This window comes from candidate division KSB1 bacterium (assembly GCA_034521575.1).
Taxonomy (GTDB): domain Bacteria; phylum Zhuqueibacterota; class Zhuqueibacteria; order Residuimicrobiales; family Krinioviventaceae; genus JAXHMJ01.
In genome coordinates, this window is sequence record JAXHMJ010000005.1 from 807,401 (window position 1) to 865,071 (window position 57,671).

Below are 57,671 nucleotides of genomic sequence, written 5' to 3' on the forward strand. Positions count from 1 at the left end.
TTTCATGCTCTCGCGTAACTTTGCCGGGTCATTTTTTATTTCTTCTACAGAAAACGGAACCCTGAACAAACCGGCATCCAGATCTTTTCCGATCACCTTTTCGTTTTTTAAAGCCACCACAAATCCAGAGGCAGGATCAGTTGCATTAACAGATTCCAGTGTAACAGCCGGACCCGCATCGTTGGTCACTCTGAATTCATAAATGGCGATCATTCCGTAACGGCCGGTTTCCTGATCGAGGACCGGGTTATTGAGAATCAGCTTTTCCTGAAAAGACAGTTCCGAAGTCGCCGCACGCTCCACTTTTTCAAGTTTGATTACAGTAAAGACCAGCAAACCCGCGACCAGGACCAGCAGAACAACCATTAATTTTTTCATACAAGACTCCTATGTTAATTTACATTAAAATAATGTTTTAATGGCTTTTTAGCAAGGCAATTATAGACAGAAAACGACAATGATTTAGCTTGCACATTTATGTTGTATTTCATATACTTGTTTTCGGCTGCACTTTGAAATAAGAGATTAAACCGGATACAGTCCACTATTACGAAATCTATGAATTATGAATTTTTATCTTGAACGCCTGCGCAATCGCTCCTCGGAATTGGGGAACCACTATCAAAAGTATTACACACTGCTGGACCGGGATATTAAAGGTTTGATAAACCGCCTTGAACAGGCGCGGCTGCATGAACGCATTCATCTCTGGGGACCGGCAAAGGATTATCGTGCTGAAATGAATATAATTGCTCAACTGGGCTCAACCCGCAAAACAAAGCTGACAGACCTGGGCTGTTTTTTCGGGCTGCAGTATCTTCAGCTGAATTTTAATGCACTGGACGGCTTGTATCTATCCATCACAAGAAACCGCGATCACATGTCGACTTACAAGTCGTTTATGCTGAGAACAGGACATGCCTTGAGGCAGCTCACCCGCGCTTACATGAAAACCATTATGCAATTGTATCTGCCACCGGAGGCTTTTGAAACCTTTGTTTTCCTGGGTGTGGGCACACGCTCAGATCAGGACGATATTGATATCGGGGTGATCGACAGCGGCCAGGCCGGGCGTCATGAACTGAATCGCGCAATCAGCCATCTCAGCACTGAAATGCTGAAAAAAGCCATCAGCCTTCATTTTCACCTGTCCGAACATGTGGGCAGCGAGACTTCCTATTCTGCATCACTGGATGAGTATTGTGAGCTGCTGGACAATGAAATTCATGATTTTGTCATCATTACGGAAATGCTGGGAGCCGCTCGAATTTTCGGCAGTCTGAAACTGCGTAAAGAGTTCAACCGCAAGGTCATACAGCGATACTATTATCAACCGGAACGTCAGACCTTCTCCCGATACCATGAAGGCTATATTCGAGGCATCATCGGTGAAGCGCGCTCCCTGCTGCTGCGCGAGTTTTCCCTGGACCGGTTGAACCCCAAAGATGACGGTCTGAGAATGATCAAAAACTCATTATTTGCCGCCAAAACCATTTCAGGACTACGGCAGGTGAATGCCTGGTCACTGATCCATGAGTTAAGACGTCAGGACAGAAAGCGTCGGCACGAGTATGAACAACTCGAAGAATCTTTAACATTTCTTGAAATATTTCGATATCTTTATCAGCTGCTGGTGGTTCAGGAAGAAGAAATCTTTGTTAACGAAAAAGGGTCGACCGCGAATCTAAAACGGGTCGCCGAGGTGATGGGCTATCAGCGTATAGGCGTTCAAAAACCGGAACATTTCCTGTTATCCGATTATTACCTGTATGTGCAACAAGCCAAAGAGAATATCCAGCGTTTGCTGCCCGACGCCGTCGACCATCTCAAATCAATTTCAGTGTTCGGCCGGATCATGCGGCGCAAAAAAGCAACCGAGGCCGGAGAAACCCGTATCGGCAATCTCGCCCTGCGTTTTTGCCGCGAAACCCGGTTTTTCAAAGGCACACGCTTTTGGGAAGATATTATATCAATTTTCGCATCCAAAAACGGAAAGATTTTGTGCCGCCTGTTCAAGGATTATGAATCTCTCTCTCTGATGCAGAAAGCCAGAGTGAGGAACAGCCTGATCGAATGGAGCCGTTTTTCATTTATCGCCACGTTTAAATTTGCAATTTTGCTGTATCAGTTCCGTCAGCAGCTGCCCGAACCGGATTTTTATAAAATTTATAATGATGAGCTTTTATCACGTGTTCGCAATGAAGCGGCACAGACCCAGCGCATCAGCATTGTATTTCTCAATTTTCCCAAACTGATCGTCGATTATATCGAAACTCTGTCTGAGGACCAACGGCGAAAATACCGGCAATGGCTGGACCGAAATATCTGGGGCCAGGAATTAATCAACGCACACGACAACATGGATACTCTATTAACTCTATCTATCCTCACCAGTGCTGATTTTCAGCAGCGCATGTTCAGGGTTCTGAGAGATAATCCGGAATATGTTCATTACCTCACAGATATGCGCCGGCTGTCACTGATCGGTAAAGGCAGTCTGGCCGAAGCAGAGCGCACGCTGGCAGGACCTGAAAAACAGCAAAAGCTGGTCAATTTTTTTAATTTTGGTTATTTTAAAGTCGGTCTGCAGTCCATTTCCGGGATACCGGCAAAACATATTGCTTCTCAATTCACGGAATTTTCAGACATTTTTTTGCGGCTGGTATTTGATACCATCAAACTCGAACTCGATGAACAACTGTCCGCTCCCCTGGATACCAGGGATCTTTTTGGTGTTTTTGTCACCGGCGGTCAGGGACAGGAACAGGCATTTTCCGATGATTATGACCTGCTGATTCTGCTTAATTCCGACGATCCGATCATGCTGGATTACTGTGTAAGAATATGCGCCAAAGCAAACTCGCTGATCACCAAGAGCGGTATTATTCCCCATTATGGGTTGGTTGAAAAAATCGGCTCCTATGTATGCACATTTTCCCAGTTAAATAATCTCTTAAAATCAGAACCGCGTTATAAATATATTGAACAGTCCCAGCTGCTCTGCTCGCGCATGATTGTCGGCAGCAGTGTATTGAAAACCGCATTCGAGAGGGATATCCTGTTTCCATTCGTATTTGATGAGCGGGCATCCTATGTAAATGATATGCTGAGTGAAGTGGATTCCAGACGCAAAAACTCTGAAAACAAAAAAAATGAATTCCTGGACATCAAGGAAGATAGCGGGGGGTTGAGAGATATTGAAATGCTGCTGATGATTTTGAGGGTTATCTATCCCGACATTCGGGTCCATTCCAATTATCAGTTTCTGGTCAATCTGTATCAAAAAGATATCAAGAAAAATCTGTTAAAACGCCTGATTAAATCCTATGAATTTCTGCGCAAAATCCGCAATATCACCCGTCTTTCCGTGTTTACGGGAGACAAACTCAATGAAAAGACCATAAAATATCAGGCCGAGGTCCTGAACCTCAGCTCTGGTGCCGAAGCTGTGACACCGGAAAAACTGTTCAGGCGTGTCAAACAGAGCATGAAAACAACCCGGAATGCATATAACGAAATCGTGGACCGGGTAATCACACCCTGGCTGCGCCAGCAATCACCCCGCCCCTAATCATGATTCCGGGATGTATACCCGGCAAGTTGATCGCGCAAAAACCGCCGGGCCCGGTGTAAATTGCTTTTAACCGCCGGAAGCGTCATTCCGGTAATCTCGGTAATTTCATGAAGAGACAGTCCTTCTATGTCTTTTAACACAAAGACACTTTTAAATTTAGGCGACAGTTCATCCACCGCCTTGTCCATGATCGCTTTGAGTTCTTCGTTTTCCAGCGCTTTGTGGGGATTGTTACCCATAGCGCTGTTAAAGGACTGCAACGCCTCCTTGCTCACTTTGCTTTCAACCTGATCCATATTACTGAACGTTTTTTTTCGTTCCCGCAATTTCATAAGGGCAAAATTGGTGGCAATTCTGTAAATCCAGGTGGATAATGCGGACTGGCCCTTAAAATTGGGCAGAGCCTCAAAGACTTTGAGAAAAGTCTCTTGCAGAACACATTCTGCGTCTTCGCGATTACCGACCAGCTTTAACGCAGTACTGTATATCATCTGCTCATTATCGACGACAATTTTCTGCATTGCATTGCGGTCCCCATCAATTGCTTTTTTGACCAGTTCGTCTTGCGCGATGGTTGAATTCATATTTATTTCATCAAGCCTTGAATTTAATCCATGTTCGGTTTTCGTCATCAGGCAAAGAATAAACGCTTACAAGCCGGTTTTGTTTCGCAGTACGGTATGCAATATGCCGCCATTGCGATAATATTCGATTTCGATCGGCGCATCCAGACGATTGGTCACGGTAAACAAGGTTGCTTTGCCGTTTGCCGATACGGCTTTAACAGAGACCGGCTGTGCCGGTTTCAGTTGTTCATCCAGTGAAAGGCTATACACCTCTGAGCCGTCAAGACCCAGCGATTCAGCCGATTCACCCGCATTAAACTGCAGGGGAAGAACTCCCATACCGACCAGATTGCTCCGATGAATGCGTTCATAGCTTTCTGCTATCACAGCTTTTACTCCGAGCAGCAACGTGCCTTTGGCTGCCCAATCGCGTGAACTGCCGGTTCCGTATTCCTTGCCGGCCAGTACAATCAACGGCACCTGCTCCTCTTTGTATTTCATGGCCGCGTCGAAAATTGACATTTTTTCACCATCCGGGAAATGCACCGTATAACCGCCCTGGGTGTCCGGTACCAATAAATTATCGAGCCGGATATTCCCGAATGTACCTCGAACCATCACACGGTCATTGCCCCGCCGTGAGCCGAAAGAATTAAAGTCGTTTCGATCCACACCGTGTCGGCTCAGATATTCTGCGGCGGGACTGTTTTTTGGAATAGCGCCCGCGGGAGAGATATGATCCGTCGTCACAGAGTCTCCCAACAAGGCAAGCACACGCGCGTTCTCGATAGAAGCGAGGCCGGAACCTTTTTTTAGCTGCATAAAAAACGGCGGTTCCTGGATATAAGTCGAGTCCGGTTGCCAATTATAAATCGGTTCATCAGTCGCGGCAATGCTTTCCCATTCCGGACTCTGCTCATCAATTTTTTCATAGACTTTCCGAAACAGCGCAGGATCAGCGCTGGACTGCAAGAGCTCTAAAACCTGTTTGTGATCAGGCCAGATATCTTTCAGATATATATCCTGTCCGTCCCGGCCCGTACCGATTGGTTCGTGTTTCAGATCGACATCAACCCGTCCGGCCAGCGCAAATGCCACCACCAGCGGCGGTGACGCAAGATAATTGGCCTGTGTAAGGGGATTGACTCTGCCTTCAAAATTGCGATTCCCGCTTAGTACAGCAGCGGCTACCAAATCATTTTCCTCAATGGCCTCTGAAACGGGCGCGGGCAGCGGTCCGCTGTTTCCGATACAGCTGGCACATCCGTATCCCACGGTTTGAAAACCAAGTTCATCCAGAAACGGAGTCAAACCGGTCCGATCCAGATATTGGGTGACCACCCGGGAACCGGGCGCCAGACTGGTTTTCACGTACTGAGGCACTTTAAGCCCGACCTGCACGGCTTTGCGCGCCAACAACCCGGCCGCCAGCATGACAGAGGGATTGCTGGTGTTGGTGCAGCTGGTAATCGATGCGATGGCGACAAATCCGTGCTGCAGAGTGTACGCCTCCCCGTCCATGTCAATAGTCACCTGCTTTGAGGCTGCTGTGTCAGCAACTTCAAATCCGCGCGCCTTGCGCGGCGCACGCAGAGATTCAGAAAAAGAAGATTTGATACGTTGTAGAGAAATACGGTCCTGGGGACGTTTGGGGCCGGCCAGCGAAGCCTCCACCTCGCTTAAATTTAATGTAACGACTTGCGAGTACTCGGGTACGGTACTCTCCTCACCACGGAACAGACCCTGCTCTTTCATATACCATTCCACCAGCTGAACCTGCTCTTCCGAACGACCGGTGCGCCGCAGATAATGCAGACTCTCCGCATCCATCGGAAAAAACCCCATGGTTGCGCCATATTCCGGCCCCATATTGGCAATAGTCGCCCGATCAGGCAAGCTCATATGGTCCACTCCATCCCCGAAAAATTCGACAAATTTTCCGACCACCCCGGTTTCGCGCAATTTTTGAACCACAGTCAGCGCCAGGTCCGTGGCTGTTACTCCCTGGCCGAGTTTTCCGGTCAGTTTGAAACCGACCACCTCGGGCGCAAGCATATACAGCGGCTGCCCCAGCATAACAGCCTCTGCTTCGATACCGCCGACTCCCCAGCCAACAATGCCGAGACCGTTGATCATGACGGTGTGAGAATCAGTTCCCACCAGTGTATCCGGATAAACAATCTTGTCTTTTGTTTCAAATACTCCCCGGGCCAGATATTCCAGATTCACCTGATGGATAATTCCCACACCGGGAGGTATAACCCGTAATTTATTAAACGCCTGCTGTCCCCATTTTAAAAATTTATAGCGTTCCCGGTTGCGTTCAAATTCCATCTGCATATTTTTTGTCAACGCATCCGGCCTGCCGTAAAAATCGGTCTGCACCGAATGATCTATAACCAAATCGCAGGGGATCATGGGTTCTATCTCCCGGGGGTCTCCGCCAAGCCTTTGCATAGCAGACCGCATTGCAGCCAAATCCACAACGGAAGGAACCCCGGTAAAATCCTGAAGCAAAACCCTTGCAGGTTTGAACGGCACTTCGTTTCCGGAAGGACGATCAGCACGCCACTTTGCAAGATTTATCACATCATCCCGGGTTATCGTATGATCATCGCAATTGCGTAAAACAGATTCCAGCAAAATTTTGATACTGTACGGCAATGCTGAAACGTTTGTAACGTTTTCTTTTTCCAGCTGTTCAAGCTTGTATATTTTCCGCGACCCGACGGGTGAGTCAAGGGTTTTTAGGGTATTGAACGTATTGGTGACCATAATAATCTCCTTTGCTGATCAGGGATTCGATCAATGAATGTCTTCAAGCAAAAAAACGATTAATTCTCCGGGCCCGTGAGCGCCCAGGAATAAAATTTTCTCAATATCAGCAGTGCGACTGGCGCCTGTAATCAAAATCATATTCCGGCGTTCTTTCTCTGAAAGTGAGGCAAAGACCTGTCGATGATTGACAGCAAGCTGCTGTTCCTTCACCACTGCAATAACAGTTTCGGGCAAAATAAAAGGCAGCTGGGTCTGCACATTGGAAAACGGCACACACAACGTTCCTGTATCCGCGATCGCATACGCACAATCTACAATGGAAATGCCGATGGATTCAAGTTGTTTTACACGCTCAAAAGACTCGATATCTCTTGCGGAAACGGAAGCATAATCGGGATATCTGCTGCAAACATGTTCAGCGATCTCCCGGGTGAAATCAGTGCCGGTAATCGCAAAGCGTGTATCTTTACCATGCCTGAGGGTGCAATCAATCAATCCATACAAATGCTCAATATCTGCACTGCTTTCAAATCGGGCTGAAACGCTTTGCAAAGCGGAGGCAAACTGCTGTTTCAGGGCATCGGCAGAATCCGGTATATCTTGTTGTATTGCCGTTTCCAGTGTTTCCTCAACCTGGCGCTCAGGCGCAAGATCAGATGCAATGGATCGCGCCGTGCGGATTCGATGTAATATTTTATCGCGGGAACTCATTATAAATCCTGTTGTCTTTGCATCTTTAGAAAACGTCTACGAAATCCTTTGGAATCAAAGCGGCCCAAAGCGCGATCCCGGGTGTAACCGGGGGCGGGAAAACGCATATCCCCGGGCAGCAACTGCTGCAGTTTACCGGGGAACCAGGTGAGCGCACGATACAAAAGCGGGTAACGGCAAAGGAAAGCATGCAGCTTTAACGCATAGCGCTCCCACCAGGCTGTGTAGCCTTGTTTGGCCACATCATAACGAAGGCGCGTCAGGTGATGCGGAATGCTGATCTGAACCGGACATTGCTGCGCACAGGCACCGCAAAGCGATGAAATAAATGGAGCGTGGCGTCCGGCAGAGATTCCGTTATACTGTGGAATCAGGCAGGCACCGATAGGCCCCATATACACCCAGCCGTAGGCATGGCCGCCGATCTGCCGGTACACCGGACAAATATTCAAACAGGCGCCGCAGCGGATACAGAACAGTGTTTCACGCAGCTGGGGGTCCGCAAGGATACGGCTGCGGCCGTTATCCAGTATGATCACATGCACATTCCGGGCCCCCTCCCCGATCGCGGGAAATAGCGGTCCGCCGACGACATCCACATAGACTGTCTGTTTTTGGCCGGTGGCACTGGCAGGAAGCAATTTTAAAAAAGTATCCAGTTCAGAGAATGACGGTATAATCTTTTCAATTCCCATCACCGCCACATGCACATCCGGAACACCGAGGGACAGCCTGGCATTGGCTTCATTTTCAACAACGCAGAGACAACCGCTATCCGCAATGGCAAAATTAACGCCGGTGATTCCCATATCAGCATTCAGCATCTTTTTGCGCAATTTCTGGCGCGCTATGGCCAGTAATTCAGCAGGTTCTTCTGTATAGTCAACCCCCAGCTTTTCATGAAACACACGTCCGATGTCTTTGCGATCGAGATGCAGTGCCGGAGCGGTGAGGTGAGACGGGATTTGATCGAGCAGCTGAACAATATATTCACCCAAATCCGTCTCGGTCACCTCGATCTGATTCTTTTGCAAATACCTATTCAAACCGATCTCTTCAGTGGTCAGACTCTTGGATTTTACAACCTGTTTCACACCATGTTCCGCTGCGATTGTTCCGACTGTTTCTCTGGCCTCCTCTGCATCCTGCGCCCAATGCACCCGAATGCCGTTTTCCCGGCATTTTTCTTCGAATTGCAGCAGAAAATCATCCAAATTCTCCATTACGCGGCGCTTGACCGCATGCGCCTGTTCTCGCATCGTCTGCCAGTAAGGATATTCTCCGGCCGTGCGGTTGCGTTTTTCCACGGCTTTTGACGCAGCCCGGCTCACAGCAGAACGCATTTTGTCATCCGATAAGGCTTTTTTGATATAGGATTTCGTTTTTTCAGGCTTGAGGTTCATGGATATTAGAGACCTAAACTTTTTGCCAGCAATGTCGCGATATGCAGGGTTCTGGCTTTCATAGCGTGTTTTATCAGATAACCTTCAATATTCATCAGACAGCTTTCATCCGCACCAATACAGTATTCAGCCCGGCTGTTGCTAATATTTTCGCATTTTTGTGCGACCATCCGGATTGACAGCTCTTTGAATTTGTAAGAAAAGGTGCCGCCGAACCCGCAGCAGAGATCAGGGTCCTGCATCTCTATAAAATTAATATCAGATATTGAACGGATCAATTTTCGCGGCTGTTCATAAATTCCCAATTCCCGATTCAGGTGGCACGAATCATGATAGGTAACCGAATGCGGAAAGCGGCCGTTCAGATCAGTCACCTGCAGGACGTCCACCAGAAATTCTGTAAACTCGTAAATCTTGCCGGCCAGCTCATCACGAGCAGATTTCAAATTATCGCGAATATCCAGATCATAATAAAACTTGCGCACCATGGCCACACACGAGCCGGATGGTGCCACAATACAGGGCTTATGAGAAAACAATTCAATAAAATGTTCAGCGACCGGCACAATCTCATCACGCAAGCCGGAATTGTATTCAATTTGTCCGCAACAGGTCTGATTTTCGACATAATCGATATCTACACCCAGATACTGAAGTACTTTGACCATGTTCAAAGCAGATTCGGGATATAAATGTTCAGACAGACAAGGTATAAATAATGCAGCTTTCACAATATTGTCCACTTTTTCGGCGGTTTCATTAAGAAACAATTTAAATAAAAAACGTGTAAATCTCAAGCTGGTTTTATCATAGCGTCCGTATGTGTTCTGAAACATTATTCAACACCGAACGTAAGGTTGAACATAATTTGGCGCGTAGCAGCGGCTCTTTTGATTGAATTCCTCATACAAAATGCTTCTTGATAATAAGCATGAAAATCCTTACTTTTTATGATTAACCTTACAATAATCGATCAGTTCATTATGCCGACAGAGCGATGAAGCAAATATTGCAGAAATTGTCTCGTTACCACGATTCTTCTTTTGAAAAATTTATCCTTTGGCTGATTTATAATCAGCAGGTCAACGGCTTTCTGCGCGTCAAAGAATACCTGTCTCTCTCAAGGCTGCACAAACTTGACAACATTCTAGTCATCGCTGATGTAAACATCGGTGACGCGGTGATGATACAGACTGCGATTGAAGCGCTGCGCTATTACTTTCCGGATGCTGAAATTGACTATATGTACAATTCCATTGTCGGGGATATTCTCGCCGCGAATCCCGCCATTTCCCATTCCTGTCCGATTTTCAAAAGCAGCACCGATCTGCAAAACAGAAAAAATGTGCTAAAAATCAACGATCTGCTCACGGATCATCATTACAATCTCATTCTAAATTTCAGCCCGGTGATCCAAAGTAAAATTTTTAGAAAAGCCCGATGTCCGGTCATTACACCTCTCAACCTCGTTTTGCGCGTACTGAATGCACATAAAGACTCAAAAAAGCAAGTCTGCCCTACCGTCTTGCTGAATATATCAGTGATTTGGTCTTTCATATGCCCCCAAAAATCAGACCGAATAAACCCAGATTCAAATTCAAGGGCACCTCTATTTTTCTGGATAAATCCGCTTTAAAGGCGCGCGATATATTTGTCCTGGAAAACAATATCACACCCGCAGACACTCTTGTATTTGTCAATCCTGATACCTCCAATGTTTACACATTTATCGAACCGGATTTTTACATATCGCTCATACAGTTGTTAGTTGATTCCGGCAAGATCGATAAAATCTTGCTGGCTCGAAGTTATAAATTCGAGGGCTCATCCAGCCAAATTTACAATATGCTTTCTCCAGAACATCAAAAAAAAACAATTCTTCTCGAAAAGCATGCACCACTGTCTGTTTATGCCTCGCTGGTGGATCTGTGTGACAGTTACGTAACGGGTGACACAGGTCCCATGCACATTGCCGCTGCACGCAAAACCCTGTCAAATTCCGAAAAACCGTTCACAAACAAAACTTCTATTATCAGTTTATTCAAAGCGACTGAACCGAAAATATACGGATATAGCTCCGACAGTAACATCATGATCAGCGCCAACCAGGACGCCCCCTCCCGGGTGTTTGAGATCAAAGTGGCCTGCAAAAGCATTACGTGTACCATCCAGCGTATAACAAAAAGCTGCAATCTGTCCGAATGCGGATGCGCCGCAGCATCTTTAAATGTCATTGAAATATCAAAATTTATATTAGACAGTCTAAAACCACAAACTCAAAAAGTAAAACATGAAATACCGAACCCGATTAATTGGCCTGAATAAAGCAATATTTGTTTCAGGCGTTACATTGGCATTCACAATAGGCTTTTTTCTATTCACAGTTTTTCTGCTGGACCGGTCGTTTTTTCTAAAACTGTCCGGAACCATTGTGGCATCTGTGGCCGGAGGCCGCTCAACAGCTATTCTTGCGGGACTCGAGTTCAAATTACACCCCATCATGATCAGCACTCTCGTGTTCTCTGTTAATCTGGCCTGGCTTTGCATCATGCTCCCCCTTTTTGTTACCTTTTACCACCATCTGGTGGAGATTAAATATGTCGGCAAAATGCTGGAATCGACAAAAGAACGCGCGCAATCTCAAAAAACCAAAGTAGCCTTGTGGGGATCCTGGGCGCTGCCGTTTTTTATCTGGCTGCCGTTCCCGTTTACCGGTTCGTTTGCCGGCGCGGTGATTGGATTTTTGCTGGGCATCCCCATGACACGCCTTCTCATTATTGTCATCAGCTCCATGTTCGTGGGTATAGTATCGTGGACCTATGGATTTGATTATTTCTTTTTCCTGACCGGCACCACAGGAAAAATTATCACCTATGTGATCATTGCCGTATTTATCATCAGAACATTTATACAAAACAGTCATCACTTTAAAGAGCAGAAACCGGAAAAACCAGCCACACTAAAAGAACAAAAACCGAAAAAACCCGGCGCACTGAAAGAACAAAAACCGGATTCTCTATGAAAACTGTTATGATATTAACCATGCCGCGCAGCGGTTCTTCCCTGCTCGCCGGTATCCTCCACCGGCTCGGCATTCGAATGGGCGATAGCACCGATATGGAAATGGGAAAACATCTGAACAAACACGGATGCTATGAGGACCAGTGGTTTCAGTCCATCAGCTTGAATATATTATTCGAATCTCAACTGCTGCTGGATATCACCCGGCGGCTGAATATGGATGAAAAACGAATTGAAAAAGTGGTCAAAAAATACGAACCGGAAATCAAACAGTTCATTCAGCAGAACAATCAGGGTCTATGGGGATTCAAAGATCCGGCGCTGATCTATCATTTGCCTTATTACCATTCGTTGTTTGATAATCCTTATTATATTCACCTGAAACGCAACACCCGGGATACAGCAGGCTCTCTGTTCAAGACATTCAGATATTCCTATTGGCTTCCGGAAATGAAAGAAAAATTCCCGTTGTTCAAACCCGGAAATCGAATGCGAATTATACTGCGGTCGGCTAAATTACTGCTCACGCGTCAAAATGAATATAATGAACATGATATTTTTGAGCGGGTCATCGATAAAGGTCATCAGCGTATTCGTGAATTTATTAAAGACAAACCACATCTATCACTGCGAGTCGTCCGATCTGATCGAATCACCACGCCAACAAGTGGATAAAATCTGCAATTTTCTTGATCTGGATTCAGACTCTCCCCAATATTACAATGCCCTCAAATTTGTCGATCCGGATCTGATCAATTCCTACGAAACGCCGGAAAAATAATATTCTCCGCCGAATCAGGTAACACGTATCACTTCTTCGAGAGTGGTGATCCCGGCCAGAGCTTTGCGCAATCCGTCGTGTCGCATGCTGGTAAATCCGTGTTTCTGGGCCACCGTTTTGATCTCTCCGTAGGATTCATTATTGTGAATGACCGTGCTTAATACATCATCAACAACCAGGATTTCAAACAGAGGAACCCGATGCAGATACCCGGTGCCGAAACAATACTGACATCCCTTGCCGTGTTTGAATGCAAAATTTTCCCGCAGATGACTTAATCCGGCCTGGGTCAGAGTTTCCAGATCAGGCCGATATTCCTCCTGACAGTGAGGACATACTTTACGCACAAATCGCTGGGCAACGATACCGCGAATAACCAGCGCCATTTCCTCGGTTCTCACACCCAAATTGCGCAAACGGTACAAGGCGCGAATAGCATTGGCCGCCTGCAATGTTGTAAACGCACTCATACCCGTGAGTCCGGCTTCAATCAAGAGTTCCGCTTCTTCACTGTCGCGTGTTTCCCCGATCGCCAGTATATCCACATCCTGATGAAACAGAGCCCGGATCGCTTCTGTAGATGTGTTTTTGCGCAAATGGGACGAAGACGTCTGATTCAGTCCGGGAATTTCACACTCGATCGGGTTTTCAATGGTTGAAATATTCATCGAACGCATATTCAAGTCATCGAGAGCCGCGTACATGGTCGTTGTTTTTCCGCACCCTCCCGGTCCCACAAACAGGATCACGGCATTCGGAAAGGCGAGCAGCTGTCTGAATTGCTGATAATCGTGCAGATTTAGAGCCAATTCTTCAAGATTATAAATATGCAGATTTTTGGTCACAATTCGGATGGTGATTTTTTCACCGTAACTTGTCAGGATAGAATTGATTCGAGTCTGTATTTTCCGGCCGTTAACCGAAAAGATATTTTGTCCTTCCTGCAGACCGCGCTTGTCAAACGTTGCACTGCTGGCGCTTTGTTTGATCATGGTCGGCAATGTTTGGGTATATTTTTTCGGCAGCGTCACCACACGCTGCAGCACATCATCCAGACGGTATCTGACGTTTACATATCCGTCTTTTTTTGCCTCCAGATGGATATCACTGACATTGGTTTCAATCGCTGTCTGTAGCAGGCGGTCCAGTACTTTGTTGGCCGGTGGCAAGGTTCCGCTTGTTTCCGCATTGGCAGCCCACTGTTCACCCCGTTTTGCCACATCAAGCTTTTCAAAATCAATTTGCACCGGCGTGGATCGGGGCGATGTTTTGATGGATTCTTTGTACAACCGCTGAAAATCAGCGACCGTCATGACCACCGGTACAACTTTTTTATGGGCCTGACGCTCCAGCAGTTCGATCACACCCCGATAAGGCGGGTCCACGATGGCCACGGTCAATTCGTTATTCTCAAGTATAATGGGGATGGTTCTAAAGCGTTTCAAAAAATCTTCTTTGGACAACCCTTCCACATCAATGATATTCACACCATTGACTTCGGTTAATAATGGCACATCGAACGCCTCGGAAATAATTTCGGCCATTTTCTGCTGGTCAAGTTTCAGATAGCGGAGCAGAGTCTGGGTGATCCCATCGGAAGCAAGCGTTTCAGCAGCGATATCCTGAAATTTGGCAAGATCCTGTTTTTTTAAATAATTTCTGTTTAACAATTCCTGAATTAAAGTTCTGTCTTCTCGTTTCGCCATGCGAGCGTTCCTCAAAATTATTGAATAAAGGGCTAGGGGTAGCTGCAGCTATTTATTCTTCGTTGAAATATTCATCAATATCGCTTTGGTCCAGTTCGCTCTCTTTTCCGGCCTTGACCAGGATACTATCCTTGATCAACTTGTCAATCTCGGCTCTTTTGTATTGATAAATCATCGGGATCACCTCGTGCCCCTCGGCAGATTTCGGAACACGTTTCTGCTCAACCGGTCTCCCGCACCCGGAACAATAAACATCTCCGGGACGGATGACAGAAGAACAGTAGCACAATTCACCGACCGATTCGCCGCATTGTGTACAGAACGAGGCCCACTTTACATTCTCAGCGCCACAATGGTTGCATGTCATTTTTGACTCCGGTTTTTTATTTTTTCAAGAACATTCACAAGTTGTTCGCGGCTGAACGGTTTTTTCAAAAACCAGTCTGCCCCATATTCCTTTGCTTGCTGAATGTTCCGTTTTGTTACATAGGAACTCACAATAATTACGATAGCGTTCGGATTCATCTCTTTAATTTCTTTGAGCAAATCCAGACCGGATTTGTTCGGCATCACAATATCCAGGAATGTAACTGCCGGACGCAATTCAGTGAATTTCTGCAATCCCTCCTCCCCGTCATTGGCAAACTGAGTGCTGTATCCGGCGTTTTTAAAATAATTGCCGAGCAATTGACGGTTCATCTCCGAATCATCAATTACCAGCACCTGTCTCTTACTATCCTGCATATCATTCGAGTTTTCTTCATAAAAACCCATAATTCTGTCCTTTTCATTGTCCGTGATCAAAAGCAAACATTCTATGACAAATACTGCAAACTTTATACCTGAAGCAGAGGTTTGCTAAATATTTTTTTGTATCATTTTAATTCCAAAGCAGCCCCCTATACAGGTCGCTATTTCCGGTTCCGGGCTGACTTGATTTCTCATTCAGCCGGCTGCGTTTCATACCCGGCCGAATCGGTATCTCGGCCGTTATTCGGTTGCTGGTAAAGAAAAAGTAGTGGATTTTATAAAGATGTTTTAGTATTTTGAAGGTATTGAAAGCGGTTTACCCGAAGGTCAATCCGTCTTTTAAAGTTATTGGCACAATATTTGTTGATTTTTAACCAAAACTAATTATAGAAATTATGGATCTTTATTTGATTCAAGAGCAACCAAAAAGAGTAATAATCTATGCCGGATGATTTAACCCATGGTACACACGCTGCTGTGTTTTGCGACATTACTCTGCCCGCCTGTATCGTTACCCGCGATGGGCTTCTGAAAGACGCCAATCAAGCCTTTCGCAATATGCTCAATCTGAGACAGATTAAAGAAAACACTTTATTAAATTTGTTATCCGCTCTGGATCAAAAAGAATTAAAGCGCAGCCTGGCACAGACAAGCCATTTTTCACATTTCCCGTTTCACCTGGTCAATGACTCCCACTCTCTGCACACTCTGGGAGCCAGTTTTGCAAAACTCAAAGATTCTGAATTCCTGCTTTTGACCTTCTTTCCGGAAGACAACAGTGAATCCGATTCCCGCGAACTCAAAGAGCGATATCTGTCTTTGTATGAGCGGTCCTTGAATCTGGTTTATCTCCATGACTTGAACGGGCATTTTCTTGATGCCAATCCGGCTACTCTAAATTTGCTGGGATATAGCCGCGAGGAAATCCTGAATTTTGATTTTAGCACAATTTTGGCTGATAAAAACCAACTCTCCAAAGCAGAAAAACTGTTAACCGACATAAAAAACAGCGGTGTACAAAAAGATATATCCCGGTTTAAACTGCGGGGCAAAGACGGCTCTGTGATTTGGGTGGAAACTCAGGCCTCTCTCGTTTACAGGGACGGCAAGCCCTTTGCGATTCAGGGGATCGGACGCGATATTACCCAACAAAAGAAAGCCGAGTCGGATAAAGCGTATTATCTAACGGAGCTTGAAATCATCACCGATACGCTGCTCAATGCCAGCAAAATTGAAAGGATTGATGAATTATGCCGGCTCATCTGCAAAGCCGTGCACCAACTCAATCAGCCCAGCGTGATTATTGTCTCGATCTTTGATCCAAAAGTCCATGGGGTACGGATATGCTGCCTGTCAACTCCGCATGCACCGGCAGAGCATATTTACAATTTGCTCGGCGTGCATCCGGAAAGACCGGTGATCACCCAAAATATTTTAAGAGAAAATAAAGATATCTATGCCAGCGGTAAACTGGAACCCGTTTCAGGAGGACTGTATCAACTGCTTGGCGGCATCGCATCCGAATCGGCATGCAAAAAAACAGAAAAAGCATTTAATATCAAATCCATACATACCATCGGCCTTACATCCGACAATGACAGGATCAACGGCAGCATCTCACTGCTGCTCAAAGAAAAAAAACCGGTCCGCTACAAAAACGCCATCGAAAGTATTGCCAGTCATCTCACCATGATATTTGAACGTAAAATGATGCAGCAGCAGTTGATCATCCGCGAACAACGTTACCGCTCCTTGTTTGAAAACGCATCGATCGCACTTTTGGTGGTCGAAAAAGATTTTACGATTTCTTACGCCAATCAAAAATTTACTGATCTCACCGGCCATAGTGAACAGGAAACAATGACCGGGAAAAGGATTGATGACTTTATATTCGACAAAGATATTGCCTGGATGAAGGATTTGCTTACGCCTCTGCAGCAGGATTTGGCACACACACAGGGGCAACAGGAAATACAAATCAGGGATATAAACAACAAGCCGGTGCATACACTGATTTCAGTGGCCCGTGTAGAAGAAAACGACCAAACTATCATTTCCCTCCTGGATATTACCAATATCAAACAAGCAGAACAGGAAAGAAAGAAACTGGAAACCCAACTGCGACAATCACAAAAGCTGGAAACCATCGGTACTCTTGCAGGTGGAATTGCGCATGAATTCAACAATATTTTAACGCCCATTCTGGGTTATTCTGATATGATTATCGCGGATCTGTCGCCGGATCATCCCATATACCAGGACATGAAATTTATCGTGGATGCGGCAAATCGGGCAGGCGAGCTGGTGGATCAAATGCTGACGTTCAGCCGTCTATCCGAACACGAACCCAAGCCTCTCAAACCCGATCTGATGATCAAAGAGGCAGTCAAACTCATGCAGTCCTCCCTGCCCTCCAGCATACAGGTCAAACAAAATATCCATAATAATTGTGATAAAATATTGGCTGATCCCACGCAAATCCACCAGCTGGTGATAAATTTATGCACCAATGCATTCCAGGCCATGGAGGAACGTGGAGGCACGCTGTCGTTAAAACTGATTCAAATCCCTGTTTCTGAAATTCCCGGCTCCCTGCGCGCGGGATTATCAGCACTCGAGTATATTAAATTTACAGTGGCTGACACAGGCCGCGGTATGGATGCATCAACATTAAAGCGGCTGTTTGATCCGTTTTATTCCACCCGTGATTCAGCGACCAACCGCGGTCTCGGATTATCGGTTGTGCACGGTATTGTTGAAACAATGAACGGAATCATTGATGTGCAGAGCCAAAAAATGGTTGGAACGACATTTGATATCTATTTACCCGTTCTGCCGGCCGCCACTAACGCAACGCCGGCCAATCATCAACAATTGGGCGGTCATGAAACAATCATGATTATTGATGACGAAGAAGCAGTTATTTCACTGCTGGAAAGAATGCTGTCGCGGATGGGGTACCACGTGATCAAAAAAATGGACAGTCTGAATGCATTGGAGACTTTTTCGTCCCGGGCGGATTCTATTGATCTGGTAATCACGGATTTGACGATGCCGCATCTCTCGGGATTTGAATTATCACAAAAAATGAAAGCCATTCAACCATCCACTCCAATTTTACTCATGACCGGCTATATCGAAAAGGCAAACAAAATCGAACAGGATAACCTGTTCGACAAAGTAATCCGGAAACCTGTCATTGTCGGTGAACTGCTGGACCTGGTACGAAACACACTCGATCAATACTAAAGGGAGAATCGATAGGATGCATGTCCTGGTTGTAGAAGATGATGAAAATGTACGCTATATGGTAGAAAAAATTCTCGATATTGAAGGCCATAAAGTAACCACCGCGGAAAACGGCAAACAAGCATTGAACGCCATCTATAAAGATAAGACCCTCGAATTGATGATCACTGACATTGTCATGCCGGAAAAGGAGGGTATGGAAACCATTCAGGAAGCCAAAGAAAACCGCCCGGACTTGAAAATTATAGCCATCTCCGGTGGCGGCCGTATTATGGCCCAGGATTATCTCAACACCGCCAAAATTCTCGGTGCCGATTTAACCCTGAAAAAACCATTCAGGCGACAGGATATATTGGATGCAGTTGAAATGGTCATGAATTCTGATAACACCTGATCCCGATACTCTGTAAATCAGACGGCATCTATTCACACCCGCTTTCTTTTTATACAATAAAATGTGCGGTTGAACGTTTATAGAAATGAAAATAGCACATATTATGAAAGGAAAAGCCCATGAAATCGATTGCTCTTTTTCTGCTGCCCCTCTTATTCACCATCAGCTGTTCCGGCGTACGGGTTGCCGTCAATTATGACCAGGGGGTCGATTTCTCTGAGTATGCAACCTATACCTTTGCCGAACCCCGCCAGAACAAAGCCGGAACTCGGCATTTTATTACCAAAAGCATACTCTTGGAAATTGATCCGCTGCTAAAAGAAAAGGGATTGCAAAAATCAGATCCCAAACGCGCGGATCTGACTGTTCATTTCTATACGCTGGTTAAAAATCAACGGCAGTTCATATCCCCGTCCTATCGTGTCGACCGTTGGGGACGGGTCTGGCAGCGCAGACCCGGACATGTAAGGAAATACAAACAAGGCACCCTTGTGATCGATATCGTTGACCGCCGCAAAAAAGAACTCGTGTGGCAGGGTGTGGGCAGCGGGATTCTCAATCCAAATGATCCTCAGGAACATTTCCTGGATGCAGTCAGAGAGATTCTAAAGGATTTTCCGCCAGCTTGAGAAATACCAAATCAGAAAAAACACTGTTTAGACCGTTTTTTTAAATCACATCCCGGCATAATTCAAAGTCATGCCGGGATTTTGTGTTAGCAACTTGCCTTGTGGTCCGTGTTCCATCTTTTATCAAAGGGACTCGATCACAGTTTTTAATTTTTTCTGTATCTCTTCCGCCACATCGGCCAAACCCGGATTTTCGACCGCCTGCATCAAAGCCACCGGATCAATGGCCGCCACTTCTACCCTGCTGTTCTGCTCCTGGACGATCACATTGCACGGCAGCATGGTCCCGATCTTGTCCTCGGCCTGCAGCGCTTTGTGTGCAAACGGCGGATTGCAGGCGCCCAGAATCCGGTAATTGCGAAACTCTACATCCAGCTTCTTCTTCATGGTTTCTTTGACATCAATTTCTGTCAAAACACCGAAACCCTCCTTTTTCAGAGCCTCTTTCACATCATCCAGAGCCTCGTCAAATGATTTGTCTATTTGTGCTGAAAAATAATAATTCATTTTGACCTCCTTTGTTGTGTCCTTAGAATTAGGTGAATCAATCCGTGTAAAGATTCAGGTTAAATCCAGATTACCATAATCATTCCGATGTAATCCCGCATTTACCGAACAGCAAACAGCAGCATTCTTTTAAAATAGAACAATTTTTTAAACCCGATTCATTCAGATGCTTTTCCGCGATCGGTGTATTTGATAAAGATTCAATCGTATAATTGTAGAATATTCGACACTTTTTCTTTGTTAAAAATATCAAACAGCAATAAATACAACTCGCAAAAAAGTATGTCAAATAACTCTCAAAACCAAAGTTATCTTCTCCTGATCATCATACTGATCATAGTGATCACGCTGCTGCATTACCGGACCCCCACATCCAAGCTTGAATTTCATCTCGTGTACATGCAGGCGTATTTCATCCCCATTCTGCTGGCTGCGTTCCGCTTCGGCAAGCTCGGCGGGCTGGGCAGCGCGGTGATTGTGAGTCTCTTGTACCTGCCTCACATCATGCTGCACTGGGGCGGCGTGTCCGGTGATAACGTGATGCGTTTCAGTCAGGTCCTGCTGTTCAATGCTATTGGCTATCTGACCGGTCTAAAAAGCCAAGGAGAACAACGCCAGCGTACTATGGCCGAATCAGCCGCGCAAAAACTGGAACAATCCCTGCAGGATTTGGAACGGCGCAGCGAGGAACTGTTAGAAACCCAGCAGCAATTGCAGGCAGCCGACCGTCTGGCGACGATCGGAGAACTTACTGCCAGTTTGGCTCACGAAGTTCGAAATCCGCTCGGTTCCATACGCGGTGCGGTGGAAATTATTCGCAATGAGGTACCGGAAAAAGTCAGACAGCTCGAGTTCTTTGATATTCTTATTCAGGACACCAAACGACTGAATCAGGTGGTGGAAAATTATCTGAGTTTTGCCAAACCGCATTCTTCTGAATACGAAACCTTTGACCTGGTGGACATTCTCAACAATATCGGCATCATGATCGGCGCCCGGACGCGCAAACACAATATTTCATTACACATCGACACCGGGCACAACCCTGCTCCGCTGTTGGTTCACAGCGATGCCAATCTGGTTTGGCAGGCGGTAATGAATGTGACCCTCAACGCCGTGGACGCCTCACCTGAAGATGGCCGGGTCAGCCTGAAAGTCGAACCCGCTGATGCCGGAAGAATCAGGCTTTCGGTGACAGATCAGGGCCGCGGCATCCCGCAAATACACCTGCCGCAGGTGTTCGAGTCATTTTTTACGACAAAACCGGACGGATCAGGACTGGGGCTGGCCATTGTCAAACGCCTGGCTGATCAGAACAACTGGGAGATCCGGGTGAACAGCGAACCGGAACGCGGTACGGAATTTATCTTTTATTTCCCGGGCCCGGGATAAGGAGCTGATTTATGCGCGTATTATTAATCGATGACGACGTCAATTTGGGTAAAGTCGTAAGCTACCAGCTGCGCCAGAACGGCTACCAGGTGGATACCGCTACCAGCGGCGACGAAGGACTGAAGAAATTTGATCAATACGATTATGACCTGATTATTTCCGACTTGAAAATGCCGGATATGTCCGGGATCAAAGTACTGGAACACATCCGCAGGCAGGACAAAGATGTGGTGTTTATTATCATCACCGCCTATGGCAGTATCGAAAATGCAGTAAAAGCCTGCCAGCTGGGCGCCGATGATTACCTGACCAAACCGTTCGGCCAGGAACAACTGCTGTTCACCCTAAAAAAGGCGCTGAAATTCAAAACGCTGCAGACCGAAAACCTGAATCTGCGACATGAGCTCTCGGCTACCTATCAGCTCGACAACATGGTAGCGGACAGCAGCGCCATGCAGCAGGTCTTGACAATAACCCGGCGTGTGGCTGTTAGTGACGCCCCGGTGCTCATCCTGGGCGAAAGCGGCACCGGCAAGGAACTGATTGCCCGCGCCATCCACTATCACAGTCCGAGAAAAGACAATCCCCTCGTTACGGTCAACTGTCCGACGATCCCGGACAATCTGCTGGAAAGCGAACTGTTCGGACACGTCAAGGGTGCGTTCACCGGAGCGCTCCGGGACCGTAAAGGCAAATTTGAACAGGCGCACACCGGCACACTTTTCCTGGACGAGATCGGCGATCTTAATACCGAGCTGCAGGCCAAACTGCTGCGGGTGCTGCAGGAATATGAATTTGAACGCGTGGGCGGCAGCGAAAGCATTAAAGTCAATGTCCGAATGATTGCCGCCACCAACCGGGATTTGTATCAACAGGTCCAGGAAGGTCAATTCCGCGAGGACCTGTACTACCGTCTGAGTGTGGTGCCCATTACGATTCCGCCGCTGCGTGAACGACCCGAGGATATTCCCGCTCTGGTGAATAATTTTATCGCACGCTACAGCGGTGACCGCAACATGCACATCGACCCCGATCTCATATCCGCGTTGGAATCTCATGACTGGCCCGGGAACGTACGCGAGCTTGAAAATATGATTCGTCGTATGATTACATTGTCAGAGTCAGACCGACTGACTCTGAATGATCTGCCGCAAACCATAAAAACTCCCCCGGAACGCAAACAAATCATTCAGGTCCCGGAGCAGGGCATTCCTCTGGCCGAAGTAGAGCGCCGCGTCATCCGGCAAACCCTGGATAAAACCGGGGGCAACCAAACCCGCGCTGCACATATGCTGAATATTCCCCGGCATGTGCTCTTGTACCGTATGAAAAAACTGGGAATGCGGGAGTAATGTCCACAAACGTCTTAAGTGCAGGGATATATAGATATTTTCCAATCTCGTGAACGGCGCTCAACAGCCTTTACTGATCATTCTCTTGGCGATTTCCGAGCACTGGCCGTGGCACTGTATTGCGATTGCAGCCTCGAAAAATAATCTGCAGCCGCCTGGGGATCACCCCTGCGTTCAAGGGCGCTTCCGAGTGTATACAGAATATCCGCATGTTCCTCCGCACCAAACGCATCCGGGAACTGTTGCGCCAGACGGTCCAATGCTCTGTAATCCTCTATAGCAGTGTCCAGCCGATTGAACATCGACGGAAGCTGCAGACAGGTTTGTCCGCGGATATAGCGGCATTCAGCCATATTCGGCGCCGCTTCCACGGCCTTGTCCATTTTTCCCAGACCGGCTATCACGTAATATGCCTTTATGGGAGGAAACGAAGCGTAACGCGCTTTAATCACAGTCAAACAGCCCTGCCAGCACAAAGCAGCGGTATGCTCCGGGTGCAGCTGCAGTACAGTTTTAAATTGCGCTTTGGCCGGAGCAATTTTTGATTCGTCTCCATGCGAGGCCCACTTGAAAAATAATTTCCCAAGCGCAAGGTCGCAACAGAGAGAACACTGTATAATATTTTACAATAAAATGTAGAATATTCTACAAACAGATAATTTTGTCACTCCCGGCTCAAAGTACTTTATCTTTGTTTTTATTGAATATAAGAAAAGTATATTTTTTTGGTACGACATTTGTCTGTTAAAGAGCAAATAACAAAAGAGGTGAAATTGACAAAGTCGATATTTATCGTATTATTCATAATCGGATTGATCGGCAGCATCCTGTTTTTTCCTCTGCCGATTGATCAGCGGTCCACATGCATCGCGGATCATCATACCGCGTACGGGCGGCTGTCGGACAGCGATACATCGCCGCACAGTCCCGGTTCAGCGCCTATGCGCAACCGGCATCGGCTGCAGCGTTATCTGGACAGCTGGGCCTTCCTGTGGTGGACCAGTCTGCTGATTACCGGCATCAGCACCTGGAAATTGTTTAAACCGATATCAGATACAGAAAAGAAGCATCAATATTAAAATAAAGAGCTGCCATGCTATCAAAACTCATTCGATTTTTTCTTGAAAACAAACTGGTCACCTTTCTGGTCCTGATTATCATCATCGCCTGGGGGGTGGGCACGGCGCCGTTCAACTGGGACCTGGGATTTTTTCCGCGTGATCCGGTGCCGGTGGATGCCATCCCGGATATTGGTGAAAACCAGCAGATTGTCTATACCGAATGGCCGGGCCGTTCGCCGCAAGACATCGAGGATCAGATTTCCTATCCTCTGACCACATCGCTGCTGGGTATACCCGGCGTTAAAACCATCCGCAGCAATTCCATATTCGGGTTGTCCAGCATTTATATCATCTTTGAAGAAGACATTGAGTTTTACTGGAGCCGTACGCGCATCCTGGAAAAACTCAACTCTCTGCCCCCCGGCACTCTCCCTCAAGGCGTCAATCCCGCTCTGGGTCCGGATGCCACGGCTCTGGGACAGATTTACTGGTATACCCTGGAGGGCCACGACCGCAACGGTGATCCGGCCGGCGGCTGGGACCCGCACGAACTGCGCACCATTCAAGATTATCATGTACGCTACGCCCTGACATCAGCAAAAGGTGTGGCTGAAGTCGCATCCATCGGCGGATTTGTCAAGGAATACCAGGTGGATATTAATCCCGCAGCCATGCGCGCCCACGGCGTCAACGTATCACAGATTATGAATGCGGTCAAAGAGAGCAATCTGGATATCGGCGCCCGCACCATCGAGTTCAATCGTGCTGAATATTTAGTGCGGGCGTTGGGCTATATCAAAAATCGTCAGGACCTGGAACAGAGCGTTGTGGCAGTGCGTGATAATGTCCCAATCCGCATCCGCGATGTGGCCCAAGTGAATTTCGGTCCGGCAACCCGGCGCGGCGGACTCGACAAGGGCGGCGCCGAGGCCGTGGGCGGTGTGGTGGTGGCGCGCTACGGCGCCAACCCGCTGCAGGTCATCAACAATGTCAAGGAAAAGATCAACGAAATCTCGCCCGGCCTGCCAAGCAGGACCCTGGAGGATGGCACAAAATCGCAGGTATCCATTGTGCCGTTCTACGACCGCACCGGACTGATCAAGGAAACCCTGGGCACCCTGGAATCCGCTCTCAGTGAAGAGGTGATCATCAGCATTATCGTGGTCATTGTTCTGGTTCTGAATTTACGCGCATCGTTTATGATTTCCAGCCTGCTACCCATCGGGGTGCTGATGACCTTTATTTTCATGCGCCGCGTCGGTGTGGACGCCAATATCGTGGCTTTGTCCGGCATTGCCATTGCCATCGGGGTTATGGTGGACGTGGGGGTGGTGTTTACCGAGAACATTATCCGGCACCTGAACAAACCCGAAAACCGGGGCGCGCACGGCGCCAAACTGCTGACCGTTATTTATGACGCCACCATGGAAGTAGCCTCTGCAGTCATCACCGCCCTGTTCACCACGGTGGTCAGTTTTCTGCCGGTATTTGCCATGCAGGCGGCGGAGGGCAAACTGTTCAGGCCGCTGGCGTTCACCAAAACGTTTGCCATGATCTCTGCCTTGTTCATCGGCTTGATTATCATTCCGACTCTTGCCAATGTGCTGTTTTCCATACGCTTTGACAAACAACGCATCAAACGCGGATTCAGTTACGGGCTGATCGCAGTCGGTGTGCTGTTCATTTCGATCTTTCAGGCATGGCTGGCCCTGGTACTCATTCTGCTGGGCATCAACAATCTCATGCAATCGCACTGGCCGGAGGATAAACGCCATTATGTCAATCTGATCAATATCGCTCTTACTCTGTTGGTGGTGATCAGTTTTCTCACCCGCGAATGGATGCCGCTGGGTGCACAAAACAGCCTGTTCGTCAATCTACTCTTTGTGGTCGGACTCGTCGCCATTGTGCTGGCCACGCTTATGACAGTGGTGCGCTATTATCAGCCGATTCTGCAGTGGTGCCTCAGCCACAAACGCGCGTTTCTCAGTGTTCCTCTTTTCGTGGTATTGCTCGGTATCATCATCTGGCAGGGATTTGATAAATCATTTGGATTTATCCCGAATCTGTTAGAGAAAACCGGATACAATCTGCGCGACACGCGCGTCTGGGCCTCAATCTCCGGGACCTTTCCCGGTGTGGGAAAAGAATTCATGCCGGCACTGGACGAAGGATCGTTTCTGCTCATGCCCACAACCATGCCGCATTCGGGTATTCAGGAGAATCTGGAGGTCATCCGCATGCTGGACAAAAAAGTCAATGCCATTCCCGAGGTTGACAATGTTGTGGGTAAATGGGGGCGCGTCAATTCGGCTCTGGATCCGGCGCCGACCTCCATGTTCGAAAATGTGATCAATTACAAATCCGAATACATACTGGACGAAAACGGTCGGCGCCTGCGCTTTAAAACCGAGGACGGCGCGTTTGTCTTGAATGACGGCGGCACCTATAATCCAAATAACGATGAATTCCGGGTCATCAGCCGCGAAAAACTGATTCCGGATGAAGGAGGCGACTATTTCCGCCAGTGGCGCGATCATATCCGCACGCCGGATGACATCTGGGACGAAGTTGTCAACGCATCGCGGATTCCCGGACTCACCTCCGCGCCCAAGCTGCAGCCGATCCAGACGCGTCTGGTGATGCTGCAGACCGGTATGCGTGCGCCCCTGGGCGTCAAGGTGTTCGGTCCGGACCTCGAGTCCATTGAAAAAACCGGTTTTATGCTGGAGGAACACCTGAAAAACGTGACCGGTGTCAAACCGTCATCCGTGTTTGCCGACCGGGTAGTGGGCAAACCCTATCTTCAAATTAATATTGACCGTACTGCCATCGGTCGTTACGGGCTCACTATCCGGGATATGCAGATGCATATCAGCACAGCAATCGGCGGCATGCCCCTGACCACCACGGTAGAAGGCCGTGAACGCTTTCCGGTGCGCGCCCGCTATGCACGCGAGTTCCGTGACAGTCCCGGCGCGCTGAAAGACATTCTCATCCCCACTCCGGCCGGCGTACAGGTGCCGTTGGGTGAACTGGCGCGCATTGACTATGTGCGTGGACCACAAATGATCAAAAGCGAAGATACGTTTCTGGTCGGTTATGTGATATTTGACAAACAGGACGGTATAGCCGAAGTGGATGTAGTGGAAAACGCCCGGGCGTATTTGAATGCCAAAGTCCAATCCGGTGAAATTGAACTGTCGAACGGCGTCAATGTCCGGTTTGCGGGCAATTACCAGAACCAGGTGCGCGCCACCCAGCGCCTGATGCTGGTAATTCCGCTTTCGCTGGTTATAATTTTCCTGATTCTGTACTTTCAGTTCCGGTCCGTTACCTTTACATCCATGATCTTTACCGGTGTTCTGGTGGCGTTTTCCGGCGGATTCATCATGCTCTGGCTGTATGGTCAGGGTTGGTTTCTGGACCTGTCTCTGGGCGGTATGAATTTGCGGGAATTGTTTCAGGTGCATACCGTCAATCTGAGTGTAGCCGTCTGGGTGGGATTCATCGCCCTCTTCGGCGTAGCTACAGACGACGGCGTCCTTATCGGCACATATCTGAAACAGAGTTTTGCCAGAAACAAACCGGCGAATGTGCAGGCGGTGCGGGATTCAGTGATGCAGGCCGGTCTCATACGTGTGCGTCCGGCCATGATGACCACAGCCACCACCCTGCTCGCCCTGATCCCGGTACTGACTTCTACCGGTAAAGGCTCGGATATCATGGTCCCCATGGCGATCCCTCTGTTCGGCGGTATGGTGATTCAGGTGATGACTATTTTTGTGGTGCCGGTTCTCTATAGTGCGTGGCAGGAGAGGAAGGTTATAAGGTTCAAAAATTGAGGCATTTAAAAGATGGAAATTAAAGTAGCAAGTAAGAAGTAAATAGTAGATAGTCACCGCCGATCATGAAAATTATTTAAATTTCTTTGCGTTCTTTGCGCGCTTGGCGGTTTAATAAAATGAAAACAAGTGGTACTCCATAATGAAATCTATAAAACTGTTAATCATTCTTTTCCTGCTCATCTCTGCGGTTCATTCGCAAGAGTCGCAAAAACAGTTGCATGAATACCTAAAAATCGCGGCGGAAAACAATCCGGGGCTGCGGGCGCAGTTCAGCCGCTACATGGCAGAACTGCAGAAAGCGCCGCAGGCCGGTGCGCTGCCGGATCCGGCTGTGGCGTTCGGCTGGTTTATCCAGCCTGTGGAAACGCGCATGGGACCACAGCAACTCAAAATCTCTGCCTCGCAGATGTTCCCCTGGTTCGGCACGCTGCGCGCACGCGAAAATGCAGCCGTTCGTCAGGCGCAAGCTGAATATCATACGTTTCTGAATGCCAAATCCAGACTCTTTCACGAGGTACGGAGCACCTGGTACGATCTGTACGTCAACCGCCGCGCCGCAGAGATCACACGGGAAAACCTGGAGCTCTTGCACAGTTTTCAAAAACTGGCTCAGGCCAAAATTTCGGCAGGCACTGTCTCGGCCGTGGATGAATACCGAATCGAAATGGAAATCGGAGATTTGCAAAATCAGCTAACGCTGCTGCAGGATCAAGGTGTTACTCTGAAAACCGCTTTTAACAATCTTTTAAATAAAGATGCATCGACGGTGAAAACTCCGGATACTTTGCAGACAACGGATCTGGCAATGAGCAAATCCGAAATTGCAGATTCCATCCGGATCAACAACCACCGACTGCAACGTCTGCGTGAGCAGCAAAGCGCCCGGGCCAGCCGCATCACGGCGGCCCAAAAAGCCGGTGCGCCTTCATTCACGCTGGGTCTGGATTACACGTTCATTGGCGAGGGTGAAGACAATCTACCCGGCACCGATGCGTTCGTGTTTCCCAAACTCGGTATCCGGCTGCCTCTGTACCGCAACAAATACAGAGCCATGGTGGACGAGGCGACGTACCAGCAGACCGCTGCAGTAGAAGAAGAAGCGGATGCGGAAAACGATCTCGAATCCATGCTGGAACGCGCCTGGACCGATTATCAGGATGCGGACCGGCGCATTGATTTGTACACCCGTCAGCTGCAGCTGGCGCGTCAGGCCCTGAATCTGCTGGAAACCGAATACAGCACCGGCAGCAGCGGTTTTGAAGAGGTTTTGCGCATGGAGCGCAAGTCATTGAAATACGGGCTCGAACTGGAACGCGCCCGGGCCGATAAACAGACAGCAATTTCATTCATCACATTTTTAACAGGACGTTGATTATGACTATCAAAACATACATTCAGAACCACAAATGGACGATAATCGCATTGGCCGCAGGATTGTTTTCGGGATGGCTGTTTTTCCATTCCCCGGCGCCGCAACCGCAATCCGGAGAACACGCGGATCATGCACACGCCGGGCAGGAGGAAACCATCTGGACCTGTTCTATGCACCCACAGATACGACAGGATGAATCGGGACAGTGTCCCATCTGTGGCATGGATTTGATCCCTCTGTCTTCCGCCGAATCAGACGGTGTGGATCCGGATGCCATTACCATGACCAAATCGGCAGCCAAACTGGCGGACATACAGACCATGCGTGCGTCACGCGGCACACCGAAAAAATCCGTATTCCTGCAGGGCAAGGTGACAGCGGATGAACGCAATATCGCAGAGCTCACCGCCCGGTTCGGCGGACGTATTGAAAAACTGTTTGTTAATTTCACAGGCGAGACTGTAAAAAAAGGCGAAAAGCTGGTTACTATTTATTCGCCGGGACTCATTTCAGCACAGCAGGAACTGATCGAGGCGCGGGCATTGAAAAACAGCCGGCCCTCCCTGTACCAGGCGGCCCGCGCCAAACTGAAACTCTGGGAGCTAAGCGATGAACAAATCGCGGACATTGAACAACAGGGTGAACCCAAACTGTATTTCGATGTGCTGTCGCCGATATCCGGAACCGTGATGAAACGGCATGTTTCTCTTGGAGATTACATCAAAGAAGGCTCCGCCCTGTTCCAGGTCATTGATTTAAGCCGGGTCTGGGTGCGCTTTGATGCCTATGAAAGCGATCTGCCCTGGATCTCGGTCGGCGATCCGGTAAAGTTCAGCATCCAGTCTCGTCCCGGCAAGACCTACAGCGCCAGGGTTGCGTTTGTCGATCCCATGATCAATCCGCGCACCCGCACTGCCGCAGTTCGGCTGAATCTGTCCAATGAACAGCGCGATCTGAAACCGGAAATGTTTGTCCGCGGTGTGCTGCATTCCCGTATTGCGGAAGCTACGGATAAACTGCTGATCCCCAAAACCGCGATTCTCTGGACCGGAAAACGGGCTGTGGTGTATGTCAAAATGTCCGCCGATTCACCCACTTTTCGGTATCGTGAAATCACTCTCGGCCCTCAAGCCGGCGACTTTTATGTGGTGGCAGACGGACTGCAGCCGGGCGAGGAAATTGCCGTGAACGGTGTATTCAAGATTGACGCCGCTGCGCAGCTGGAGGGCAAACCCAGCATGATGAATCCGGGCGGCGGCGAGATATCCGCCGGACATGATCACGGCGGTATGGATATGCCGTCCGGTGACGGACCGAAAACAGAGACACCGGCACCGGCCGAAGCAGTTCCCGGCGCATTTAAAGAACAGCTTACGCGTGTCTATCGCGCTTATCTGCAGATGAAAGACGCATTCGTAGACTCGGATCCGGAACAGGTGAGTCAGAGTGCCGGGCAGGTCAGCGACGCTTTGAAACAGGTGGATATGGGACTGCTGCAAGGCGAGACGCATATGACCTGGATGGACCAGTTGGAACAGCTGAACACAAGCGTCAAAGCCATTGCTGAAACATCAGACTTGAAAGCAAAGCGTCTGGAATTCAGTGATTTCAATCAGACGTTTTACAGCACAGTCAAAACATTCGGACTCGCAGATGTGACCGCCTATTATCAGTACTGTCCCATGGCCAATAAAGACACCGGCGCTTATTGGCTGAGCAGCAGTAAAGAGATCCGCAATCCCTACTTTGGTGACGCCATGCTAAAGTGCGGGGAAACCCGGGAAACAATTAAATAAAACAAGAGATTGCTATGAAACTCATTAAAGCCTATATTCGTGACGAAAAAACAAAAGATGTGTTCAAAGCTCTGGATCAGGCCGGATTTCACAGCATGACCTTTGCCAAATGCCAGGGTACGGGACAGTATTCGGACCATGAAAAAAAACATATCAGTCCCGATTATCCATTCGCCGACGCCTTCAAGGTGGTTAAACTGGAAATTCTGGTCGCCGATGAACACGTGGACACCCTGGTCTCGACCATCCGGGAAAGCGGCCGCACCGGCTACCAGGGCGACGGCATGATCCTGGTCTCGCCGGTGGATCAGGCATACAAGGTGCGCAATGATGAAGAAGGAATTCTCAATATTTAAATCGGGCTAATTTTGCCAGGTCTATCCGCTCCCTGACTGAATCCTCGTTCCCCCATTGTATTGAGGAACGCCATTTTGATACAGCCCCCGATCAAGATCATCGAGATCGTGCGGGGGTTCCCCTCCGTCACGCGGTATAACGCTTGGGCTGTGCGGCGGGCAAGCATAAGCTAAACTTCAATCGACGAACAATTATTAAAATAACCTATCAAAATGAAAATCGCACCTCGGCTTGCCCGTCCCTACGAGCCCATTGTTATACCATATTATTTCAAATATTTTTTGTACTTGGAAAAAATAGTTATTAATGTGTAGAATTAAACTGTTCCATAAATTATAAAAATTGGATGTCTATGTCTTTCACCTTTTTAAAATCTTGATCCATAGTGATAAATTTAAGATTGTAATGCTTACATATACTATATTGATACGAATCATCAAAATCTAAACCAATTTCATTTTTTATATTTATTATTTCTTCATAGTTTTTCTTTGGGAGAGATAGAAGATTGGATTTCAGAAGAATATCAGAAAGAAACTTTAAGAGTGTCTTTTCTTCATTCTGTCTAAATAGAATAACTCCGATGGAATGGAGAAAAAATTTACACGCTTCACTTTTATCTTGTTTCAGCAAAATTTCTAAAAATATATTCGTATCAATTAAATACATTAACGCCACTCCATTGATTTGTGCTGTAAATCAACAAAAGTATATTTAGACCTTAATGTGGATATTCCACCTTCCCAGTCAAATTTAAATTTAATTTTGCTATTTTTTTTACAGAGGGCTCTACCCTCTGATAGTCGCAACCTCGAGGCCATCACAAGCCAGAGGTAGAGCCCCGACGCGATCCTCTGACCGGCCGCATCGTACAATTCCCGCTTGTGTGACGAGAGACAGCGGCACAATTTTGAAAAAAGACGCAAAACAAGGCCAACTCATGCCCCTTTCATTCATCGCACAGCAGGCAAGCTGTTCGACAAAAACCCTGCACCCGTCTACAAAGCAGTATCGCTGATGCTTTAAAAGCCTCAGCGTCGGAAATACACCGTCACCCGGCGTTTCTGGAAAAATCCGATTAACAGGATACCGGCGACAAATCCCCCGATATGCGCATACCAGGCCACGCCGGCGCTGGACGCGGATGCCCCCATAGCGCTCAAAATCTGTAGTAAAAACCACAATCCCAGTACAATCGCAGCCGGAATTCGGTCGACCGAGATGATGAAAAAGAAAATCCACAGCACATGCACGCGGGCGCGCGGAAACCGGATGGCATAAGCGCCCAGCACTCCGGATATAGCGCCGGAGGCGCCGATCATCGGCACCTGCGAGGTGGGCGCCATGATAAAATGCGTCAAAAACGCGGCGAGTCCGCAAAGTATATAAAACACAATAAACCGACCGTGTCCGGTCAGATACTCTATATTATCGGCAAATATCCACAAGAACAACATATTGCCCAACAGATGCCCGAATCCGCCGTGCAGAAACATGGACGTAAAGATCGAATGCAGGTTCTGACCGTGTATCAACTGCAGCGGAACCGCTCCATAGGTATAGACGAACTCCTGATAGGCGCGTGAATCCAGGGTCAACTGATTCAAAAAAATGATCACATTGATGATGATCAGGGCATAGGTCACAAATGGCGTGATGGAGACGGGATTGTCGTCTTTGAGCGGTATCATAGATCCTCTTTGATAACAAATACACTGGATTGCTGCGTGATATTCCCGCACCGGTCCCTAATACGCGCTTTTAAAATATGACGCCCCGGTGTCAGCAGCCGGCGCGGTTGATACCGCAGGATTTCCGCTTCCGGATCATAGACCGCAATGAGCGGCTTCCCGTCCAGAATCAGCTGCCGATTGTCTTCGCCGGACACCCCGGACATTTCGTCTTTAAAGCGCACAGACAAAACAGGCTTGACATCTGTCAGCGTATCTCCATTCACCGGCTGCAGCGCCCACACCACCGGCGGTTCGGCATCGCGGGCAATGCAATAAGAGCCCAAGCTGCTGATCTGTCCGGAAAAGGTTTGGGAAACCGGATCATAAGAATTTCCAATAAAGGAATAATGCTGTTTAAATTTAGAGAACAGAGCCAGTTGTTGTCGATTTGGAACGGAATCAGGGCAAGTTAGGCGCAAGGTAGCGCCTTTTTCCATGGGTACGTCACGCGGTTCCAGATCATGCACAGTCCCGATGAGTTTCGTATTGCTGCTGTCCGGCAGAGTTGTATCAAAACGCACATGCATCGTTTTGAACAGAGAATAAGGCGAAAACACCAGAGTACAGGTGCTGTCGGCATTGACCAGTATGCGCTGCTCGCCGGGATTCACCGTATGCACCGGTAATGTGATATTCTGAATAATATCCGGTGCAATATAATTTCGGGCCAGGAGCTTTAACCGGATCGGCCCCTGCTGTTCCGGATCAAGCGGCCACGCGCCGATCCAGACACTGTCGCTGTGAATCAGAGGCGATTGGGCAATGCGCCCTTCCGGCAGTTCTCCGAGTACAATCGGATGATAAGGCCAAGTGCTGTTCAAACTCAATTGAAGGCGCGCATGATAATCAAAATAATCGATTTCAACGTCAAACGGTGGCAGTAACAACCTGTCCAGCCCCGCCGAATCGGCTGCAATATCATCAATCACCAGCGCTTCAATCGTATCCAGGTCATTTTCCGGCGGTACAGGCGCAGCAAACAGCGTATCTGCGGCCGGCGCAAGGAAACCGGTAACGGATGCGGTATTGCCCCAATAATCCTGTACCCGGATATCGAACCGGCAGGGTTGATCCACATCCATGACCCCATTGGAAGATCCGGCGTGCAAACGGCACGGTTGCTGATCTGGCGCGACATTCAGCACACCGGTGTATTCCGGCGCTTTATCATAAAACGGCAGAATGTTATTAGTTTCTCGATACAGATTGTAAAAATAGCCGTGTCCGCGCACCAACTGACGGTAATCGCGGTCGAGTTTGAAATAATGATTTGCGGAATAGCTGAATTTGTCATAGCGGGCGCGGAACCGCAGGGAATCATCAATGTACAGTTCATTGATAAAAGTTCCAAACTTGTGAGAATATCCTTCCATCTGATCAAACGCAGACACAGCAAAGGCAATACACCCGTGCACCTGCACCGTATCAGTGAGCTGGTACTGGTGATTTCCCAGATGCACCGGATAATAAATTTGCGGCTGTACATCGCGCTCAACACTGGCGAATGCGTTCAGCGGCTTGATTAAAACTTTGGTAATAAACGGGGCTTTGCTGTCCTGAACGCGGTAACCCAGTCTATGCGGATTGATCGGATGATGCGATGCATCGCGTATTTCAAAATGCAGATGCGGATACCCGATGCCGGTTTGTCCGGTGGTTCCCAGCACATTTCCCTGTTTGACCGGAAATTGCGACTTTTCGGGATACAGTTTTACACCGTATCGGCCGCGGCTCTGCTGTTCTTTCCAAACCCAGTCTTCGATGTCTTTACGGAATTGATTCAAATGCGCATACACCACGTGTTCGCCGGTATCCAGCGTCAAATAAATGGCCTTGCCGTAACCGAACGGCGATACATTGATACGGGAAATCGTGCCGTCGCGTATGGCAACAATCTTGTATCCGACCCGGCCCCAGGTTTTGATATCAATGCCTGCATGAAAGCGTCCGCCCCGGGATTCGGCAAAGGATGATGTCAACACGCGGCTGGCATCCGTAGGCCAAATGTATGTCAAGGAATCCTGAGCCATTGCAATTGAACTCGCCCCAAAAAGTATAACCAAAAGCGCCAATCGTTTCATAAACCGCTTATAACCTTTCCAGAATCTGTGTCAGTTTCCGGGTCTGTTCCCGCCGTTCGTATTGTCGTGCAAAATCCGGTTCTGCTTGAATAGAGCCTTTATCCCGCATCAGGCTCTGCATGGCCTCTGCAACATCAGGGGCTTGCGGCTGCACAACAACAGCCGTTTTGCTCTGCCGCAGCAGATTGCGCGTATCATCCACATTGCATACGGCAAGGATCGGTTTTTGAGCACCGATATATTCAAACACTTTGCCGGGAATGAACCGGTCCTGTTTTCGACCCTGTGCGATTAACAACAACGCATCGGCGGAAACCAGATATTCCAGGGCTTTGGTATGTGGTTGATAGCCGACGATATCAACCATATCATGAATACCGTATCGTTCAACACGCTTTTCCAGATCACCCAGAGCGTCATACCCGACAAACTGCAGCCGGAACGTTTTAGACCCATCCGGGTATTTCTCTTTCATCAGCGCACACGCATGCAGCACCACATCAGGATGACTGAACTTTGTAATAGAACCGCAATGACAGAGCACAAACCGGTCATCAGAACGCCGGGACTCAGGATAATCCTCCGGATCGAATCCATTGGTTAATAATTGCACCGGCGTATCCCCGGCCAGCGGCTGCAAATCGCGTGCAAGTCCGGGTGTAACGGACAAGACAGCATCCGCGGCATTCAGAACCTGTTTTTGCAGACGCAGATTATGCTGATATTGATATTTTGTGGGTTCATGCACCACCACGCCGCCGGCCCAGGCATCGCGGAAATCGGCAATCCAGGGTATTTCAAAGCGTTTTTTCAGTTCGAGTCCCAACAGCTGTACAGAATGCGGAGGTGACGTGGTATATACGGCATCAAAAGATTCCGAGCGCAGCAGCTTACGGGCGGTCCGGCAGGCATGCGCCAGCCACAACCGTTTGCTGTCCGGCTGCAGCACAAACGGCAGCAATTTTTCATTGATCCACCTCCCGATGCCGCCTCCGGCCGATTGTCCGGCAGCGGCATCGCGCTGGCGGCCCAAACGCGCCAAAAGCCGCTGTGGGTCCCAGGACTCGGTGCGGATAATGCGCACATGCGCCAGTTCATTCAAAAGGCTTTGATCCTGAGCGAAATAGGCCACCGGCTTGACCGTCAACACCGTAGGCTGCCAGCCGAATTCATGCAAATACTTGGCAAACTTGGCAGGCCGCTGTGTGCCGCCCATCCCCAGCGGCGGGAAATAATAGGAAATCATCAACAGTTTTTTCATTGCGAATATCCGCGCAGTCGTATTTTTTCCCGGATTTTACTCCCGTACCATCGCAGACGATACCAGGGATTTTTCTGCATCCCGCGCCAGCGCCGTGCTACATCAACAAGGACCTTGTCTTCAAACAACGCTGCCAACACCCTGAATTGCCGGACATGCAGTTCATGGTACATGCCTGAAGCCAGTCGGCGTGTGGGATGCAGATCGTAACGTGTCCAGTGACCCGTATCCCAGCGATGCCAGTGAAATTTCAGCGTATTTACACCCTTTTGCGTCAGCGCCATAATATTTTTGTCATCAAAATAAAGTGCGTAATCATATAATCCCAATAGCGCAAAAATATGACCGTTCAGCACATGTGACGGCGGATGCGTGGGATATTCTTGGAACACCGGTGAGCCGTTCGATAATCGTTCGACCACACCGTGATTGGAAACCGGAAACTGAAACGGAATGAGCGCCCGGGAGCAAAGCGATTCATAGTCGTTTCGGTTTGCAATGACCGCGCCGCGCAGCAACAGGGATACGGCTTCACCCTGGGCCATGGCGGATATCCAGGGAGCTTCAGGCCCGTAAAACGGCAGATCAAAATCGAACGGCCACACTTTGCTGTCATATTCGCCGTCCTGCGCATTGTCATACAGCCAGCGGCAGCAGTTCAACGCATGATCGCGTTTTTGAATATCGTCATGATGCTCCCACTCCCCCATGCAGTACAAACCGTACTGAGCGACTGTGATGGGTGAATATCGTAGTCCGATGGAACCACCGTAATCGACACGCGGTACGCCATCGCGATCAAAATCATAGTCAAACGATTCCAGGCCGGACCAATCGATATAATAGGTTATAGGAATGGGTGTCATACATGTCCTGTATTTTTATATAAAATATTGCATAACAGCAAGATAATAGTTTTAAAGGAAAAACAAAACCTGAATTTATTTGTAATAGAAAAGGTATTTGTACACGGGACTAGACAGCCTTTTGCTTGTGTACAAATACCTTTAGATCAGTGTATACGGCAGCAGCCGCATCATTCACAGATTTTTCGTTACAGTGACCAGCCTTCCCGATAATCATGATTTATCCACTCAGAGGCTTCCGGCTTGTTGGTGAACTGCATGCTTTTCCAGTCATATTCCAGACTCTCGTACGGAAAGGCCAGAGCCACATTCCCCAACAGGACCGTTTCCGTCAGGGGTCCGGCATAAACGAAATGCGAGCTCGCGGTTTTCAGTTCTTTGCAGCACTGGATCCAATTTTGCTCATGACTTACCTCAATACGAGGAATGGTTTTTTCAGGCAGATCATAAGAGCGCATAAACGTCTCCGGGATCAGACGGGTCATTTCATCACCGGTCATCAAAACACCCTTGTCACCGATAAACAGCAATCCGGTATCCGGCATCTCCCGTCCGTCTTCGAGTTCCTGCGGACGCGGCGGCTGAAGTCCACCGTCGTACCAAGTCAATGTCACGGGAGGTAATTCGCCGCGCTGCGGGAATTCAAAGGTGACCAGCGATCCATGCGGAAAGGTCTCAGTGTTCTCGGCTTTTTTCCAGCGGTCATCCGGATCCATCTGTGTGGTTTTGCTGGCGGTGACACGCTCGGGATAGCCCAGTCTGAGCGCCGTGTGCGCCAGATCGATCACGTGACAGCCCATATCCCCCAGTGCGCCGCAGCCGAAATCCTGCCAGCCGCGCCAGTTGAACGGCAGATAAATGTCGTTGTATTCGCGAAACGGCGCCGGTCCCAGCCATAAATCCCAGCTCAACGTGTCCGGCACAGGCATGGGTTCCGGGCGTTTGAGTATACCCTGCGGCCAGACCGGCCGGTTGGTCCAGGCATGCACCTCGCGCACGGGCCCGATGGCGCCGTCGTTAATCCATTCGATAATCAGACGGATATGCTCTCCTGAATGCGCCTGATTGCCCATCTGGGTGACAAGCTGTTTGGTTTTGGCTGCTTTGGTCAGGGCCCGGGCTTCGGAGACGGTGCGTGTCAATGGTTTTTGCGTATACACATGCTTGTCCAGGTCCATGGCCGCGAGAGTCACAATCGCATGCGTATGATCCGGCGTTGCTACGACCACCCCGTCAATGTCTTTTTCTTTGTCCAGCATTTCCCGATAATCTTTGTAGCGCGCAGCATCCGGATATTTTTCAAACACCTCAGCGGAATACTCCCAGTCCACATCACAGAGGGCAACAATATTTTCCGTTTCCATTTCTTCAAGATTGCTTTCACCCATGCCGCCTACCCCCACAGCGGCAATATTCATTTTATCGCTAGGGGGTGTCTTGTCTTTTCCCAGAACATGACTGGGCACAATGGTGAACGCGGCTGCAGCAGCTGCGCTTTTGACAAATGTACGTCGATCGAGTCCGTCTACGCTTTGATTTTTCCGAGACTTCACATCAAGCTCCTTCCGTTTACAATGTGTTTTATTCTCTGATGGTTACAATAGCCCTCCGATAACTGTATAAATTCGGTTCCCCATAATCTTTGATTTGCAGAATCACATGCACCTCAGCATCCTCGACTTCCGGATCCGGTGCGACAAAAGAGGTCTCAAATCCGGTATCGTCGGTCAATTGCACGTCTACCGTTCCGGCTTCCGGATAGACAAACCATCTGATGTCTATATCGTCCTGATCCGGATCGAATGAACCCCGAGCAGTCAGTCTTACGCTCTGTCCGCTCACCGCCTCAAGGCGAAGCACATCTGTCCCGCCGTCGCCGTTCAGTACAGCGTTTGGATTATGGTTGGCCTGATCATAGTTCGACGTGACACACCAATCCATTCGCGCAGCAAAATCATGTTGATACGCCCGGCGCCAACGCCAGATCGTCGCCTGTGCGGAGGTGGACGTAATGCCGTTTTCCGCGGTATAGGTATCGCGGGCATTGGTATAAATGGGACGAATTTCTGCATAACTCTGGTAAAGCTCATAACGACCGCCCCAGCCGCCGTACGACGGATCGATATGACTGCAGAGACCGTTATCGATCAAATTCAAAAAAGACGAGATATCACGCGCAAAAATACTGCATAACAAAATTAAAACAAGGAAAAAACCCGAGATCAAACGCATATTCTCTCCTTTTGGGCGCGATTGCAGCGGGCCGCTCATTTGTTTATGTGATCAATCCCTCCTGAAACTCTAATCTGTGTCTTGATAACAGCGATCAAACGGCCTTAATCCTTTGAGTGATACACAGGTAACCAGATAATAAAAAATAAAAAGCAAAAATCCAAAAAGTATAAGCATCAAAATGAATAAATCATAAAAAAGTTGCCACTCAAATCTGTCACTTTATCCACAGACTGTTTGGATACTCTGCCTGGGAAAGACATACACCTCCTGTTCAGTTCTCAGCTGCAGACTTGTAGCGTTCCTGACTCAATTCGACATGAACCGGCTCATTCCATTCGCTGGTCAATTCAAGTTTGACCACAGGCCCCGCCGCATTAATCCTGGATACCCGGGCGCGGAAATGGCCGGTCGAGACCGGATGTTCCGCCACATCAAGCTGGTGAGGACGAATGTATACCTCTCCGCGCGCTGAATGACACAAACCCTCCGGCGCGTCTATGCTGTGATCACCGATACAGAGTTTGCCGTTTTCAATACGACCGTGAAAAAGATTGACGTTTCCCAGAAACGTAAACACAAAGGGCGTAAAGGCAATCAAAAAAATAATATTCAGTATTCTCTTTTGTTCTTCCTGGCTGTTTTGTGATTTTTTAAAACAATCCAGCAAATATAAAATGAATTATATTGACAATTTGGGGAGATCTTTATAATTTTCAAAACAAACAGTTTTTCCTCGACAATTCAAATAAAAAGTTTATATTAAGGTTGAACATTTTTCTGTCCTACTTTTAAAACAATAAACAGCAAGCTCACAATCCGATCAAATCATGAAAAATCGAGAGATCCTATTTTACAGCGCTCTGACAGTTACAATTTGGCTGATTTTTACCATATTAACAGCCATGACGCATCCAAATCTGTCATTTTTTGAATCACTGCTTGCAGGGCGTTCTGTATCACATGCAGTGTCGAGATTGCTTTTGACGGCTGTTCTCCTGGGTCTCACCGCTGCCATCACGCGAGCAATATCTAAACGCCATCTCGAAGATTATGAAAAATTGAAAAAAGCAGTCGACACCTCAGGAGAAATCATATTCATCACGGACCGGGAAGGAATATTTACCTATGTCAACCCGGAATTCACACGCGTTTATGGCTTTCAACCGCAACACATTCTCGGCAAACAAACACCCCGCATTTTAAAAAGCGGTGTCATGGAAGAAGAAAACTATCACAAATTCTGGGAACACATTCTGCAGAAGAATGTGGTGGAAGGCGAAATTGTCAACCAAACAAAATCCGGCCGACTCATTGATGTACAGAGTTCAGCCAACCCCATTTTGAATGGCAAAGGTGATATAACCGGATTTTTATGTATCCAGCGCGATATTACTGAACGAAAAACCAGAGAACGGGAATTGATCGCCAGTGAAAAAACGGCAAGAGCGATGCTCAATGCTTCAGAAGATCCGGTATATCTAATTGACGCCAAAGGGGCTCTCCTCTCTTTAAATGAAGCGGCGGTCCATGCGCTTGGTGACAGCCTTGACGCATTGACTCATAAAAGCATTTACGATTTCGAATTTTTCCGTCTAACCGATCAGTATCAAAAGATCAAAACAGCCATTCAGGAAAAACGGAAAATCCGGTATCAGGAAAAAAGTGGTGACACGTTTTATGACATTACCATTTATCCGATTTTTGATCTCAAGGGAGGGGTTTCACGTCTGGCTATATTCAACGCAGACATCTCCAGTCAAAAAGCCGCTGAAGAGACCATCCGTGAACAGAACCGCTTTCTGCAGTCTGTGATCGAAGCCCTGGATCACCCGTTTTTTGTGATCGATGTCCATGATTACACGGTCAAGCTGGCGAATTCAGCAGCCAGAGGCATACGTGAAATGGGCCGGATCCCCTGTTACGCTCTGACTCACAATCTTTCCGAACCCTGTAAATCGGAAACTCATGTCTGCCCGCTCAACACAATGCTCAAGACTCATGAACCCATGATCACAGAACATATTCATTATGACAAAGAGGGGCGCAAACGGGAGGTAGAAGTACATGCGTACCCCATATTTGACAAAGACGGCAAGCTGATCCAAATGATTGAATACACCCTGGATATCACAGACCGCAAGCAGGCGTTCCAGGAAATAGAAAATCTGCACGAACAGCTTAACCGACACAACCGGGATTAGAATGAAACGTATTTATCTGCCATTGTTCTGGAAATTTGCCATCTCAATCATTCTGGTGGTCTCCCTGTTTGGGGCAGTCAATCTGTATTTGATCCAGATGTACGCCGGCCGGGGCATTAAAGAAGAGACTGAAAAAAGGCTCCAATTTTACGCTAAAGCCGTGGCTTTGGAAGCCTCTTTATCTCTACCCCAAAAAGATATTGATCATTTGCTTGAGATTATGAACCAGATCAAGCAGATCGATTCTTCCGTGGCATACAGCATGGTCATACCGGGCGAGAATCAGCCGGTCATTGAAACGCTTCCCAGTTCTGTCTCACCGGAAATGCTCCGCGCCAATCAGTTAAAAAACGGCGCGAAACAATTAAAGATCATACGATCTCCCGATATTCGAAACACGATCATCCTCGATATTGCTGTACCCATCCCGGACATTCCGGATGGTCTGGTTCGGGTGGGATTGTTCCGCGCCAGCATCCGGTCCCAGGTATGGTCTATTCTGCACCCTCTGATTTTTATGATTGTCATCTTTTTGCTCATCGGAATCATCGGCGCCCTGTTCTTTTCATTCATTATCACCAAACGCGTGAGTTCGATTGCACAAATTACGGATCATTTTACCTTTCAAAACCTGAAAAACAGCAATATTCCCAAAATATCCAAAGCTCGCTTTTTACCACATCTGCCTCTGCTCGTTCAAATCGATGACGAACTGGATATTCTGACCAACAAGATCAATCAAATGATCGACCGGCTCAAAACAGCATATACGGATCTGGAAAAAACCTATGCACGCTTTGTTCAAACGGAAAAACTCGCTTCTATCGGGGTACTCTCCGCCGGAATTGCCCACGAAATCAACAATCCGGTCGCGGGAATAAAAAACTGCATTCACCGCATCAAGATGCACCCGGAAGATACAGAAAAAAATGCAGAATACATCGATCTGATCAAAGATGCGGCAAACAAGACAGAAAAAGTAGTCGGGCGTCTGCTCGATTATTCGCGATCACCGCAGTCCGTACAGGAACCCGTCAGTCCCGGAGCGCCCATAGAAAAAGCTCTGTTGCTGGTGGCCTATCGACTTGAAAAGTCCCGCATCAGCGTCATCAAAGACATCCCCTCGGACATTCCGGATATTATGGCGAACCGGAATGAACTGGAGCAGGTGTTTGTCAATCTGCTGTTAAACGGAGTTGACGCTATCGAAGAACAGGCGCAACACAATCCGGAACGCGACCGGATCATTACCATCAAAGCGTCAGAAAAACAACAGCAGGTGGAGATTCAATTTATGGATACAGGTATAGGAATGAGCCGTGCCCAAGCAGATAAAATGTTTGATCCGTTTTACACCACCAAAGATACAGGGAAAGGAACCGGACTGGGACTGTATGTGGTGTATAATATTGTGCATTCACATAACGGCTCCATTCATTACGCCAGTGAACCCGGCAACGGTACAACATTTTTTCTGAAATTTGACAAAGCAAAAGGCTGATGGGTTATGGCAAAGAAAAAAGATTTGAAAATTATGCTTGTGGATGATGAAAAGATACTCCGCATTTCCTTAACCGATGAATTATCCGAATCCGGCTATACAGTAGAATCCTTTGACAACGCAGCTCAGGCTCTGGATCGACTCAAAGTCATGAAATTCGATGTCCTGCTGACGGATATCAAAATGCCGGACATGGACGGTATTGAGCTCCTTGAAAAATCAAAACAGCTGCGGCCGGATACAATTGTTATTATGATGACAGCCTATGGCTCCATCGATTCAGCGGTCGATGCCATGAAAAAGGGTGCTTATGAATATTTGAACAAACCGTTTCAAACGGATGAATTGTTACTGCTGATTTCACGAATTGAAGAGCTGAAAAGCGTCAGAGAGGAAAATCAGCAGCTGCGCGCCAAACTGGAAACGACCAAAGGCGATGTATTGATGGGCGAAAGCCAGGCCATTCGCGACACGATGAAACTGGTTGAAAAAGTGGCCGAAACCGATTCCACGATTCTGATCACAGGTGAAACCGGTACCGGTAAAGAATTATTGACGCAAACCATTCACGAAAACAGTCTGCGCCGGAACAAGCCGTTTATACCGGTTAATTGCGCGGTTCTTTCCCGTGATATTTTCGAGAGCGAACTCTTTGGTCATGAAAAAGGCGCCTTTACCGGCGCAACTGCTGCGCGTCAGGGCCGGTTTGAACTCGCGGACGGCGGCACGCTGTATCTGGATGACATTGATGACATTCCTCTCGATCTGCAGGTCAAACTTTTGAGAGTGCTGCAAGAGCGGAAATTTGAACGCGTCGGCGGCGGCAACGCCATTGAGGTAAATGTGCGGGTAATCAGTTCCACCAAAGCAGATCTGAGAGAATTGATCAATCAAGGCAAATTTCGTGAAGACCTGTATTACCGCCTGAATGTGTTTCCCATTCATCTGAAACCGCTGCGCGAACGCAAAAAAGACATCCCGGTTCTCATTGATTATTTCATCAACCAGAAATATCCGAGAGAGCAGATCAATATCTCGGATACAGTTATGCAGACCTTGATAAATTACAACTGGCCCGGCAACGTGCGGGAACTGAAAAATATCGTCGAACGCCTGCTGCTGCTCGCTGAAAACGGCGAGATCAAAGCATCCAGTCTGCCTGTTGAAGTCTACCAACCATCACCTGATCCACAAATCGGCAATAACTCGTTGGAGGACATGCTGCAGATCTACGAAAGTCAGCTCATTCAGGAGGCGTTGAATCAAACTGACGGAAACATGGCAAAAGCAGCCCAGCTTTTAAAGCTGCCCGCCACCACACTGCGCTCAAAAATCAGCAAACTCGGTATTAAACCCTGACACAGCCGTACCGGCTCCCCGTTTTGAATGCATCCAAAAACAGCGAAAAATCGTCCCTGTCAACGATTTTTCGTTGATTTGCATGTTTTAAAGCAGGGTCAGATTCAATGAGCACCTGATACAGGCACACCTCCAATCACTCCTTACCTGTTTAATTACAATATCTTAAAAACCCACTTATTTTCAGTAGCCTCGTTTTTCATGTTCTGGCACAAGCATTGCGTATAGTGTGAACAAAAGAGTGATATCGGCTTAATTTAACATAATGGAGCTTATATATGAAACGAATACTGATATTATCGTTTGTTTTGTTTGCTGCACTGCAAACCATTGTGACTGCGCAGAATATCAAATACCGCGCCATTGATAGCAGCGAATTATGGTTTGACGGCACGTCCACACTGCATGATTTTACCTGTCACGCCAATAAAATTGATGCAACTGTCGTGGTTTCAACCTCGCTGCTCGATGGAAAATCGGGTGAAACTCAAAAGGGCCAGGTAACCATTCCGGTTAAAAAAATCAAAAACGAGAATGACGGCCTGACAAAAAATATGTACAAAACCCTGGAACCGGACAAATGGCCGGAGATAAATTTTGCACTGGATACGATTAAACTCTCCCGGGAGGCGCAAAAAGAGGAGATAATCAACGCTGATATCCATGGCGCACTGACCATTAAAGGCGAAACCCGCGACATCAGTATGCCGGTGGAAATTACGGGTCTTGAGAATGCAGACACCCTGAAGGTGAGCGGAAGCTATCTTTTACTGTTATCCGACTTTGATATCAAACGCCCCTCCTTTTTTCTGGGCACGCTCAAGGTAGGAGATGAAATCGACATTTCATTCAACATGACATTTGTTCGTAAAAGCGACCATGAGGAACTCACACAGCGATGAAAATTGCACAGCTTGACATACTCATCATCATGTTGTTATATGCAGTGTTTACACCGGTGCAGCAGGTGCATTCCCAATCGAAAAAAATGTATAAAATCCACCCGGCGAGTGAAATCAAATTCAAGGGCAAGTCAAACATCAACAGGTTTACATTTCGTTCGGAAACTGTTGACGGCCGAGGCTGCATTGATACAACATCAGCCGCGATCGACTCGATACGATAAACCGATTGAGGATGCAGTAAACGGTTTTTTCATCGTCGATGTCAAATCATTCAAATCGGGTAATAACCGGATGAACCAGGATATGTACCAGGCGCTCAAATCGGAACGGCATCCCAATATCGAATTCAACCTGAAAGCTGTCGACTTTCGTTACCTGGATACAAACGAAGCGTTGTTCACAGTGTATGGGTATCTCCAGGTGGCCGGTGTTGAGAATCTTATATCGTTCCAGGTCAAAGTGAGCCGGGCAGGCAAAGAATTATATCGCTTGCAGGGTGACAAAGAGATTTATATGAGCGATTATGATATCGAACCGCCCGAGGCTCTGTTCGGCTTGGTCCAGACACGCGATAAATTAACAGTGGAATTTAATCTCATTGCCGGTCTGCAGTCCGGTGAATCCCTTGCATCCAGGTTGCCGTGCGACAAATTACCTGCGTATCTGCAATGGGGATTGCTTGAACAGGACATCAACAGATTTTAAATCAAATATTGTATAAATCAATCAAACACAATCAAGGAGACATTCAATGAAATATATTCTAAATCTTGGCCTCTTCATTACTCTAGTCATAGTAACCGCTTTACCGATCCAATCAGCGGAGATTCTGAATAATAAAGACACTGAACTGAATCTGGGCGGCCGGATCCAGTCTTACGGCGTCATGGAACTGATTCCTGATGAAATCAGTGATTATCCCAGAATCCTTTTATTTGTTCGGGACACCCGACTACGACTAGACGGGCGATATAACAATATGAATTATGAACTGGAAGTCATGCTGGGCGGCGAAGCGGACAACCTCATCAACCGACCCAATCGGGGTGATGCCGCCTCGCAGCCGATCACAGCGCTGCTCATGGACGCCTGGGGTGAATTCAGCCTGACGGAGAACCTGGCACTGCGAGCCGGTCAGTTCAAAGTGCCCTACAGTCGTGAAAATCTCACGGAAGGCGCTGATCTGCAGTTTACCAACCGGTCCATCAACCACAGAGCCTTGAATGTGGGCAGAGACACGGGTGTGATGCTGCACGGCAGCAAGGACAACAAGTTCGCTGCCTTTGCATTGCTGACCGGCGGCGGTATCAATCAACGTGTCCGCTATATTCCGGTAAAAATGGGGTTCCCCATGACAGTTCTGAGACTGGGATACAATACCCTGGATTCGAACCCCCTGGAAGTTAAAGAGTTTTATCCCGAAAAAGAGGGGGTGGCGGTTTACGCCAATGCCCTGTATGTCAAGGACACCAATGTGGGACACGGGTCTGTATTGAGCATGCGTCAACATGAAAGTTCCTATATCCTTTCCGGCTGGAACCCTTATCTTTCCGGCGAATACGGCGAAACCCTGACCCAGTTTGGCGCTGATGTTGCCGTACAGAAAAAAGCAAGCGGCAGCCTGCTGTCTCTGGGCGCTGAATTCAATTACGGCACCTATGAAGGGGATGCGGGCAGCACCAGTATGTCCGCCGCCACCGCAAGAGCCGGACTGATGGTCAATGACTGGCTTCAGCTGGGCGCCCGATTCAGCATGTTCACACCGGATGAAGAGATTGCATTTCTGGATAACAAAGGCGTGCAAATATTTGCACCGGCCGTCACCTGCCATTTCAATGAAAACCTGAAATTGAAAATGGACCTGCCGATCATGCTCAACGCACCGCTGGCCAAAGAAGAAGGCCTTGGATATTACAACCTAATTTACCAGACCGGTCAGACTTATTTACCGGTTGAACGCAACACCGCAATCACCGGACGCATGATTTTGCAGTTTGCATTCTAAAATCATTCGCGTTATTCTCTCAACGGGACAAATATCGATGGATGTTTGTCCCGTTTTTTTTTAAAAATAATTTTTGTCAACTCTACAACAGTTCCGTGGGGCAATCTCCTCAATTTTGCCCCCCGCGACAAACCTGATAAATATTCCGGTTTTTTTCTCTTCCCTCTGCGACTCGGTGCCATAAATTCCCGTTTGCATAATTCCTGCAAAACCATTATATTTTTCTCAATCAGCAAGGGGAAACCGTGAACCCGAACCATTTCAAGGGGAGACTCATGACCCAGACAGCCCAATCCATTCTTTATGACACATTCGGATATAATGAATTCCGGCCGTTCCAGCAGCAGATCATTGACCGGGTAACAGGCAAACAGGACACCCTGGTGGTCATGCCCACCGGCGGCGGAAAATCTTTATGCTACCAAATTCCCGCGCTTTTGTTCAACGGACTGACTCTGGTCATCTCACCGCTGATCTCACTGATGCACGATCAGGTCGAGGCGTTGCATCAGCTCGGTGTGCCGGCGGCGTTTCTAAACAGCACATTGTCGCAACGGGAATTCACTAAAACAGCAGATTCTGTGCGCGACGGCAAACTCAAACTGCTGTACATGGCGCCGGAAGGCTTGTTCACCGGCCGCGTCCAGCAGTTGCTGAACAGCTGCACTGTTGACTGTATCGCCATCGACGAAGCACATTGCATTTCAGAATGGGGCCACGATTTCCGGCCCGAGTATCGTCAGCTGATTCAGCTGCGCAGCACATTTCCAAATGCGGTGTGCATTGCACTCACCGCAACAGCCACGCCGCGCGTACAGAAAGATATTCTCGAGTCCCTGAAACTTTCAAAGGACGGTGCTATCGTGACCAGCTTTGACCGTCCGAATCTGTTTCTGCAAATCGAGGAAAAAGTCGAGCCCACAGGTCAAACCCTGCGCTTCCTGGAGCAACATCCTGAGCAATCCGGGATTATCTACTGCTTTTCCCGCAGACAGGTCGATGAACTGAGCGAGTACCTGTCTCGCATGAACTATTCCGTGCTGCCGTATCACGCCGGACTGGACAACCGCACACGCAAAACCAACCAGGAACGTTTTATTCGCGATGATGTGCCGATCATTGTCGCCACTATCGCATTCGGTATGGGTATCGACAAGCCGAATATCCGGTTTGTGATTCATTTTGATCTGCCGCAAAACATCGAATCCTATTATCAACAGATCGGACGCGCAGGACGCGACAGCCTGCGTTCGGACTGTCTGTTGCTGTTCGGATATGGTGATCTGAACAAGATCCGCTATTTTATCGATAAAAAAGAAACCGCATCGGAACGCCGCATCGCCGAACATCACCTGCAGGCGCTGGTGCAGATGGCCGAGTCGCACGTCTGCCGTCGTATCCCGCTGCTGGATTATTTCGGCGAACCGTTCAAAAAAGTGAATTGCGGCATGTGTGACAATTGTCAGGGACAAGCCCCGGACCTGCGCGACGAAACCGTGGCCGCGCAAAAATTTCTCTCCTGCGTCAAACGCACTGGTGAAAAATTCGGCGCCGGACATATCATCGATATCCTGCGCGGCTCTGAAAATCAAAAACTGTTGAGCTGGGGGCATCAGAAATTGCCAACCTGGGGGGTGGGCCGCGAATATTCCAAAGATCACTGGCAGCTGCTCAGCCGTCAGTTTATCGGCCACGGACTCGTACGCGTTGATCCCGAGTACGGAGGACTGCAGCTCACAGACAAAGCAAATGATGTATTGTTCAACGATCAAAAAGTGCAAGTAGCGATCAAACAACCGGCGCGGCAGACACAGATTCACTACGGCGATTCTGAGGATACAGCGTATGACACACAGCTCTTTCAGCTGCTGCGTGATCGTCGCAAACGCATTGCCGACACCCAGGGCGTGCCGCCGTATGTGATCTTTTCAGACAAAACGCTGATGGAAATGGCGCGCCTGTATCCGCAAAGCGCCTCGGAACTGCGCGGTATTTTCGGCGTCGGAGAGGTCAAGAACAAACGCTACGGACATCACTTTCTGGGATCTGATCAGGGACTATTGCCGCGATCACAATATCGAACGACAACCGGGCCGGGTTGCCGAAAGCAAATCCAGGCTCTAAGCGTATGGGCGCAAAAACCGAAATGATCGCCGGGGCATTTGCCGACGGTCAAAGCATCGCCGAGCTGCAGAACCGCTATCGGGTGAAGAAAGATACCATCGTCAAGCATCTGAACACCTATGTCCAAACCGGCAATATCCTGCCGGCCGACCGGCTTTATGATGAACTGGATACATCTGTGGATATTGATGCCGTGATGCAGGCCTTTGAGGACAAAGGCGCGGCTTTTTTAACCCCGGTGTATGAAAAATTGAATAAAGCGGTTTCTTATGACGAATTGAGACTGCAGCGGCTGTATTTTTTGTGCCGGGGATAAATAGTAAAGTAAAAGAGAGCAACCCAAAGGTGGGCTGAGCAGTAAAGCATCTAAAACTTTTATAAAAATAATATAAAATCAGGAAAATATCCTTGTCCTCTTGACAATTTCAACAGAGTATCTGGAATACCCCCCTTTGAGGTACAGCTGAATACTATTGTACTTTGAATCCCTATTTAAAACACTGAAAAAGCTAGTCATTCTCTAATGTAATAGCAACCAAAAAAGGACCGGCTTTAACGAGATCTGAGACAAAATCAATTTTACAAATCTCCTGGTCTGGCAGAGGATTCACCCAGCTATACTTTAAAAGATGGGTTAACATGCCCATACTGCGGGTTGCAGGATTACATCCGCGCCATACTTCTTCTGCTTCTGGCAGTTCCCCTTCTCCCGGTTTAATCCACCAATCCATTAGATTCTTGCCATAAACAATGGGTGCGGTTCGCTGCTCGCCATTTTTATAGTTTATGATATATTCTCCGATCTTTTTCCCGGTTTCTGTGCTCCAAAAACAAGCTTGAAGAAAATGCAGCTTTCGGCCTTTACGGTCGACTTTTATATTATTCACAAATTCCGGAAACACAACACCAGTCACATCAATGGATTTGCTCGATGCGAGCTGAACCAATCCACGGATATCAAAACTAGTATTTCCCAGCATCTGAACGCCTTGAGGCAGATCACGCAAATCATGTCCGGCATGACAAAACCAATTATCATCAAGAGAAGAAGTGTAATGCTCAGAGAGATCTATCATATCGGGAGTAGCTTCCGGACTACGTGGCGCGATAGGGCAAAAATCATCAATTCGGGCCATACTAAATCCTTCATAGACAGGCTCATTTGGCTCGATTGTCAAAGCAATTAAAAAGGGAGCCGCCTCAGTCATTGTTGAAACAAAATCAATGGATTCGATTTCTTCACCCGGAAACGGATTATTAGCTGTATATTTATACACCCGGACTCTACTATCTGATGCTAAAGCGTCAACAGTCTCACTTGTAAACGCAATATCAGCATCAGTAGGTAACGACTCGTCATTCTTAATCCATGTATGCATTATTTGTCTTTGATAGAGAATAGGGATATGCAGGGTCTGTCCCGCCGTATAGTGAAGAATGTATTCCCCGATCTTGACATTTTTATCGGCTTGTCCCACTGCCCCATGCAGAAAATGCAATCTTCGACCCTTGCGATTAATTTTAATTTTTTCGCCAGACTGAGAAAAATTGCCGTCCGTACTTTTCCCAGCAAGCTGCAAAATTCCGCGGACATCAAATGCAGCTTTAGCAAAAACCTGAACTCCTTTGGGCAGAAACGAGAGGTTGCGTTTTGGTTTTCCCAGCCAATCTTCATCCAAAGCAGAAGTATAATAATCCGTCAAATCAATTAAATCCTGATTGGCTTGTCGGCTTCTTGCCGGTATGCTATACTGTTGACTCATTATAACTCTCCTTGTTTAATTTTTCTCCCGCTGCAGCGCCAACGCCTTGTCCGCCACCAAAGCGAACATCAAGCCGTTCCAATAGAGTCCGCGGCGCCGAACATTTTACAGATGCTGACCTCATGCCAGGACAACAGTTGATCACGGATAGTTTCGAGGTATTCGTTGGTTACAGGCATGGTATGCCCCAAAAAAATAAAAGCTTAACTCTTCATTTTTTTGATTAGAACATTAATATTTTCAAAAAGTCTCCTGGCTTGTAAGAGCCAATGCGTAACTTGATCTCTTTCAAATTGAACAAAATCTATATAATCCGCTTCTTGACGTCTTTCAAACAAATCGTTATAAATATATGCTATTTCTTTTGGAACTTTGCCAGTTCTCACATAATATTTATTAAATAAACTGCGTAATCCTGTATGTTTGGAGGAGGATAAACCTTGACATAAAAAAAGTGCGGAGACTGCATAAAAACAAGCATAATAGAGACGATTTACACACGCATTTCAACGTTCATTATCAGCACAAACATCCGCATCCTTTAAAGTTTCATTTGCCCGCTTCATACGGTATAATACAAGATCCTGACTCCATTCAGTCACAACATTACTCCATCGCGTTGGACCTGCTGATAAAAGGGCATGTTTTGATATCGTTCACTATTCCATTCACCCCGACTGCGCACAATAGAAGTGAGGACATGGCCAGACTTCCACTCAATTTCATAAAGACAGTGTCGAATCCTGTCAATACGTGCATCATCAATAGGCCCGTCAACTAAAATTAACAAATCCCAATCGGATTCAGGCCTCGCATCGCCTCGGGAGCGTGATCCATAAAGAATTATCTGTGAACCAGGTTCAATTTTTCGTACACTTTTTGTTATTTCATGAATCAAGGTTTTGCGCTGCATAGAGAAATCTCATAGTGTAAAAACATATAGTTCATTTAGAAACATTATCATATTTTTTTAAATTAGCAAGTAATTTTTTCGAATTCTAAATAAAGAGCTAAAAAGTTATTATGATAACAGGTCGTTGATCAAAGCAAATAATCCATTTCCACCCGTTTCATACTGTTGAAAATATTTTCGCGCACGCCGGGAATCTCCTGTTCGATCTGTTTGATCAAATCTTTTGCATATTGGCGTTTGGTGTGACCGTCGGACGGACATTCCTGATCAAACACAGGCAGTCCGCGTTCCTTGACGTGTTTTTTCAGTAACTCTTCCTCGATGTACATGAGCGGCCTTAAAATCTGGAATTTGCCGTGAAACACCTCCAGTCGCGGCGGCATGGTGCTGATCTCGCGATTGTAAAACATATTCAACAGCAACGTCTCGATCATATCATCCTTGTGATGCCCCCAGGCGATTTTGTTGCAGCCAAATTTATCAGCTGTCTCGAATATGATTTTCCGCCGCCGGCGCGTGCACAGAAAACAGGGATTCTCCCGGTTGGCGTCCGAATGCGAAAACGGTCCGATTTCCGTTTTGATAACGGTTCCCTTTACATTGCAACATTCAAAAAAATTCTGCATCACGCGTTTGCGTTCCGCCGCATGCTGAAACCCCATATCCACATACACGGCAGTGAGATCAATATTTTTGATATATCGAATACGGTGTGCCAACAGGTCCAGAAGAGCCATGGAATCAGCGCCGCCGGACACAGTGATCAGGATATGATCTCCGGATTCAAACATATTGTATTCCCAGGCAGCCTTGTCAATGCGCGCTAAAAGTTCTTTATGCAGTTTGGTCATACAATTCCTTTTAACGATTAAAAAGCGAATCCGGTACGGACAGTTCCTTTACAACATCGGGAATGATGCCGCCGCTCAATTGCTGCGCCTGTTGAAACGTTTCCGCTGCGTCCTCCCCGACAGCCTGCTGCGTCCGCGCCTTGATATACAGCACCAGCGCCATTAGTTTCGGCCCGGTGTCCGCAGCCAGACTCAATGCATCATCAAAATAATCCAGGGATTCGCTGTAGCGTCCTTCAAGCGCCGCCAAAAATCCCGCCTTCGCCATGCAGCGCACCTGTCCCGCTGTATCGGACTCGCTTTCATACAAACGTAAAGCGGAATTACAGCGCGCATTGGCCTGACGCAGATCTCCCAACATGATATACAAACGGCTCAGTTGTTCGTCTGCGTGCGCCAGCTGTCCGGTCTTTCCGAGAATTTCGTAATAATCCGCAGCCGACCAGTAAAATTCCACGGCTTCCCGGATATTGCCATCTCTGGCTTGTGTGCGCGCCAATTGCAAATACGCACGTGCGATATCCGTGTCACTGGACAAACGCAGCGCAGCATCCAGATAGCGCTGCAGCGCCCGCCGGGATGTATCGTATTGCTCCATGTCGCGCATCAATTCGCCGATTTCACGATCAGACCGCGCCGCACCCAGGGTATCCCCGGCCAGCAGCAGTTGTTGTTTGCGCGCCTCATAGTCCGCCCACAGCTGAAGCGGATCATTGCCTTCATTGGAAATATCGGCAAGCCGAAAATAATAGCGGGCCGCACGTTTATGATCACGACGTTCTTCCGCAACATCCGCCGCGCGTTCGTAAAAGAGCCGGGCCCGGTCCGGGAAACCGGTTGTCAGCAACGTTTCCCCCTGCAACGCCAGTACAATCTGCAGCCCGAATGCCTGTTGACGTGCGGTGAACAGCGTTTCAGCATTTTCCAGCAGAGTCAGGGCACGTTCATACTGTCCGGTCTGCATCAAATATCCGCCGTAATTGGCATACGTCCAGCCGTTCTCCGGAGCAGTGAGCAATGTTTGATAACACTGGTCCAAAACCGGTATGGTTTCATCACCGGCCGAGTCCGGCCCGGACAATTCTATGGATGCCAGCCAGGCCAGTCCGCGGTGACAGTCGGTAACAGGTGACGTTGAAAGGGCCTGCTGAACTTTGCCCAAAGCCTTTTCACCGTAAAAGGCAAAAAGCAAAGCCTCAGTCAGAAAAGAGTCCGGGGCGCAGTCCAGTCTGCGAAAAGCATGCTGTTGCGGCCAGTAGGGAAGCCGATCCCGGTCCTGCGGGGGTGAAACAGCAAGCGTGAGGGTAGAATCAAATAAATTCACCAACACATCGGCGTTCATCGCGCTGCACAAAGAATCCGTTCGTCCGGGGGTCAGACCGGGATTCTCTGTCAGGGTTAGCTGAACACGCATTTTCTGCGACTGGTACCGGTTCAGAACCTGCTGGGCCACGGACGCGCCGTGTAACGCCGACTGCAGAGATTTGGATTGCCGCGATGGCGACAGAAACAGTATCGAGTGTTCATCCACCACAAACGGAAATCCGTACTGGCTTTTTTGCGTCCGGATATCGTCAACAAATTCTTGAAACTGCCGCGTCAAAGATTCAGTATCGTGAGCCGGATCAAATGTCCGGCTGGTCACCGGCAAACCGGAAGGAAACGCGCGCGTTTCGATCCGAAACTTTAAAGATTTTCGTTCGACATCGGCATAGCAGAAACACAACACATCCAGTTCATATTCAGCGTCCAAAACCTCAAGCCGGCCGCGCGCATAACTGTCAAAATCCCTTAGTAACACATCGCCAAAGGAGAACTGCAGGCTGTCTATGGATACATATTGTAGGTCCGCTGTCTCCTGCATGTAGGTCTGTAACTGATTGAACAGCTGTTCAGCCTGCCGCACTTGTTCCTGATTCTCATGCGACAACACCCACATGGAGCGCAGACTCAGATGCAAAGGTTCAGCAGACAACAAATTTGTCAGTAAAAATACCACAATGATATAACGAAACTTCATACTCTAACCTGTGCAGCGTTCTTGATCCGGATTTCGGTTCGCAGTTCGAACGGGCATTGGGCGTTCAAACGGACCACAATAACCGGCAGATCCTGCCTGTTGCCGAAACTCGGCGAGTGCGGCTGTTTCTGAATATCAATACAAAAAGCTTGCTCACATTCGAATTTAAATTCCACCTGGAATCCATCAAAAGCACATATTACCTGCTGATCTTCCAGTACCGGTTCCGTGGTCATATGATAAAACGCTTCCATCTCATGCAGTCCATTGCCGTGCACGGTGTCGGTCAGAATCCAGGTGCTGTGTTTATCAAACTCGACGCTCCGGTGTACAGTTCCCGTCTGTTTTCGATAGCCGTTATGTTTTGCATTCAGGATGATGCGGGCATCATCTTCAAAGACATGTTCGAATCCGGCTTGGGCGCGTCGCCCCCATTGAAAAGGTCCCAGGGGGACGGACTGGTCCTGTCCGTCAATAATCAGTGTATTATGCGCAGCAGTGCCGCGAAAAGTGTCGCGTTCCTGTCCGGCGCCCAGATACAGCCAGGTTCCGCTGTCCACAAGCACCGGCTGACCGCTCACATTCAGAAACACACTCAGGGCATCCGCATGACCGTGAGCCGCCAGTTTTCCGAATCCCAGCGGCCCGGCATCCATAACCATATGCTGCTGGAACGGCTGATTTTGACGGATGACGGCGTAACCGCTGTCCGGCAGATACGTCAATGCGGATTGCGGCATGGTGATCTGCAGAGCATCCCATGCCTGCAAGCCCCCGGAGCCGTTGAGCCAGAAAACAGCTTCCGGGCTGCCGGATTGTTTGTATTGACCGGATTCAAATCGGACCGCGCAACTGTTGAGCACGTCGTGATACAGAGGCCGGTCCGAACTTGAAAACGGAAACGCAGAACCATCATCGGCGTCCCCGATGTTCGGTACCCGGCCATTGGCATCCTGTAGAGCCAGACAGGCATCCGTCATACGGCGCAGACCCTGTGGTAACCGTTCGGGTACGGATTTACCGGTGATCCCGGCACAGCGCAGGCCCAGCAGTCCGAATTCCAGCACATAGCGCTGATAGCCGGCGCTCTGCTCTTTGGTCATGCCGTCACTATGAACCTGCGCAGGCAGTTCTTCAAATAACAGCTTGAATCCATTTTTTCTCCATCGCTCTTCATTCAGCAGACCCGGATAACAAACACCGGCCACCATTAATGCAGCAGCCTCACCCAGCAGGTGGTTATTGGCGGATGAAAATCGGGAGGGGTGTTCCGCGATAAATTCCGCATGCTGCTCCACGGAATGCAGCACCCGGCTGAAAAATGATTTGGAAACCGGCGCTGGTTTGATGAGTGCAAGCGCGTAGGTCCAATTGATCAGCCGAAAGCCAACCTCAAGGGCGCTAATCCAGTTGATGCCGAAATACAGCGGATTGGTTTCGATCCAGTGCAGCCACTGTGCCTGCAGTTCATTTAGATAGCGCGTGTCCCCGGTCAGACTCCAGGCCAGCGCCAGAGTAAAAAAATGGGCGTGACGGTTGAATTCCCAGGTGTATTTGACTTCCGTAATCGAGCGGTCGGCATACAAATCATAGTGACTGCGGGGACGCACGGGAATGGATTGCCCGGACAGCCAGTCGAGATGCCAGTCGATTGTGTGTGCAAATGTATGCTCTGAACCGAAAATCGAGAATCGATGTTTTAAACAGTCATCGGCCTGATTTAACCGTATTGCTTGTTCTTTCGAAAAACGCTCCCGATAAACGTCCGAAATGGCACCGGCTGCAAAATCCGGCAGCAGACGATCAGCATGAATAAAAGAAACCGCCTGACCCGGTTCGATATCATAGCGCACTGTAAAATCACGGTGATCCTCCACCCGACGGCGGATCTCCCGGCGGTCACGAATTCGACACACGGAACGCCACAACAGTTCCAGGGGCGACATGGCGCGCAGACGCATGATGATATAGCGGAGATTCGGCATCAGTCGCGGATCCATTTTTCCGGGTGTTTGTCGTCAATCAGACTGGCGCGCGTGATTGACGTTTCACCGAATTTTTCGCGCACCGTGTCCAGCACATCGTCAAGTTTGCTGGTGTTCTGTGTCTGATCGGCAAACATATCCAGTTGACCCGGCGATGATTCCAGTTTGGACACACCAACACCCAGCAGCCGCAGTTTACCGGACAAATTCAGCCGTACAAACAAATCCAGAGCATGCGGGTACAGATCGTCAAAATGCTGCATGGACTGCTCGAGAGTGCGGGAACGGGTAAACGTGCTAAAGTTCTGCTGCCGCACTTTAATGCTGATGGTGCGGCCCCATATTTTTTTGCGGCGCATGTCGCGGCTCAGTTCATTGCAAAGATACAGCAGGGTCCTGCGGTGCGTTTCTGCGTCATCCACATCCTGGTCATATGTGATTTCGCGACTGATGGATTTGCGTTCCTCATCCGTACAGACCAGCCGGTCGTCAATCCCGCGCGCCAGATTATAGAGCTTGACGCCCATTTTTCCAAACCGGCTTTGCAGAAAATCCAGAGAATACTGCATCAGATCACCGATCGTATGAATCCCCATATCTTTGAGAAGCGGCAGGGTCTTG

48 protein-coding genes and 1 pseudogene (2 of these 49 running past the window's edge) are annotated in these 57,671 nt (G+C 48.1%); 23 read left to right on the forward strand and 26 right to left on the reverse strand.

The window, feature by feature from the left end; genetic code table 11:
• Positions 1 to 378, reverse strand: the 5' portion of a protein-coding gene (locus U5R06_16540) for a hypothetical protein (GenBank protein ID MDZ7724359.1). Its footprint begins 219 nt before the window's first position; 378 of the gene's 597 nt are visible here — the first part of the coding sequence; it begins with the start codon at positions 376 to 378; its stop codon lies beyond the left edge, outside the window.
• Between the two features lie 187 nt (positions 379 to 565).
• Between U5R06_16540 and U5R06_16545 the strand changes: the two genes are divergently transcribed.
• Positions 566 to 3,571, forward strand: coding sequence for a hypothetical protein (locus tag U5R06_16545; protein MDZ7724360.1), 3,006 nt, complete (start codon positions 566 to 568; stop codon positions 3,569 to 3,571).
• On the opposite strand, the gene U5R06_16550 is transcribed toward U5R06_16545, so the two are convergent.
• From U5R06_16550 to U5R06_16570, 5 genes are all read right to left on the reverse strand, one after another.
• Positions 3,568 to 4,158 (reverse strand): sigma-70 family RNA polymerase sigma factor, encoded by a 591-nt coding sequence (locus U5R06_16550; GenBank protein ID MDZ7724361.1) that lies wholly within the window; start codon positions 4,156 to 4,158, stop codon positions 3,568 to 3,570. The two genes, U5R06_16545 and U5R06_16550, sit on opposite strands and share 4 nt — an antisense overlap.
• A gap of 66 nt (positions 4,159 to 4,224) precedes the next feature.
• A complete protein-coding gene (acnA, locus tag U5R06_16555) occupies positions 4,225 to 6,915 on the reverse strand; it encodes an aconitate hydratase AcnA (GenBank protein ID MDZ7724362.1) in 2,691 nt (896 codons plus the stop codon).
• A 30-nt stretch (positions 6,916 to 6,945) separates the two neighbouring features.
• Entirely contained in the window at positions 6,946 to 7,629 is a 684-nt protein-coding gene (locus U5R06_16560) for an LUD domain-containing protein (GenBank protein MDZ7724363.1), read from the reverse strand.
• Positions 7,629 to 8,972: a LutB/LldF family L-lactate oxidation iron-sulfur protein gene (locus tag U5R06_16565; GenBank protein MDZ7724364.1), complete on the reverse strand. Its 1,344-nt coding sequence runs from the start codon at positions 8,970 to 8,972 to the stop codon at positions 7,629 to 7,631. The genes U5R06_16560 and U5R06_16565 overlap by 1 nt, the downstream gene beginning before the upstream one ends.
• 65 nt (positions 8,973 to 9,037) lie before the next feature.
• On the reverse strand, positions 9,038 to 9,868 hold the full coding sequence (locus tag U5R06_16570; protein ID MDZ7724365.1) for a (Fe-S)-binding protein: 831 nt from the start codon (positions 9,866 to 9,868) through the stop codon (positions 9,038 to 9,040).
• Between the two features lie 161 nt (positions 9,869 to 10,029).
• On the opposite strand from U5R06_16570, the gene U5R06_16575 reads away from it, so the two are divergent.
• The 4 genes from U5R06_16575 to U5R06_16590 are packed head-to-tail and all read left to right on the forward strand — an operon-like array spanning position 10,030 to position 12,728.
• Positions 10,030 to 10,668, forward strand: a complete 639-nt coding sequence (locus tag U5R06_16575) for a hypothetical protein (protein ID MDZ7724366.1) — start codon at positions 10,030 to 10,032, stop codon at positions 10,666 to 10,668.
• Positions 10,590 to 11,357: a glycosyltransferase family 9 protein gene (locus U5R06_16580; protein ID MDZ7724367.1), complete on the forward strand. Its 768-nt coding sequence runs from the start codon at positions 10,590 to 10,592 to the stop codon at positions 11,355 to 11,357. Before U5R06_16575 ends, U5R06_16580 begins: the two co-directional genes overlap by 79 nt.
• Positions 11,358 to 11,382: 25 nt before the next feature.
• A complete protein-coding gene (locus U5R06_16585; protein ID MDZ7724368.1) occupies positions 11,383 to 12,054 on the forward strand; it encodes a small multi-drug export protein in 672 nt (223 codons plus the stop codon).
• Positions 12,051 to 12,728 carry a sulfotransferase gene (locus tag U5R06_16590; GenBank protein MDZ7724369.1) on the forward strand — a complete coding sequence of 226 codons (678 nt, stop codon included), beginning with the start codon at positions 12,051 to 12,053 and terminating at the stop codon, positions 12,726 to 12,728. Before U5R06_16585 ends, U5R06_16590 begins: the two co-directional genes overlap by 4 nt.
• A gap of 120 nt (positions 12,729 to 12,848) precedes the next feature.
• Here the strand turns inward: U5R06_16590 and U5R06_16595 are convergent, their stop codons facing one another.
• From U5R06_16595 to U5R06_16605, 3 genes are read right to left on the reverse strand one after another with little or no spacing between them, the layout of a single operon-like run.
• Complete coding sequence (locus U5R06_16595) at positions 12,849 to 14,540, reverse strand: GspE/PulE family protein (protein ID MDZ7724370.1); 1,692 nt, start codon at positions 14,538 to 14,540, stop codon at positions 12,849 to 12,851.
• Between the two features lie 52 nt (positions 14,541 to 14,592).
• Complete coding sequence (locus tag U5R06_16600) at positions 14,593 to 14,907, reverse strand: zinc-ribbon domain-containing protein (protein MDZ7724371.1); 315 nt, start codon at positions 14,905 to 14,907, stop codon at positions 14,593 to 14,595.
• Complete coding sequence (locus tag U5R06_16605) at positions 14,904 to 15,314, reverse strand: response regulator (protein MDZ7724372.1); 411 nt, start codon at positions 15,312 to 15,314, stop codon at positions 14,904 to 14,906. The genes U5R06_16600 and U5R06_16605 overlap by 4 nt, the downstream gene beginning before the upstream one ends.
• A gap of 417 nt (positions 15,315 to 15,731) precedes the next feature.
• Between U5R06_16605 and U5R06_16610 the strand changes: the two genes are divergently transcribed.
• The 3 genes from U5R06_16610 (at position 15,732) to U5R06_16620 (ending at position 19,562) form a co-directional block, all read left to right on the forward strand.
• Complete coding sequence (locus U5R06_16610; protein MDZ7724373.1) at positions 15,732 to 18,539, forward strand: PAS domain S-box protein; 2,808 nt, start codon at positions 15,732 to 15,734, stop codon at positions 18,537 to 18,539.
• A gap of 16 nt (positions 18,540 to 18,555) precedes the next feature.
• Entirely contained in the window at positions 18,556 to 18,933 is a 378-nt protein-coding gene (locus U5R06_16615; GenBank protein MDZ7724374.1) for a response regulator, read from the forward strand.
• Positions 18,934 to 19,052: 119 nt separating this feature from the next.
• On the forward strand, positions 19,053 to 19,562 hold the full coding sequence (locus tag U5R06_16620; GenBank protein MDZ7724375.1) for a DUF4136 domain-containing protein: 510 nt from the start codon (positions 19,053 to 19,055) through the stop codon (positions 19,560 to 19,562).
• Positions 19,563 to 19,685: 123 nt separating this feature from the next.
• Here U5R06_16620 and U5R06_16625 read toward each other — a convergent pair whose 3' ends face one another.
• Positions 19,686 to 20,069, reverse strand: coding sequence for a DUF302 domain-containing protein (locus tag U5R06_16625; GenBank protein MDZ7724376.1), 384 nt, complete (start codon positions 20,067 to 20,069; stop codon positions 19,686 to 19,688).
• A gap of 282 nt (positions 20,070 to 20,351) precedes the next feature.
• On the opposite strand from U5R06_16625, the gene U5R06_16630 reads away from it, so the two are divergent.
• Together U5R06_16630 and U5R06_16635 are read left to right on the forward strand one after the other, a co-directional pair.
• Positions 20,352 to 21,461 (forward strand): ATP-binding protein, encoded by a 1,110-nt coding sequence (locus tag U5R06_16630; protein ID MDZ7724377.1) that lies wholly within the window; start codon positions 20,352 to 20,354, stop codon positions 21,459 to 21,461.
• An 11-nt stretch (positions 21,462 to 21,472) separates the two neighbouring features.
• A complete protein-coding gene (locus U5R06_16635) occupies positions 21,473 to 22,813 on the forward strand; it encodes a sigma-54 dependent transcriptional regulator (GenBank protein ID MDZ7724378.1) in 1,341 nt (446 codons plus the stop codon).
• Positions 22,814 to 22,890: 77 nt separating this feature from the next.
• On the opposite strand, the gene U5R06_16640 is transcribed toward U5R06_16635, so the two are convergent.
• Entirely contained in the window at positions 22,891 to 23,265 is a 375-nt protein-coding gene (locus U5R06_16640) for a hypothetical protein (protein ID MDZ7724379.1), read from the reverse strand.
• Between the two features lie 321 nt (positions 23,266 to 23,586).
• Here U5R06_16640 and U5R06_16645 point away from each other — a divergent pair, with 321 nt between their 5' ends.
• The 5 genes from U5R06_16645 to U5R06_16665 all read left to right on the forward strand — a co-directional run bounded on the left by U5R06_16645 (position 23,587) and on the right by U5R06_16665 (position 31,246).
• Complete coding sequence (locus U5R06_16645; GenBank protein MDZ7724380.1) at positions 23,587 to 23,892, forward strand: hypothetical protein; 306 nt, start codon at positions 23,587 to 23,589, stop codon at positions 23,890 to 23,892.
• Between the two features lie 14 nt (positions 23,893 to 23,906).
• Positions 23,907 to 27,719 carry an efflux RND transporter permease subunit gene (locus U5R06_16650; GenBank protein ID MDZ7724381.1) on the forward strand — a complete coding sequence of 1,271 codons (3,813 nt, stop codon included), beginning with the start codon at positions 23,907 to 23,909 and terminating at the stop codon, positions 27,717 to 27,719.
• A 142-nt stretch (positions 27,720 to 27,861) separates the two neighbouring features.
• On the forward strand, positions 27,862 to 29,094 hold the full coding sequence (locus U5R06_16655) for a TolC family protein (protein MDZ7724382.1): 1,233 nt from the start codon (positions 27,862 to 27,864) through the stop codon (positions 29,092 to 29,094).
• Positions 29,095 to 29,096: 2 nt separating this feature from the next.
• On the forward strand, positions 29,097 to 30,890 hold the full coding sequence (locus tag U5R06_16660; GenBank protein ID MDZ7724383.1) for an efflux RND transporter periplasmic adaptor subunit: 1,794 nt from the start codon (positions 29,097 to 29,099) through the stop codon (positions 30,888 to 30,890).
• Between the two features lie 14 nt (positions 30,891 to 30,904).
• A complete protein-coding gene (locus U5R06_16665; GenBank protein MDZ7724384.1) occupies positions 30,905 to 31,246 on the forward strand; it encodes a P-II family nitrogen regulator in 342 nt (113 codons plus the stop codon).
• Between the two features lie 334 nt (positions 31,247 to 31,580).
• Here U5R06_16665 and U5R06_16670 read toward each other — a convergent pair whose 3' ends face one another.
• The 8 genes from U5R06_16670 to U5R06_16705 form a co-directional block, all read right to left on the reverse strand.
• Positions 31,581 to 31,916: a PIN domain-containing protein gene (locus tag U5R06_16670; protein MDZ7724385.1), complete on the reverse strand. Its 336-nt coding sequence runs from the start codon at positions 31,914 to 31,916 to the stop codon at positions 31,581 to 31,583.
• A 362-nt stretch (positions 31,917 to 32,278) separates the two neighbouring features.
• Entirely contained in the window at positions 32,279 to 32,938 is a 660-nt protein-coding gene (locus tag U5R06_16675) for a rhomboid family intramembrane serine protease (GenBank protein ID MDZ7724386.1), read from the reverse strand.
• Positions 32,935 to 34,995, reverse strand: a complete 2,061-nt coding sequence (locus U5R06_16680) for a M23 family metallopeptidase (GenBank protein ID MDZ7724387.1) — start codon at positions 34,993 to 34,995, stop codon at positions 32,935 to 32,937. Before U5R06_16680 ends, U5R06_16675 begins: the two co-directional genes overlap by 4 nt.
• Before the next feature lie 73 nt (positions 34,996 to 35,068).
• Entirely contained in the window at positions 35,069 to 36,322 is a 1,254-nt protein-coding gene (locus tag U5R06_16685; GenBank protein ID MDZ7724388.1) for a glycosyltransferase family 4 protein, read from the reverse strand.
• Positions 36,319 to 37,188: a D-glucuronyl C5-epimerase family protein gene (locus U5R06_16690; protein MDZ7724389.1), complete on the reverse strand. Its 870-nt coding sequence runs from the start codon at positions 37,186 to 37,188 to the stop codon at positions 36,319 to 36,321. Before U5R06_16690 ends, U5R06_16685 begins: the two co-directional genes overlap by 4 nt.
• Before the next feature lie 188 nt (positions 37,189 to 37,376).
• Positions 37,377 to 38,741 (reverse strand): Gfo/Idh/MocA family oxidoreductase, encoded by a 1,365-nt coding sequence (locus U5R06_16695; GenBank protein MDZ7724390.1) that lies wholly within the window; start codon positions 38,739 to 38,741, stop codon positions 37,377 to 37,379.
• 28 nt (positions 38,742 to 38,769) lie between these two features.
• Positions 38,770 to 39,420: a hypothetical protein gene (locus U5R06_16700; GenBank protein ID MDZ7724391.1), complete on the reverse strand. Its 651-nt coding sequence runs from the start codon at positions 39,418 to 39,420 to the stop codon at positions 38,770 to 38,772.
• A gap of 274 nt (positions 39,421 to 39,694) precedes the next feature.
• Positions 39,695 to 40,021 carry a TOBE-like domain-containing protein gene (locus tag U5R06_16705; GenBank protein MDZ7724392.1) on the reverse strand — a complete coding sequence of 109 codons (327 nt, stop codon included), beginning with the start codon at positions 40,019 to 40,021 and terminating at the stop codon, positions 39,695 to 39,697.
• Between the two features lie 382 nt (positions 40,022 to 40,403).
• Here U5R06_16705 and U5R06_16710 point away from each other — a divergent pair, with 382 nt between their 5' ends.
• From U5R06_16710 to U5R06_16745, 8 genes are all read left to right on the forward strand, one after another.
• Positions 40,404 to 41,624: a PAS domain S-box protein gene (locus U5R06_16710; GenBank protein ID MDZ7724393.1), complete on the forward strand. Its 1,221-nt coding sequence runs from the start codon at positions 40,404 to 40,406 to the stop codon at positions 41,622 to 41,624.
• A gap of 1 nt (position 41,625) precedes the next feature.
• The gene (locus U5R06_16715; protein MDZ7724394.1) at positions 41,626 to 43,125 is read left to right on the forward strand and encodes an ATP-binding protein; all 1,500 of its coding nucleotides are present in this window, start codon (positions 41,626 to 41,628) and stop codon (positions 43,123 to 43,125) included.
• A gap of 6 nt (positions 43,126 to 43,131) precedes the next feature.
• On the forward strand, positions 43,132 to 44,484 hold the full coding sequence (locus tag U5R06_16720) for a sigma-54 dependent transcriptional regulator (protein MDZ7724395.1): 1,353 nt from the start codon (positions 43,132 to 43,134) through the stop codon (positions 44,482 to 44,484).
• 278 nt (positions 44,485 to 44,762) lie between these two features.
• Positions 44,763 to 45,386 (forward strand): YceI family protein, encoded by a 624-nt coding sequence (locus U5R06_16725; protein ID MDZ7724396.1) that lies wholly within the window; start codon positions 44,763 to 44,765, stop codon positions 45,384 to 45,386.
• A 186-nt stretch (positions 45,387 to 45,572) separates the two neighbouring features.
• A complete protein-coding gene (locus U5R06_16730) occupies positions 45,573 to 46,094 on the forward strand; it encodes a YceI family protein (protein MDZ7724397.1) in 522 nt (173 codons plus the stop codon).
• 46 nt (positions 46,095 to 46,140) lie between these two features.
• Positions 46,141 to 47,394 (forward strand): porin, encoded by a 1,254-nt coding sequence (locus U5R06_16735; GenBank protein MDZ7724398.1) that lies wholly within the window; start codon positions 46,141 to 46,143, stop codon positions 47,392 to 47,394.
• Positions 47,395 to 47,669: 275 nt separating this feature from the next.
• On the forward strand, positions 47,670 to 49,544 hold the full coding sequence (gene recQ / locus U5R06_16740) for a DNA helicase RecQ (protein ID MDZ7724399.1): 1,875 nt from the start codon (positions 47,670 to 47,672) through the stop codon (positions 49,542 to 49,544).
• On the forward strand, positions 49,523 to 49,834 hold the full coding sequence (locus U5R06_16745; GenBank protein MDZ7724400.1) for a helix-turn-helix domain-containing protein: 312 nt from the start codon (positions 49,523 to 49,525) through the stop codon (positions 49,832 to 49,834). Before recQ ends, U5R06_16745 begins: the two co-directional genes overlap by 22 nt.
• A gap of 193 nt (positions 49,835 to 50,027) precedes the next feature.
• Here the strand turns inward: U5R06_16745 and U5R06_16750 are convergent, their stop codons facing one another.
• The 7 genes and pseudogenes from U5R06_16750 to dinB all read right to left on the reverse strand — a co-directional run.
• Positions 50,028 to 51,281, reverse strand: coding sequence for a hypothetical protein (locus tag U5R06_16750; protein MDZ7724401.1), 1,254 nt, complete (start codon positions 51,279 to 51,281; stop codon positions 50,028 to 50,030).
• 203 nt (positions 51,282 to 51,484) lie between these two features.
• Positions 51,485 to 51,772: pseudogene (locus U5R06_16755) on the reverse strand (HEPN domain-containing protein).
• Between the two features lie 107 nt (positions 51,773 to 51,879).
• On the reverse strand, positions 51,880 to 52,194 hold the full coding sequence (locus U5R06_16760) for a nucleotidyltransferase domain-containing protein (protein ID MDZ7724402.1): 315 nt from the start codon (positions 52,192 to 52,194) through the stop codon (positions 51,880 to 51,882).
• A gap of 128 nt (positions 52,195 to 52,322) precedes the next feature.
• Positions 52,323 to 53,045: an ATP-binding protein gene (locus tag U5R06_16765; protein MDZ7724403.1), complete on the reverse strand. Its 723-nt coding sequence runs from the start codon at positions 53,043 to 53,045 to the stop codon at positions 52,323 to 52,325.
• 10 nt (positions 53,046 to 53,055) lie between these two features.
• On the reverse strand, positions 53,056 to 55,065 hold the full coding sequence (locus U5R06_16770; protein ID MDZ7724404.1) for a hypothetical protein: 2,010 nt from the start codon (positions 55,063 to 55,065) through the stop codon (positions 53,056 to 53,058).
• Complete coding sequence (locus tag U5R06_16775) at positions 55,062 to 57,065, reverse strand: alginate lyase family protein (protein ID MDZ7724405.1); 2,004 nt, start codon at positions 57,063 to 57,065, stop codon at positions 55,062 to 55,064. The genes U5R06_16770 and U5R06_16775 overlap by 4 nt, the downstream gene beginning before the upstream one ends.
• Positions 57,050 to 57,671 carry the 3' portion of a DNA polymerase IV gene (dinB, locus tag U5R06_16780; GenBank protein MDZ7724406.1) on the reverse strand. 569 nt of this gene lie beyond the right edge of the window, so only the last 622 of its 1,191 coding nucleotides appear in the window; its start codon lies beyond the right edge, outside the window; its stop codon occupies positions 57,050 to 57,052. Before dinB ends, U5R06_16775 begins: the two co-directional genes overlap by 16 nt.

Coding starts and splice junctions, on each gene's coding strand:
- U5R06_16545 (MDZ7724360.1), top strand. CDS start 566: ATGAATTTTTATCTTGAACGCCTGCGCAATCGCTCCTCGGAATTGGGG.
- U5R06_16550 (MDZ7724361.1), bottom strand. CDS start 4,158: ATGAATTCAACCATCGCGCAAGACGAACTGGTCAAAAAAGCAATTGAT.
- acnA (MDZ7724362.1), bottom strand. CDS start 6,915: ATGGTCACCAATACGTTCAATACCCTAAAAACCCTTGACTCACCCGTC.
- U5R06_16560 (MDZ7724363.1), bottom strand. CDS start 7,629: ATGAGTTCCCGCGATAAAATATTACATCGAATCCGCACGGCGCGATCC.
- U5R06_16565 (MDZ7724364.1), bottom strand. CDS start 8,972: ATGCGTTCTGCTGTGAGCCGGGCTGCGTCAAAAGCCGTGGAAAAACGC.
- U5R06_16570 (MDZ7724365.1), bottom strand. CDS start 9,868: ATGTTTCAGAACACATACGGACGCTATGATAAAACCAGCTTGAGATTT.
- U5R06_16575 (MDZ7724366.1), top strand. CDS start 10,030: ATGAAGCAAATATTGCAGAAATTGTCTCGTTACCACGATTCTTCTTTT.
- U5R06_16580 (MDZ7724367.1), top strand. CDS start 10,590: ATGCCCCCAAAAATCAGACCGAATAAACCCAGATTCAAATTCAAGGGC.
- U5R06_16590 (MDZ7724369.1), top strand. CDS start 12,051: ATGAAAACTGTTATGATATTAACCATGCCGCGCAGCGGTTCTTCCCTG.
- U5R06_16595 (MDZ7724370.1), bottom strand. CDS start 14,540: ATGGCGAAACGAGAAGACAGAACTTTAATTCAGGAATTGTTAAACAGA.
- U5R06_16600 (MDZ7724371.1), bottom strand. CDS start 14,907: ATGACATGCAACCATTGTGGCGCTGAGAATGTAAAGTGGGCCTCGTTC.
- U5R06_16605 (MDZ7724372.1), bottom strand. CDS start 15,314: ATGGGTTTTTATGAAGAAAACTCGAATGATATGCAGGATAGTAAGAGA.
- U5R06_16610 (MDZ7724373.1), top strand. CDS start 15,732: ATGCCGGATGATTTAACCCATGGTACACACGCTGCTGTGTTTTGCGAC.
- U5R06_16615 (MDZ7724374.1), top strand. CDS start 18,556: ATGCATGTCCTGGTTGTAGAAGATGATGAAAATGTACGCTATATGGTA.
- U5R06_16620 (MDZ7724375.1), top strand. CDS start 19,053: ATGAAATCGATTGCTCTTTTTCTGCTGCCCCTCTTATTCACCATCAGC.
- U5R06_16625 (MDZ7724376.1), bottom strand. CDS start 20,069: ATGAATTATTATTTTTCAGCACAAATAGACAAATCATTTGACGAGGCT.
- U5R06_16630 (MDZ7724377.1), top strand. CDS start 20,352: ATGTCAAATAACTCTCAAAACCAAAGTTATCTTCTCCTGATCATCATA.
- U5R06_16635 (MDZ7724378.1), top strand. CDS start 21,473: ATGCGCGTATTATTAATCGATGACGACGTCAATTTGGGTAAAGTCGTA.
- U5R06_16650 (MDZ7724381.1), top strand. CDS start 23,907: ATGCTATCAAAACTCATTCGATTTTTTCTTGAAAACAAACTGGTCACC.
- U5R06_16655 (MDZ7724382.1), top strand. CDS start 27,862: ATGAAATCTATAAAACTGTTAATCATTCTTTTCCTGCTCATCTCTGCG.
- U5R06_16660 (MDZ7724383.1), top strand. CDS start 29,097: ATGACTATCAAAACATACATTCAGAACCACAAATGGACGATAATCGCA.
- U5R06_16665 (MDZ7724384.1), top strand. CDS start 30,905: ATGAAACTCATTAAAGCCTATATTCGTGACGAAAAAACAAAAGATGTG.
- U5R06_16670 (MDZ7724385.1), bottom strand. CDS start 31,916: ATGTATTTAATTGATACGAATATATTTTTAGAAATTTTGCTGAAACAA.
- U5R06_16675 (MDZ7724386.1), bottom strand. CDS start 32,938: ATGATACCGCTCAAAGACGACAATCCCGTCTCCATCACGCCATTTGTG.
- U5R06_16685 (MDZ7724388.1), bottom strand. CDS start 36,322: ATGAAAAAACTGTTGATGATTTCCTATTATTTCCCGCCGCTGGGGATG.
- U5R06_16690 (MDZ7724389.1), bottom strand. CDS start 37,188: ATGACACCCATTCCTATAACCTATTATATCGATTGGTCCGGCCTGGAA.
- U5R06_16700 (MDZ7724391.1), bottom strand. CDS start 39,420: ATGCGTTTGATCTCGGGTTTTTTCCTTGTTTTAATTTTGTTATGCAGT.
- U5R06_16715 (MDZ7724394.1), top strand. CDS start 41,626: ATGAAACGTATTTATCTGCCATTGTTCTGGAAATTTGCCATCTCAATC.
- U5R06_16720 (MDZ7724395.1), top strand. CDS start 43,132: ATGGCAAAGAAAAAAGATTTGAAAATTATGCTTGTGGATGATGAAAAG.
- U5R06_16725 (MDZ7724396.1), top strand. CDS start 44,763: ATGAAACGAATACTGATATTATCGTTTGTTTTGTTTGCTGCACTGCAA.
- U5R06_16735 (MDZ7724398.1), top strand. CDS start 46,141: ATGAAATATATTCTAAATCTTGGCCTCTTCATTACTCTAGTCATAGTA.
- recQ (MDZ7724399.1), top strand. CDS start 47,670: ATGACCCAGACAGCCCAATCCATTCTTTATGACACATTCGGATATAAT.
- U5R06_16745 (MDZ7724400.1), top strand. CDS start 49,523: ATGGGCGCAAAAACCGAAATGATCGCCGGGGCATTTGCCGACGGTCAA.
- U5R06_16750 (MDZ7724401.1), bottom strand. CDS start 51,281: ATGAGTCAACAGTATAGCATACCGGCAAGAAGCCGACAAGCCAATCAG.
- U5R06_16760 (MDZ7724402.1), bottom strand. CDS start 52,194: ATGCAGCGCAAAACCTTGATTCATGAAATAACAAAAAGTGTACGAAAA.
- U5R06_16765 (MDZ7724403.1), bottom strand. CDS start 53,045: ATGACCAAACTGCATAAAGAACTTTTAGCGCGCATTGACAAGGCTGCC.
- U5R06_16770 (MDZ7724404.1), bottom strand. CDS start 55,065: ATGAAGTTTCGTTATATCATTGTGGTATTTTTACTGACAAATTTGTTG.
- U5R06_16775 (MDZ7724405.1), bottom strand. CDS start 57,065: ATGGATCCGCGACTGATGCCGAATCTCCGCTATATCATCATGCGTCTG.